53 protein-coding genes, 1 tRNA gene and 3 pseudogenes (2 of these 57 running past the window's edge) are annotated in these 57,671 nt (G+C 53.3%); 27 read left to right on the forward strand and 30 right to left on the reverse strand.

Annotation, left to right across the window (positions count from 1 at the left end):
* The 3 genes and pseudogenes from DCX48_08220 to DCX48_08230 form a co-directional block, all read left to right on the forward strand.
* Positions 1-309, forward strand: partial view of a hypothetical protein gene (locus DCX48_08220; protein ID QXE14486.1) — the end only. Its footprint begins 384 nt before the window's first position; 309 of the gene's 693 nt are visible here — the last part of the coding sequence; its start codon lies off the left edge, out of view; its stop codon occupies positions 307-309.
* Between the two features lie 100 nt (positions 310-409).
* A pseudogene (locus DCX48_08225) lies at positions 410-1,707 on the forward strand (IS4 family transposase).
* Positions 1,708-2,151: pseudogene (locus DCX48_08230) on the forward strand (hypothetical protein).
* 14 nt (positions 2,152-2,165) lie between these two features.
* On the opposite strand, the gene DCX48_08235 reads toward DCX48_08230, so the two are convergent.
* A tRNA-Thr gene (locus DCX48_08235) sits at positions 2,166-2,241 on the reverse strand.
* 527 nt (positions 2,242-2,768) lie between these two features.
* On the opposite strand from DCX48_08235, the gene DCX48_08240 reads away from it, so the two are divergent.
* Positions 2,769-3,188: a hypothetical protein gene (locus tag DCX48_08240; GenBank protein ID QXE14487.1), complete on the forward strand. Its 420-nt coding sequence runs from the start codon at positions 2,769-2,771 to the stop codon at positions 3,186-3,188.
* Between the two features lie 270 nt (positions 3,189-3,458).
* Here DCX48_08240 and proA read toward each other — a convergent pair whose 3' ends face one another.
* From proA to DCX48_08265, 5 genes are all read right to left on the reverse strand, one after another.
* Positions 3,459-4,712: a glutamate-5-semialdehyde dehydrogenase gene (gene proA, locus DCX48_08245; protein ID QXE14488.1), complete on the reverse strand. Its 1,254-nt coding sequence runs from the start codon at positions 4,710-4,712 to the stop codon at positions 3,459-3,461.
* Positions 4,713-4,722: 10 nt separating this feature from the next.
* Positions 4,723-5,826, reverse strand: coding sequence for a glutamate 5-kinase (locus DCX48_08250; protein ID QXE14489.1), 1,104 nt, complete (start codon positions 5,824-5,826; stop codon positions 4,723-4,725).
* A 123-nt stretch (positions 5,827-5,949) separates the two neighbouring features.
* Positions 5,950-6,324: a sigma factor-binding protein Crl gene (locus DCX48_08255; GenBank protein ID QXE14490.1), complete on the reverse strand. Its 375-nt coding sequence runs from the start codon at positions 6,322-6,324 to the stop codon at positions 5,950-5,952.
* A gap of 104 nt (positions 6,325-6,428) precedes the next feature.
* Entirely contained in the window at positions 6,429-7,679 is a 1,251-nt protein-coding gene (frsA, locus tag DCX48_08260; protein ID QXE14491.1) for an esterase FrsA, read from the reverse strand.
* Positions 7,680-7,895: 216 nt separating this feature from the next.
* A complete protein-coding gene (locus DCX48_08265; GenBank protein ID QXE14492.1) occupies positions 7,896-8,354 on the reverse strand; it encodes a xanthine phosphoribosyltransferase in 459 nt (152 codons plus the stop codon).
* Positions 8,355-8,796: 442 nt separating this feature from the next.
* Here DCX48_08265 and pepD point away from each other — a divergent pair, with 442 nt between their 5' ends.
* Entirely contained in the window at positions 8,797-10,257 is a 1,461-nt protein-coding gene (pepD, locus tag DCX48_08270) for a beta-Ala-His dipeptidase (protein QXE14493.1), read from the forward strand.
* A 63-nt stretch (positions 10,258-10,320) separates the two neighbouring features.
* On the opposite strand, the gene DCX48_08275 is transcribed toward pepD, so the two are convergent.
* Entirely contained in the window at positions 10,321-11,379 is a 1,059-nt protein-coding gene (locus tag DCX48_08275) for a DNA polymerase IV (GenBank protein QXE14494.1), read from the reverse strand.
* Between the two features lie 75 nt (positions 11,380-11,454).
* A complete protein-coding gene (locus DCX48_08280; GenBank protein ID QXE14495.1) occupies positions 11,455-12,255 on the reverse strand; it encodes an XRE family transcriptional regulator in 801 nt (266 codons plus the stop codon).
* Positions 12,256-12,497: 242 nt separating this feature from the next.
* On the opposite strand from DCX48_08280, the gene DCX48_08285 reads away from it, so the two are divergent.
* The gene (locus tag DCX48_08285; protein QXE14496.1) at positions 12,498-13,271 is read left to right on the forward strand and encodes a class I SAM-dependent methyltransferase; all 774 of its coding nucleotides are present in this window, start codon (positions 12,498-12,500) and stop codon (positions 13,269-13,271) included.
* A 393-nt stretch (positions 13,272-13,664) separates the two neighbouring features.
* A complete protein-coding gene (locus tag DCX48_08290; GenBank protein ID QXE14497.1) occupies positions 13,665-14,399 on the forward strand; it encodes a murein L,D-transpeptidase in 735 nt (244 codons plus the stop codon).
* Here the strand turns inward: DCX48_08290 and DCX48_08295 are convergent.
* Together DCX48_08295 and lpcA are read right to left on the reverse strand one after the other, a co-directional pair.
* The gene (locus DCX48_08295; protein QXE14498.1) at positions 14,370-15,137 is read right to left on the reverse strand and encodes a class II glutamine amidotransferase; all 768 of its coding nucleotides are present in this window, start codon (positions 15,135-15,137) and stop codon (positions 14,370-14,372) included. The two genes, DCX48_08290 and DCX48_08295, sit on opposite strands and share 30 nt — an antisense overlap.
* A 92-nt stretch (positions 15,138-15,229) precedes the next feature.
* Positions 15,230-15,811, reverse strand: a complete 582-nt coding sequence (gene lpcA / locus DCX48_08300) for a D-sedoheptulose 7-phosphate isomerase (protein ID QXE14499.1) — start codon at positions 15,809-15,811, stop codon at positions 15,230-15,232.
* A gap of 341 nt (positions 15,812-16,152) precedes the next feature.
* On the opposite strand from lpcA, the gene DCX48_08305 reads away from it, so the two are divergent.
* A complete protein-coding gene (locus DCX48_08305; protein QXE14500.1) occupies positions 16,153-18,600 on the forward strand; it encodes an acyl-CoA dehydrogenase in 2,448 nt (815 codons plus the stop codon).
* A gap of 98 nt (positions 18,601-18,698) precedes the next feature.
* Entirely contained in the window at positions 18,699-19,049 is a 351-nt protein-coding gene (locus DCX48_08310; GenBank protein ID QXE14501.1) for an HNH nuclease family protein, read from the forward strand.
* A 73-nt stretch (positions 19,050-19,122) separates the two neighbouring features.
* Here DCX48_08310 and DCX48_08315 read toward each other — a convergent pair whose 3' ends face one another.
* Positions 19,123-20,325, reverse strand: a complete 1,203-nt coding sequence (locus DCX48_08315; protein ID QXE14502.1) for an S-methyl-5-thioribose kinase — start codon at positions 20,323-20,325, stop codon at positions 19,123-19,125.
* A 118-nt stretch (positions 20,326-20,443) separates the two neighbouring features.
* On the opposite strand from DCX48_08315, the gene mtnA reads away from it, so the two are divergent.
* The gene (mtnA, locus tag DCX48_08320) at positions 20,444-21,472 is read left to right on the forward strand and encodes an S-methyl-5-thioribose-1-phosphate isomerase (protein ID QXE14503.1); all 1,029 of its coding nucleotides are present in this window, start codon (positions 20,444-20,446) and stop codon (positions 21,470-21,472) included.
* Between the two features lie 59 nt (positions 21,473-21,531).
* On the opposite strand, the gene DCX48_08325 is transcribed toward mtnA, so the two are convergent.
* The 9 genes from DCX48_08325 to DCX48_08365 form a co-directional block, all read right to left on the reverse strand.
* Positions 21,532-21,798: a type VI secretion system PAAR protein gene (locus tag DCX48_08325; GenBank protein ID QXE14504.1), complete on the reverse strand. Its 267-nt coding sequence runs from the start codon at positions 21,796-21,798 to the stop codon at positions 21,532-21,534.
* A gap of 39 nt (positions 21,799-21,837) precedes the next feature.
* Positions 21,838-23,553 carry a hypothetical protein gene (locus DCX48_08330; protein ID QXE14505.1) on the reverse strand — a complete coding sequence of 572 codons (1,716 nt, stop codon included), beginning with the start codon at positions 23,551-23,553 and terminating at the stop codon, positions 21,838-21,840.
* Entirely contained in the window at positions 23,550-24,071 is a 522-nt protein-coding gene (locus DCX48_08335) for a hypothetical protein (protein ID QXE14506.1), read from the reverse strand. The genes DCX48_08330 and DCX48_08335 overlap by 4 nt, the downstream gene beginning before the upstream one ends.
* Positions 24,072-24,189: 118 nt before the next feature.
* Positions 24,190-24,708: a hypothetical protein gene (locus tag DCX48_08340; protein QXE14507.1), complete on the reverse strand. Its 519-nt coding sequence runs from the start codon at positions 24,706-24,708 to the stop codon at positions 24,190-24,192.
* Complete coding sequence (locus tag DCX48_08345) at positions 24,705-25,430, reverse strand: DUF4123 domain-containing protein (GenBank protein ID QXE14508.1); 726 nt, start codon at positions 25,428-25,430, stop codon at positions 24,705-24,707. The genes DCX48_08340 and DCX48_08345 overlap by 4 nt, the downstream gene beginning before the upstream one ends.
* A 1-nt stretch (position 25,431) precedes the next feature.
* Positions 25,432-27,459, reverse strand: coding sequence for a type VI secretion system tip protein VgrG (locus DCX48_08350; GenBank protein ID QXE14509.1), 2,028 nt, complete (start codon positions 27,457-27,459; stop codon positions 25,432-25,434).
* Positions 27,460-28,041: 582 nt separating this feature from the next.
* Positions 28,042-28,587 (reverse strand): acireductone dioxygenase, encoded by a 546-nt coding sequence (locus DCX48_08355; protein QXE14510.1) that lies wholly within the window; start codon positions 28,585-28,587, stop codon positions 28,042-28,044.
* Positions 28,584-29,273, reverse strand: coding sequence for an acireductone synthase (gene mtnC, locus DCX48_08360; GenBank protein ID QXE14511.1), 690 nt, complete (start codon positions 29,271-29,273; stop codon positions 28,584-28,586). The genes DCX48_08355 and mtnC overlap by 4 nt, the downstream gene beginning before the upstream one ends.
* The gene (locus DCX48_08365) at positions 29,270-29,887 is read right to left on the reverse strand and encodes a methylthioribulose 1-phosphate dehydratase (GenBank protein QXE14512.1); all 618 of its coding nucleotides are present in this window, start codon (positions 29,885-29,887) and stop codon (positions 29,270-29,272) included. Before DCX48_08365 ends, mtnC begins: the two co-directional genes overlap by 4 nt.
* A gap of 180 nt (positions 29,888-30,067) precedes the next feature.
* Between DCX48_08365 and DCX48_08370 the strand changes: the two genes are divergently transcribed.
* Complete coding sequence (locus DCX48_08370) at positions 30,068-31,225, forward strand: pyridoxal phosphate-dependent aminotransferase (GenBank protein QXE14513.1); 1,158 nt, start codon at positions 30,068-30,070, stop codon at positions 31,223-31,225.
* Positions 31,213-31,980, forward strand: a complete 768-nt coding sequence (locus DCX48_08375; protein ID QXE14514.1) for an amidohydrolase — start codon at positions 31,213-31,215, stop codon at positions 31,978-31,980. Before DCX48_08370 ends, DCX48_08375 begins: the two co-directional genes overlap by 13 nt.
* A gap of 42 nt (positions 31,981-32,022) precedes the next feature.
* On the opposite strand, the gene hpxK is transcribed toward DCX48_08375, so the two are convergent.
* The 7 genes from hpxK to DCX48_08410 form a co-directional block, all read right to left on the reverse strand.
* Positions 32,023-33,285, reverse strand: a complete 1,263-nt coding sequence (gene hpxK, locus DCX48_08380; GenBank protein QXE14515.1) for an allantoate amidohydrolase — start codon at positions 33,283-33,285, stop codon at positions 32,023-32,025.
* The gene (locus tag DCX48_08385) at positions 33,282-34,526 is read right to left on the reverse strand and encodes an alanine--glyoxylate aminotransferase family protein (protein QXE14516.1); all 1,245 of its coding nucleotides are present in this window, start codon (positions 34,524-34,526) and stop codon (positions 33,282-33,284) included. The genes hpxK and DCX48_08385 overlap by 4 nt, the downstream gene beginning before the upstream one ends.
* A gap of 49 nt (positions 34,527-34,575) precedes the next feature.
* Positions 34,576-35,319, reverse strand: a complete 744-nt coding sequence (locus DCX48_08390; GenBank protein QXE14517.1) for an amino acid ABC transporter ATP-binding protein — start codon at positions 35,317-35,319, stop codon at positions 34,576-34,578.
* A complete protein-coding gene (locus tag DCX48_08395) occupies positions 35,300-35,953 on the reverse strand; it encodes an amino acid ABC transporter permease (protein QXE14518.1) in 654 nt (217 codons plus the stop codon). Before DCX48_08395 ends, DCX48_08390 begins: the two co-directional genes overlap by 20 nt.
* Positions 35,950-36,618 (reverse strand): amino acid ABC transporter permease, encoded by a 669-nt coding sequence (locus DCX48_08400; GenBank protein ID QXE14519.1) that lies wholly within the window; start codon positions 36,616-36,618, stop codon positions 35,950-35,952. Before DCX48_08400 ends, DCX48_08395 begins: the two co-directional genes overlap by 4 nt.
* 12 nt (positions 36,619-36,630) lie before the next feature.
* On the reverse strand, positions 36,631-37,437 hold the full coding sequence (locus DCX48_08405) for a transporter substrate-binding domain-containing protein (GenBank protein ID QXE14520.1): 807 nt from the start codon (positions 37,435-37,437) through the stop codon (positions 36,631-36,633).
* 608 nt (positions 37,438-38,045) lie between these two features.
* Complete coding sequence (locus DCX48_08410; GenBank protein QXE17186.1) at positions 38,046-38,885, reverse strand: MurR/RpiR family transcriptional regulator; 840 nt, start codon at positions 38,883-38,885, stop codon at positions 38,046-38,048.
* A gap of 196 nt (positions 38,886-39,081) precedes the next feature.
* On the opposite strand from DCX48_08410, the gene DCX48_08415 reads away from it, so the two are divergent.
* From DCX48_08415 to hpxZ, 4 genes and pseudogenes are all read left to right on the forward strand, one after another.
* Positions 39,082-40,668: a gamma-glutamyltransferase gene (locus DCX48_08415; GenBank protein QXE14521.1), complete on the forward strand. Its 1,587-nt coding sequence runs from the start codon at positions 39,082-39,084 to the stop codon at positions 40,666-40,668.
* 25 nt (positions 40,669-40,693) lie between these two features.
* Positions 40,694-40,885 carry an oxalurate catabolism protein HpxX gene (gene hpxX / locus DCX48_08420; GenBank protein QXE14522.1) on the forward strand — a complete coding sequence of 64 codons (192 nt, stop codon included), beginning with the start codon at positions 40,694-40,696 and terminating at the stop codon, positions 40,883-40,885.
* Positions 40,882-42,285, forward strand: a pseudogene (locus DCX48_08425) (AtzE family amidohydrolase). Before hpxX ends, DCX48_08425 begins: the two are co-directional and overlap by 4 nt.
* Before the next feature lie 130 nt (positions 42,286-42,415).
* Complete coding sequence (gene hpxZ, locus DCX48_08430; GenBank protein QXE14523.1) at positions 42,416-42,802, forward strand: oxalurate catabolism protein HpxZ; 387 nt, start codon at positions 42,416-42,418, stop codon at positions 42,800-42,802.
* 46 nt (positions 42,803-42,848) lie between these two features.
* Here the strand turns inward: hpxZ and DCX48_08435 are convergent, their stop codons facing one another.
* A complete protein-coding gene (locus tag DCX48_08435) occupies positions 42,849-43,241 on the reverse strand; it encodes a VOC family protein (GenBank protein QXE14524.1) in 393 nt (130 codons plus the stop codon).
* 668 nt (positions 43,242-43,909) lie between these two features.
* Here DCX48_08435 and proV point away from each other — a divergent pair.
* The 3 genes from proV to proX all read left to right on the forward strand — a co-directional run bounded on the left by proV (position 43,910) and on the right by proX (position 47,528).
* Positions 43,910-45,112, forward strand: coding sequence for a proline/glycine betaine ABC transporter ATP-binding protein ProV (proV, locus tag DCX48_08440; protein QXE14525.1), 1,203 nt, complete (start codon positions 43,910-43,912; stop codon positions 45,110-45,112).
* A complete protein-coding gene (gene proW, locus DCX48_08445; protein ID QXE14526.1) occupies positions 45,105-46,286 on the forward strand; it encodes a proline/glycine betaine ABC transporter permease ProW in 1,182 nt (393 codons plus the stop codon). The genes proV and proW overlap by 8 nt, the downstream gene beginning before the upstream one ends.
* Positions 46,287-46,523: 237 nt before the next feature.
* Positions 46,524-47,528, forward strand: a complete 1,005-nt coding sequence (gene proX, locus DCX48_08450) for a proline/glycine betaine ABC transporter substrate-binding protein ProX (protein ID QXE17187.1) — start codon at positions 46,524-46,526, stop codon at positions 47,526-47,528.
* A 102-nt stretch (positions 47,529-47,630) separates the two neighbouring features.
* Here the strand turns inward: proX and DCX48_08455 are convergent, their stop codons facing one another.
* On the reverse strand, positions 47,631-48,503 hold the full coding sequence (locus tag DCX48_08455) for an alpha/beta hydrolase (protein ID QXE17188.1): 873 nt from the start codon (positions 48,501-48,503) through the stop codon (positions 47,631-47,633).
* A 108-nt stretch (positions 48,504-48,611) separates the two neighbouring features.
* Here DCX48_08455 and DCX48_08460 point away from each other — a divergent pair, with 108 nt between their 5' ends.
* The gene (locus DCX48_08460; GenBank protein QXE14527.1) at positions 48,612-49,193 is read left to right on the forward strand and encodes a hypothetical protein; all 582 of its coding nucleotides are present in this window, start codon (positions 48,612-48,614) and stop codon (positions 49,191-49,193) included.
* 136 nt (positions 49,194-49,329) lie between these two features.
* Here the strand turns inward: DCX48_08460 and DCX48_08465 are convergent, their stop codons facing one another.
* Positions 49,330-50,490: a lactonase family protein gene (locus tag DCX48_08465; GenBank protein ID QXE14528.1), complete on the reverse strand. Its 1,161-nt coding sequence runs from the start codon at positions 50,488-50,490 to the stop codon at positions 49,330-49,332.
* Between the two features lie 169 nt (positions 50,491-50,659).
* Here DCX48_08465 and DCX48_08470 point away from each other — a divergent pair, with 169 nt between their 5' ends.
* The 7 genes from DCX48_08470 to DCX48_08500 all read left to right on the forward strand — a co-directional run.
* Positions 50,660-51,880 carry an MFS transporter gene (locus DCX48_08470; protein ID QXE14529.1) on the forward strand — a complete coding sequence of 407 codons (1,221 nt, stop codon included), beginning with the start codon at positions 50,660-50,662 and terminating at the stop codon, positions 51,878-51,880.
* A 169-nt stretch (positions 51,881-52,049) separates the two neighbouring features.
* Complete coding sequence (locus DCX48_08475; protein ID QXE14530.1) at positions 52,050-52,781, forward strand: branched-chain amino acid ABC transporter permease; 732 nt, start codon at positions 52,050-52,052, stop codon at positions 52,779-52,781.
* On the forward strand, positions 52,778-53,119 hold the full coding sequence (gene ygaH / locus DCX48_08480) for an L-valine transporter subunit YgaH (protein ID QXE14531.1): 342 nt from the start codon (positions 52,778-52,780) through the stop codon (positions 53,117-53,119). Before DCX48_08475 ends, ygaH begins: the two co-directional genes overlap by 4 nt.
* Positions 53,120-53,295: 176 nt before the next feature.
* A complete protein-coding gene (gene mprA / locus DCX48_08485) occupies positions 53,296-53,811 on the forward strand; it encodes a transcriptional repressor MprA (GenBank protein QXE14532.1) in 516 nt (171 codons plus the stop codon).
* A gap of 274 nt (positions 53,812-54,085) precedes the next feature.
* Positions 54,086-55,261 (forward strand): multidrug efflux MFS transporter periplasmic adaptor subunit EmrA, encoded by a 1,176-nt coding sequence (gene emrA, locus DCX48_08490; GenBank protein QXE14533.1) that lies wholly within the window; start codon positions 54,086-54,088, stop codon positions 55,259-55,261.
* A 17-nt stretch (positions 55,262-55,278) separates the two neighbouring features.
* Positions 55,279-56,814 (forward strand): multidrug efflux MFS transporter subunit EmrB, encoded by a 1,536-nt coding sequence (gene emrB, locus DCX48_08495; protein ID QXE14534.1) that lies wholly within the window; start codon positions 55,279-55,281, stop codon positions 56,812-56,814.
* Between the two features lie 209 nt (positions 56,815-57,023).
* A protein-coding gene (locus DCX48_08500; GenBank protein QXE14535.1) for a NupC/NupG family nucleoside CNT transporter crosses the window boundary here: on the forward strand, positions 57,024-57,671 show its 5' portion. 537 nt of this gene lie beyond the right edge of the window; only the first 648 of its 1,185 coding nucleotides appear in the window; it begins with the start codon at positions 57,024-57,026; its stop codon lies off the right edge, out of view.

Consider the following 57,671-nt stretch of genomic DNA (forward strand, 5'->3'; position numbering starts at 1 on the left):
AAGTATTCAGTAGAAAGCGCAGTTGATAATTACAAAAAATTAATTAATTCTCTTGTTAATAATGACATTTCTGTATTTTTGCAATCAACAATAAAAACAAGAGACTCAATAATAAACAAAAAAATTGAAGTCCTTAATATATCAATGAAGGAATTTTGTGAGAGTGAAGGTAAATGCACGTGGTTTGATGTTAACGAAACAATGACATCAGATGGTCTTCTATCATCTGATTACACAACTGATGGAACTCACTTAAATGGCGCTGGATACAGAGCATGGTCAAGCGTCATTGCGACTAAACTGAATTAGAAAGCTCCTAATAGGATAATGCCGATCAGTTAAGGATCAGTTGATCGATCCAGTGGCTGTGTAAGAGTCCGTAGTCTTCATGGAAGATTATGGATTTTTTATGCAACTATCTCAGGCTCTCAACGTTATTTCCCAGTATGACACCCTGCGTAATCCCCTCTCCACCCTAGCTGAGGTCCTCGACCCCGAACTTGTCGCGCGCTGCCTTGAAGAAACTGGGACCGTTACGCTGCGTAAACGCAGACTCACTACCGACATGATGGTCTGGTGCCTTATTGGTATGGCGCTTGAAAGAAAAGAACCACTACATCAGATAGTTAACCGACTGGATATCCTCCTCCCCGGTAACCGTCCCTTCGTCGCACCCAGCGTAGTGGTACAGGCGCGACAGCGTCTGGGTAGTGAGGCTGTCAGGCTTGTTTTTGAACAGACTGCTGACCTCTGGAACCGGCAAACAAACCATCCCCACGGGTGCGGGCTGACCCTGCTGGCTGTCGATGGTGTCATCTGGCGCACGCATGATACGCCTGAGAACGATGCCGCGTTCATGCGGACGGTCAACTCGTCGAAGGCATCACTTTATCCGCAGGTGAAGATGGTCTGTCAGATGGAACTGACCAGCCATCTGGTCACCGCTGCAGCAATGGGGACAATCAGCGATAACGAAATGACACTGGCAGAAGAGCTGATTGACCGGGATTATTACTCCGTGGGACTACTGGATGCCTGGTGTCAGGCGGGAGAAAGCCGGCACTGGATGATAGCAGCACGGAAAGATCTTCAGTATGAGGTGGTGAGAAAGCTGGGTAAAGGTGACGCGCTGATAAGCCTGAAAACGACACCGCAGGCGCGGAAAAAATGGCCACATCTGACTGAAAAAATAGCAGTACAGATGACTGAACGTGAAATCAAAGGAAAAACAATCTGCCTCCTGACCTCAATGATGGATCCAATGCGCTGGCCGGGTAAAGAAATAACCGATCTGTACAGCTACCGGTGGGAAATAGAGCTGGGCTACCGGGAAATAAAACAGGGACTTCAGGACAGCAGGCTGACGCTGAGAAGTAAAAAACCAGACCTGGTGCGACAGGAACTGTGGGGCGTACTGCTGGCATATAATATAGTTTGTTATCAGATTATTAAGATGGCGGCGACGCTAAAAGTAATGTGGACAAATCAACTGAGCCCCAGGGAGTCGACGGCATGGATAATGAAGCTACTCTGGACGCTGGAAGGGGCATCACCGGGCAGGATCCCGGAGTTGGTCAAAGATGTGGCGAGCATAGTGCAGATGGTGAAGCTTCCGCCGTGCAGAGAAAGAGCCCTCCCCGAATAGTGAAGGAAAGGCCCCAAAAGTATGCAACGGCACGGAGAAAAATGCCAGCCAAGCTTAACTGACTGGCATTACCTAACTATAGGGGCTTTTTATTTGCACTAAACAATACCGCATGTCGCGTGCTGAAAAAACAATTAGGTCATCACCACCGCTGAGTTTTCGTGTACCGAGAAAACTGCACTAAACCTGACGGCACCGAATCCCCATCGGTTCGCAAGATGAGAACAGACAGCAACAAGGCATGGAGCGCTAAAGCGTTCGGGCATTAGCAATTTCTGATTCCATGACTTGAGGCATACATGGGCGAGTTGGCTGGTTCAGTCTGGCGTTTCTCTTTTGGCACTGAAGGAGTTGGGGGATGGGAAACGCTGGAAATGGTTCAGCGTTATGCGCATTTATCATCCGGACATCTAAGTGAGCATGCCAGTAAAATTGACGCGATTTTAGAACGCAATGGCACAAATATGGCACAAAAGGAAAACATGTTTTATATGAAAGCAAGGTAAGTCATTGAAAACTATGGTGCCGATAATAGGAGTCGAACCTACGACCTTCGCATTACGAATGCGCTGCTCTACCAACTGAGCTATATCGGCTTTGGGACCGTCGTGGCGAGAGCCAGACGTGAACTACGGGGTGACAAACTAGTGATAATGGTACAGCAAGTCAAGCGTTTGGCGATCGTCTGCTGGTTTTATCATCATCCACCCTGTGCTGATAATTTTCAGTGCTAATAACGTCATACGCTATATCTTTTCGGCTTAACAGATGCACATACAGAACCCATGGCCTAAATCTCCATTCTCTTCGGGAGAAGTACCAAAAAGATAATACCTGATTATGTGAAAACTATGCTTTCTGTGGAGATAAATATTAAGTTTTATATACAGCGTGATATTTACAATAAAAATATCTTTTTACCCTTCGACTATAACCGCAACACATAACAATACCCACCTGTACGGTTTAAGATAATTCCCTATTCTTTTTATTCTCTATTTTGCTCTACTTAAGCAGCCAAGACGAAAAGGACGTTGTCTTAACGTGAAGCTCTCAATAATACGTTGTCGACGACAAGATTATTGTTAGCGTAGTCATAACGCGCTGTAAGAGGAAATACACCATGAATATGAAACCATTGTTTTTAGGCTTAATACTGGGAACCAGTTACATTGGCATGGCGGCAGCAAATGACCTGGATTCAACCCGAGCATCGGCGGAATCTGCCTTCAGCCACGATCGTGTTGAAGCGAGAGAAAAAGCGTCAGAAGCGCGAACTAAAGCGCATGAGCATGAAACTCAGGCGCGGGAAAAAGCGAATGATTTCAAAGCCGATCTAAAATCAAGGGAGCCAGAAGCCCGAGAAAAAGCAGACAAAGTCAACGCTGATGTAAAATCCAGAGAATCCGAAGTCAGAAAAGACGCCGAAAAAAGCTGGGCTGATGCCAAAACGAAAGCAGATAATTTTAACAGCCGAGCGGAAAAACAGGCTCACGAAACTGCCAACTCAATCCATAACGCCACAGAGAAGCATCAACGTTAATATGAAATAATGTATTTTTGAAACAAAGGATAAATAATTATCCTCCGATAGCAAGACAGACTATGGATCTGTGAAATATCGCACAAAGCATAGTTTGTTACTATTGGAGGATATTTTTCTGATGCAGTTATTTTATTGCATTTATATTTTCGCATTAAATTTCAATTTAAATAACGATGGCGCAGCAGAGCAATACAGTTGAAATAAATACTTTTATCGGAATAAAAATAATTGCTGCGCATCTCTTTGAGATGCGCAGCAATTCATCGATTAGGCACGAATCAAATCATCACCATAACCAATCCACTTATAGGTGGTCAGCGCTTCCAGCCCCATTGGACCACGAGCGTGCAATTTCTGGGTACTGACCGCCACTTCCGCGCCCAGACCAAACTGGCCACCGTCGGTGAAGCGCGTACTGGCGTTGACATACACCGCTGAGGAATCCACTTCACGCACGAAGCGCTCCGCATTGCTCAAGGAGCGTGTCAGAATCGCATCAGAGTGCTGCGTACCATGTTCGCGGATATGGGCAACCGCCGCATCCAGATCGTCCACCAGCGTGACGTTCAGGTCGTTAGAGAGCCATTCATCGTTGTAGTTGGCGTCTTCCACAGCAACGACGTTAGCCGGGCCACCGGTCAGGTAAGGCATTGCTGAAGGGCTAGCGTGTAACGTAACGCCCGACGCCGCCATTTTCTTGCTCAGTTCAGGCAGGAAACGCTCGGCAATGCTTCGATTGACTAACAGCGTTTCCAGGCTGTTACAGGCGCTAGGGCGCTGCACCTTGGCACTTTCAATAACCGTCAACGCCTTGTCGAAATCGATGCTGTCATCGGCATAGATGTGACACACGCCGATACCACCAGTGATCACCGGAATCGTCGATTGTTCACGACACAGCTTATGCAAGCCTGCGCCCCCACGTGGAATCAGCATATCCACGTAGCGATCCAGCTTCAGCAGTTGATTGACTAGCTCGCGATCCGGGCTTTCAATCGCCTGCACCGCAGCAGCTGGCAGGCCACACTGCGAAAGCGCCTGCTGAATGACTTTTACCGTAGCCGCATTGGTGCGGTACGTCTCTTTGCCACCGCGCAGAATTACCGCATTACCGGTTTTCAGGCACAGGGAAGCCACGTCAATGGTGACGTTCGGGCGCGCTTCATAAATTACGCCAACCACGCCCAGCGGCACGCGGCGACGCTCTAACTTCAGCCCGTTATCCAGCATGTTGCCGTCAATCACCTGCCCTACCGGATCGGTCAAGCGACACACCTGGCGCACATCGCTGGCAATCGCACTCAGTCTTTCCTGCGTTAAAAGCAGACGATCCAGTAACGCCTCGCTCATGCCATTTTGGCGTGCATCGGCTAAATCCAGCGCGTTAGCCGCCAGAATCGTTGCACTCTCAGCTTCCAGCAAATCTGCAATTGTCAGCAGCGCACGATCTTTCTGAGCCGTGCTCAAGACCGACAGTTGATAAGAGGCCGCTTTTGCCGCTTTACCCATTTGTTCCAGCATCGCGAACTCCTTAATTGATAATCATATCGTCGCGATGGATAGCCACCGGACCATATTCGTAGCCAAGAATCTCGGCAATCTGTTGAGAATGATGTCCGGCAATCAGGCGCAGCGCATCGCTGTTGTAACGCGTCACGGCATGCGCCACATCGCGGCCCGCTAGGCTACGCACGCGAATCACTTCGCCACGAGAGAAATTGCCTTCTACCGTGCGGATACCTTTAGGCAGCAGCGAGCTACCGCGTTCGAGGATCGCCGAAAGCGCGCCGTCATCGACGGTGATTTCCCCCGCCGGTGGTGCACCAAAAATCCAGTGTTTGCGGCTTTCCAGCGGCGTATCCAGTGCATGAAAACGTGTTCCGACGGAAATATCAGCAATCACATCGCCAATCACGCCCGGTTTGCTGCCTGCGGCAATCACCACGTCGATGCCGGCGCGACAGGCCACATCGGCAGCCTGCAACTTAGTCGACATGCCGCCCGTTCCGAGGCCAGACACGCTGTCACCCGCAATACTGCGCAGCGCATCGTTGATGCCGGTCACTTCACGGATCAGTTCCGCATCAGGATTATTACGCGGATCGGCGGTAAACAGCCCCGCCTGATCGGTTAGCAACAGTAGCTTATCCGCATCGGCCAGAATCGCGGCCAGCGCGGACAGGTTGTCGTTATCGCCGACCTTGATCTCAGCGGTCGCAACCGCATCGTTTTCATTAATCACTGGAACGATGTTGTTATCCAGCAGCGCCCGCATGGTGTCACGTGCATTGAGGAAACGCTCACGATCTTCCATATCCGCACGCGTCAGCAGCATCTGCCCGACGTGGATACCGTAGATGGAAAACAGCTGTTCCCACAGTTGAATCAGGCGGCTTTGGCCCACGGCGGCCAGCAGTTGTTTGGTTGCAATCGTGGCCGGGAGTTCGGGGTAGCCCAAATGTTCGCGCCCAGCAGCAATCGCCCCTGAGGTGACAATAACAATCCGGTGCCCTGCCGCATGTTGCTGCGCGCACTGGCGCACCAGTTCAACAATGTGAGCACGGTTAAGACGGCGTGAACCGCCGGTTAACACGCTGGTGCCCAGTTTCACAACCAAAGTCTGGCTGCCGCTCATAATTTCTCTGCCGTTGGATGTCAAAAAATAAGAATAAGGAAAACGTTGTAACAGGACAGGCGCGTTATGCCAACAGGCATAACGCGAAAACCTGCGAATAAATCGGGGATCGTCAAGGAAGTATCACGGTCGTGCGACGAGGGTACAGGCGGGTTCCAGTGAGCGCAGCAATTTCTCTAGTCGAACATGGAAAGCCTGTTTGGCATTTTCTACCTGTTCAATCACGGCTTTGCCCTTAATTTTTTCCTCACGCCAGTTACCCTGTTTATCAAACAGACCATAGTGATACTCATAGGAAAAGGCTTTCCCGGTATCTTCCAAATTCAGCCACCAGCCCCAGAACTCACGCTCTTCCGGTGCTGGCTTGATATTGACGCAAACCGCCAGGCAATCAAAGAAGAATGCGGTATCCTCGCACTGCGCTTCACGGATATAAGGCCCCAACGCCGTAAAATTTTTCATCAGTCTGCTTTTGGGGTGTCCACTCGGTAACATCATCTACGATCTCCTCTGGTTGAACATTCTTTTTAGCAGAGAATGGCAATTTATCAACCACCTGGCATAAGGTTACTGTTCAGTGCTCAAGTGTTTATTCATCATGATCAACACACTTTATCCTGCAACCACCTGCTAATTTGCTGTAGTGCGCGATCAAAATTCTGATACACCGGAGAGAAATTAACCGGCATCAGCTTACCTTGTGCGGATGAATTCACAATCAGGCTGGCCTCTTCTTTCGGACATAGCAGATCGTTCTCCCAATAGCCCGCCAGCATCGGCGTCGGGCAGCGACGTCCCAGCAGCCCCTGCGTTTTCAGCGAATAACGTCCAAGCTCGGTTTTCAGCGACGCATCCGTTGAGAACGGCATACCCAACCGACTCGCCAGCACATCCATAAACATATCCGGCACCTGCTGCTGGCGATTAGGATCGCTTAACAGATGATGCACCACTGGGCCGAGACAGGCCACGCCGCGTAAGCGCTGTGATTCCAGATAAGCCAGACGCACAGCAATATTGGCACCAAAACGGAAACCAAATGCAGTAACGCGGCAGTGATCGACCCACGGGACATCCGGCAGCGCACGCAAGACTTGCTGATGAAGAAAACTGGAATCCTGAGTCAACTTCCAGCGGGAAGAGAACCCAACAGAGGGAACATCAATCGTCAACATCGCCATACCCGCTGGCGCAAAATAGTCCTGAAACAGGCGGTGATAATCGCTCTGCAACGTTTCCAGGCTGCCGCACATGAGGACGGTCGGAAAAGGGGCTTTTCCTTGCGATGGCATATGCAGAAAGCCAGTCAGCGTGCCGCCGCCAGCAATAGGAAAGGTCAGTTCTTTGAGTTCGTAAGGCAGGTACTTAGCGGCTTCTTCATAGGCGCGATTTGCCAGCGTTTGCGCCTGTTCAGCCAGCTCATCGCCTTTAATATGCGGATACGCAGCGATGCTGTAGAGGTTGGCCGCATTCAACCAAAATTGTCCGGTTTGCGCGTCATCACCACTTTCTGTTGCCCGCTGCTGCCAGTCTGCGCCTTGCTTCGCCCATTCATAAATCCAGTTACCGCCTCGGTAGCCGATCACCGTATCGAGCAACTGTTCGTTGCTTCGGTCAGCCTGGCTGGCGGCGATACGCGACAGTACGTCTTCAATTTCCCACGGGTTGACACCACGCCAAATCCACATCAGTCGGTTAATCATCCGATACCAACTGCTGGTCTTTTCTCCTTCCAGCGTAGAGTGCAGCCCCTGCGTTTCCTGATCGTGTCGCGTACGTCTGACTAACGTCGAGGTTTCTCGATGTTTGAAGGATGGTTTGAATAGCGTTTCAGACAGGTTAGCTTGCGCCACAGCAGCCTCCGTTAATGTGAACCGCCGTTAGCGGACATCAGACGACTTCTTCGTCACCTGCTAAAGTGTAACGAACTCAGGCTAGGGAAGACAAATGCCAACGACAGAAAGACACGATCGGATCAAGCCTACGCCAGAAATCATAAGAGAGTAGAAACAACAATGCCCGGCTAAACCGGGCATTGCAGGAAATCGATTGAATTATCGCTCAGGCGATTAACGGCCAGACAAAGGCGGAACAAATACCACGCACATATCCCACGGCTGTTCAATCCACGTATCCTGCGGGATATCAATGACGTAGTCGTCAACCAGTGGCTGACCAGCAGGTTTGGCGAAAATGGTCACAAAGTGCGCTTTCGGATACATATCACGAATCGCTTTTGCCGTCCCACCGGTATCAACCAAATCGTCAACCACGATAAATCCTTCGCCATCACCCTCGGCACGCTTGATCACTTTCATTTCGCGCTGGTTGTCATGGTCATAACTGGAGATGCAAACGGTATCAACGTGACGAATGCCAAGCTCACGCGCCAGCAGCGCGCCAGGAACCAGGCCACCGCGGCTTACAGCAATGATGCCTTTCCATTGTTCGGCAGGCAGTAAACGCTGTGCCAGTTTGCGGGCATGAATTTGCAACATATCCCAGGTTACGACGTACTTTTCGCTCATAAAATATATCCCAGCCGAATAAAAACCGGCTTAAGTTGAGTCTGAGAGGGGGAAAAAGGTTGCGCGAGATTATAGATAGCCAACAACATAAAAACCAGTTTTTCTCAACGCAAGAACCGAGTTTTTCCTGACAACCTGCCCCTGCCAAGCCTGCTGATTCATATTGCAACAAGAAAAGTAAGAGGAGACGACGGCAATTTCCCCTGCTTTGATGGAAAATGATATTCTCTTGTGACACGCCACGTTACGTGGCTAACTGCGATCAACTTTTAACCTCTAGCCCTTATATACTCTAAATAATTCGAGTTTCAGGAAGGCGGCAAGCGAAGGAATCCCGATGAGCTTACTCAGGTAAGTGATTCGGGTGACTGAACGTAGCCAACGCACATGCAACTTGAAGTATGACGAGTATAAGTAGGGTGCTAAAAAGGAGACTGAAATAGTGTCTGAATTGTCTCAACTTTCCCCCCAGCCTCTGTGGGATATTTTCGCCAAGATCTGTTCTATCCCGCACCCTTCTTATCATGAAGAAGCGCTGGCCGCGCACATTCTGGAATGGGCTAAAGAGAAAGGCATCTATGCCGAGCGCGATCAGGTTGGCAATATTCTGCTGCGCAAAGCGGCAACCGCAGGCATGGAAAATCGCAAACCTGTCGTGTTGCAGGCGCATCTGGACATGGTGCCGCAGAAAAACAACGACACCGTGCATGATTTCACCACCGATCCGATCCAACCTTACGTTGACGGTGAATGGCTGAAAGCGCGCGGTACCACGCTGGGCGCGGATAACGGTATTGGCATGGCTTCCGCGCTGGCGGTGCTGGCCGATCCGAGCGTCGAGCACGGTCCGCTGGAAGTGCTGCTGACCATGACGGAAGAAGCGGGTATGGATGGCGCGTTTGGCCTGCAACCTAACTGGCTTCAGGGCGAAATCCTGATCAACACCGATTCGGAAGAAGAAGGCGAGATCTACATGGGTTGCGCGGGTGGTATTGATTTCATTACCCGTCTGCCGCTGGTACGTGAAGTGCCACCAGCCGGTTACCAAACGCTGAAGCTGACGATTAAAGGACTGAAAGGCGGCCACTCCGGCGGCGACATTCATCTGGGACTGGGCAACGCCAACAAATTGCTGGCACGTTTCCTGTTCGAGCAGGCGGAAGCGTTGGATATCCGCATTCTCGATCTGAACGGTGGCACGCTGCGTAACGCGATTCCACGTGAAGCTTTCGCAACGCTGTCACTGCCTGCCGCTAATGTCGAGCAGTTGAAGACGCTGAGCCAGGACTATCTGGCCGTGTTGAAGAATGAGCTGTCTGCGGTTGAGAAAAACCTGACCGTGCTGGTGGAAGCCAACGACAGCAACGAACATCCACTGACGCAAGACAGCCGCGACCGTCTGCTGGGGCTGCTCAACGCGACGCCGAACGGCGTGATCCGTATGAGCGACGACGTCAAAGGCGTGGTGGAAACCTCACTGAACCTTGGTGTTGTCACCATGGAAGACGATCATGCGGAAATTATCTGCCTGATTCGTTCGCTGATCGACAGCGGTAAAGACGCCGTAGTCGGTACGCTGACAGCTCTGGGCCAATTGGCTGGTGCGAAAACGTCACCGAAAGGCGGCTACCCAGGCTGGCAGCCGGATGCGCATTCGCCAGTAATGGCGCTGGTTCGCGAAACGTATCAGAAGCAGTTCAATAAGACGCCGAACATCATGGTGATTCACGCAGGGCTGGAATGTGGCCTGTTCAAAAAACCGTACCCAGACATGGATATGGTCTCCATTGGGCCGACCATCACCGGACCGCACTCACCGGATGAACAAGTTCATATCGGCAGCGTCGATCTGTACTGGAAATTGCTCACAGAACTGCTGAAAGCGATTCCACCACGCGCCTAATCGTATTGCTGTAAAACCGAGGCGACGGATATCCGTCGCCTTTTTATTCCCAGCCAGTCACCATTATCCCCAATCAAACACCAGTTGGCGCTCAATTTGCGGATCGAGTAGCGTCACATGTAGCCCAACCAGCCGGACGCCTCTGGATTTACGCCGCTCCTGCCAGGTTTGTTGCGCCAACTTCAACAGATCCTGTTTATTCAACATCGGCCACACATGTTCCTGCGTCGTTTGCTGAAAATCATCAAACTTGAGTTTTACCCCCTGACGCGCAATATGCAGATCGGGTTTCACCCGTTTCAGACGAACTTCCAACTCCTGATAAAGTTGTTCGATCAGGTTTTCACACTGATCCCAGTTGTGGATATCCTGCGCCAGCGTCTTCTCTACTCCGACTGATTTCCTCTGCCGATCCGGTGAAATCTGCCGATCGTCAATCCCCTGACATCGCTCCCACAGCACACGGCCAAACTTGCCGAACGCTTTAAGCAGATCCGCCAACGCATATACCCGCACATCGGCACAGGTATGCAGGCCACGTTCTTCCAGCCGTTTCGCCGTCACTTTCCCGACGCCGGGAATCTTCTCCAGAGGCAGCGCGAGAAGGAAATCATCCACCTGCTCCGGTGTAATCACATATTGTCCATTCGGCTTATTTAACTCAGACGCGACCTTCGCCAGAAACTTGATCGGCGCAATGCCTGCTGAAGCAGTGAGATTCAGCTCATCCGCAATCGTTCGGCGGATTTCTTCCGCGATCCGCGTCGCCGAACCGTTGCAGTGCGGGCTATCGGTGACATCCAGATAGGCTTCATCCAGAGAAAGTGGTTCGATCAATGAGGTATAGCGGGAGAAAATCTCGCGAATTTGGCGCGAAGTGGACTTATACACCTCCATACGCCCCGGTAACAACGTGAGGTGCGGACACAGGCGCAGTGCGGTTGCCGTCGCCATCGCACTGCGGACACCGTAGCGTCGGGCAGGATAGTTAGCTGTACTAATAACACCACGTCGATCGGCGCTTCCACCAATCGCCAGAGGAATATCGCGCAGGCGCGGGTTATCACGCATCTCAATTGCTGCGTAGAAGCAGTCCATATCAACATGAATGATTTTGCGCATACTGGCCCTCTGACGATACTGTATGAATATACAGATCAAAGTCAGTGTAGACAAGTTGCGCGATGCTTGCCGTGTTTACTGCATGATGAGCATCACCAGCTTAACTTCCCCATGTCCGGCAGGATGGAAAGTCTGTTGATGATAGGCCACATCACCAAGCAAAGGATGATGAAAACGTCGTTCGCCGCCTTCACGGGCGGTTACCGCCTGCTGTGACCACCAGAGGTTGAACTCGCGACTTTCTTCACACAGCGCCATCACGATTTGCCGAACGGACTCAGTTGGCGCGTAGTGACTTGATTCCGCACGAAACTCTGCCACCACGCGCTTTGCTCGTTCCGGCCAGTCCACCACCAGCGATCGTGCCAGTGGATTAAGAAACATGAAACGCAGCAGATTCGATTCGGGATCGTTTCCCAACCACCCGGCAAACAGCTGTTCCGACGGCGCATTCCACGCGAGCATATTCCAGCAACCATCCAGAAGATACGCAGGGCAAGCAATGTGGTGCAGGCTAGCGGCAACCTGTGCATCCAGCGACGTTGCCCTATTCTGCTTCAGAGGATCTTTAACGCCAGCAAGACTAAAAAGGTAGTCATGCTCGGCGGGTTCCAGTTTTAATGCCTGAGATAAACGGGTCAACGCGGAGGCCGAAGCAGACACATCACGCCCCTGCTCAATCCAGGTATACCAAGTGGTGCTGATTCGGGCGATTTGCGCCAATTCTTCGCGGCGCAATCCGCTGGTGCGCCGCCGCCCAGAGGCAGGCAGACCGACCATTTCCGGCGTTGTCCGCTCACGCAGCGCCCGTAAGAAAGCCCCCAGCGCTTTTGGACCACTCAGAGAATTGGCAGACATCAGCGTATTTGTAGACATAACCAAGTGTCCTTTTCATCTCGTTCGTCTAGGTGACTTACGATGACAGTTGCATGGATGACAGCGGCATTAATGAAAAACGTGCTAATCAAACAGGGAGTATTTTATACCCGTATAAATGCTCATATTGTACCCGTATTTTTCCCTGATTATAGTGTTCCTAGACTAAGGTCTTCTTTACTGGCAGGCGCGCCGCCATTTAACCATGATGAAACGAGAATAATTCAGATAAAGCGGGAGCAATAATGGAAGAGAAACAGAATCATAATCGTCGCGTCGAACACCAGTTCGGCTCACAGGCGCAGAACTACCTGACCAGCGCGGTACATGCGCAAGGCAAAGATTTAACCCGGCTGGCCACGTTATTGGCCCCTTTCCCGCAGGCACGCGTGATCGATGTTGGCTGCGGTGCCGGACATGCCAGCTTCGTCGCCGCACAGGCCGTCGCGGAGGTTGTCGCCTATGACCTGTCATCCCAAATGCTGGACGTGGTCAGTCAGGCCGCTGCGCAAAAAGGACTGAACAATATCCGCGTTCAACAAGGCGTAGCCGAGTCTTTACCGTTCGATAACGGCAGTGCGGACATCATCATCAGCCGTTATTCCGCCCATCACTGGCATGATGTCGGGCAGGCATTACGTGAAATGCGGCGCGTGCTGAAACCGGGCGGTCGCGTGATCATGATGGATGTCGTTTCGCCCGGCCATCCGTTGTTGGACACCTATCTGCAGACGGTAGAGAAGTTGCGCGACACCTCACATGTGCGCAACTACGCGCCGGGCGAATGGCTGAGTCTGTTTACAGAAGCGGGGTTTATCGTGCGTAACGTCACCAGCGACAGGTTGACGCTGGAATTCAGCAGTTGGATCGCACGTATGCGTACGCCAGAACATTTCACTGTCGCTATTCGCGAGTTGCAGAAAACACTGGCGGACGAGGTTGTACAGCATTTTGAGGTACAGTCAGACGGTTCCTTTGTCACCGACATTATGATGATAGAAGCCACCCGCGCCTGATTCGCTTTTCTCCGCCATTAGCGACGTAAAAAAGATCTCAAATTGGGCGGCCCGCATCCTTTCGGGCCGTTTTTTGTAAATGTTATTTCTTAGCGCTTTTCAACGCTTGATTAATATGAAACCAATGATAATGTGATTCCGTTTTCGTCGTTATCTATTTGGCGACGAAATACAGAACGATAACGGTCGCCCAACATTTACGCTATAACAGCAGTAGCGCTACAGGGATGCCGCATGTATACCCTAAATAATTCGAGTTTCAGGAAGGCGGCAAGAGAAGAAATCCCGATGAGCTTACTCAGGTAAGTGATTCGGGTGACTGAACGTAGCCAACGCACATGCAACTTGAAGTATGACGGGTGTAGCACAGCAATTTTATTATCAGGAACCATAATGCAAAAAATCGCGCTGTCGTTTGCGATGTTGTTTTTTTTGCCTTCTCTTGTTGTTACCAGCGCCGCCAGCGAGATCGCACCGCCGCTTGCGCCGATAGCAAAAGAATTAAAACAGCAATTATTAGGCTCTCCGATCTATATTCAGATCTTTAAAGAAGAGCGAATATTCGAACTTTATGCGAAAGTCGGCAACGAATATCGTTTATTGGAACAATATCCAATTTGTAAATATTCGGGCGGATTAGGGCCAAAACGTGTTGAAGGCGATTTAAAAAGCCCGGAAGGCTTCTATCAGGTCGATTTGCGCCAGCTCAAGCCAGACAGCCAATATTACCGCGCGATCAATATCGGTTTCCCCAACGACTATGATAAATCACAGGGATATTCTGGTCGCTATTTAATGATCCACGGTGAATGTGTCTCGGTTGGCTGCTATGCCATGACCAACAACTATATGGATGAGATTTATCGCTATGCCGACGCGGCGCTACGCCACGGTCAGGCGAAAATTGATATCGCCATCTATCCGTTCCGCATGACGGAACAGAACATGCAACGCCACCGTAGTTCTACCTACGCCAGCTTCTGGAAGCAGCTTCAGCCGGGGTACACCTATTTTAATCAGCATAATCAGCCACCGGCCATCACGGTTTTTAACGGGCAATACGTCGTTAATCCACCGTTAATGACCAGCCAGCCGACGTTAAAGTATGCGCTCGCCGAAACAAAATAGAACGAATTCACCTGGCATAATCTGATGCCAGGATTCGTTACCCGTTAGCGGCTGCGTCGCCAGCACGGTGACGACATCATTGGGTGTCGTCTGCTGCTGGAAATCAATCTCCACATCCTGATCCAACAGCGTCGCTTTACCAAACGGCGCGCGGCGGGTGATCCAGTAGAGTTTGGTTGAGCAATATCCCATCACAAAGCGCCCGTCCGACAGCAGCATGTTAAACACGCCCTTCTCACGCAGGACATCCGCCTGTTTAGCAATATAACGGAATACCGCAGGCCAGTTACCCGGCGTGCGCGGATAGCGCTCGGACAGTTGGGACAGTAGCCAGCAGAAAGCAAATTCGCTGTCCGTCTGGCCGACAGGGCGAAACATACCCGTCTTAAGCGAATGGTAACCTTTCAGTTGCCCATTGTGGGCGTACGTCCAGTTTCGCCCCCATAGCTCGCGAGTAAAGGGATGGGTATTTTCCAGCGACACCGCGCCGCGATTTGCCTGTCGAATATGTGAAATCACCGCACAGGATTTGATCGGGTAATCCTGCACCAGTCGGGCAATCGGCGAGTTATAGCTTGGCAGCGGATCTTTGAACGTACGACAGCCGTTCCCTTCATAAAAGGTAATTCCCCAGCCATCCCGATGCGGCCCGGTGTTCCCACCGCGTTGTATCAGCCCAGTAAAGCTAAAGCAGATATCCGTCGGTACATTCGCGCTCATCCCCAGCAGTTCACACATCTGACTTCCTACCCTTCCCTTCTCGTCATATTTCAAGTTGCCTATGCGTTGGCGACCTGAAACTCGAACTATGTGGAGCCTATTAATGCGGCTTACTGATCCGCCATCTCTTTTTCAATCAGTTGAATCAGGATGTGAATCGCTTTGATATGGATTTCCTGAATACGGTCGGCATAACCGAAGTGCGGAACACGGATTTCCACATCGGCCGATCCCGCCATTTTTCCGCCGTCTTTCCCCGTTAGCGTAATGACCTTCATGCCTTTCGCTTTTGCCGCAGCAATCGCTTTAATGATATTGCCAGAATTACCAGAAGTGGAAATCCCCAGCAGCACATCACCTTCACGTCCCAGCGACTCAACGTAACGGGAGAAGACAAAATCGTAGCCAAAATCGTTGCTGACACAAGACAGGTGACTTGGATCGGAAATCGCAATGGCCGGATAGCCCGGACGATTCTCACGGTAGCGACCCGTCAGCTCTTCGGCAAAGTGCATCGCATCACAGTGTGAGCCACCGTTACCGCAGGAAATCACTTTACCACCCGCTTTAAAAGCGTTAGCCAGCAGTACCGCAGCGTTTTGAATCGACTGAATGTTTGCATCATCACTCAAGAAATTATTCAGTGTTTCTGCTGCTTCTTTCAGTTCACTACGGATTAAATCCTGGTACATGGAATCCTCTCATTTTGTCTGGTGACAGTATCATCTTCTGCATGCAGTGTAGCGGATTGAACAAATAGCGAGAAGCGCGTAATCACGGGATCGAGAGGATCGCTGATGCCCGTCAGAAAACTTACGACTGCCGCTCGGTTTGTGAAGTGAGTTGTAATTATGATGTAAACGAATTGATAAAAATAATCAGATAAACTACAACAAATATAAGCAACAGGTCAGACCTCTTACAACATTGACCTCTTACGCCTTATTTCACTAATGAAACGGTTCTCGCTTTCCACTATCACTCGGTGGAAGGGGGGAAACCCTTAATTCGATCACAATGCTGGAGACACGTTATGGTTGCTGTCAGTATCCTCCTCCTACTGATTATCATCGGAGCGATGTTTTACCATCGGCTCAGTCTGCTGCTCGGCAGCGCCATCCTGCTGGCCTACTTCGCCGCCATGTCCGCCATGCTGCTGTGGCCCATCTGGCTGATGGTTCCGCTCGTGATTCTGCTGATTCCGATTACGGTTCCCGCCGTGCGTCAAAAGCTGGTTTCCGCTTCCGCGCTGCGCATGTTCCAGAAGGTCATGCCGCCGATGTCGAACACGGAAAAAGAAGCGATCGATGCAGGAACAACCTGGTGGGAAGGCGATCTATTTCGCGGCGCGCCAGACTGGAAAAAGCTGCATAACTACCCACGCCCGCAGCTGACGGCTGAAGAGCAGGCGTTTATCGACGGGCCAGTTGAAGAAGCCTGTCGAATGGCTAACGACTTTGAAATCACCCATGAACGTGCCGATATTCCACCGGAATTGTGGGCGTTTTTAAAAGAACATCGTTTCTTCGCCATGATCATTAAAAAGCAATACGGTGGGCTGGAATTCTCCGCCTATGCACAAGCGCAGGTGCTGCAAAAACTGTCGGGCGTCTCCAGTATTGTGGCGATCACCGTCGGCGTTCCCAACTCACTCGGCCCCGGCGAGCTGCTGCAACACTACGGTACAGAAGCGCAAAAAGATCACTACCTGCCACGTCTGGCACGCGGTCAGGAAGTCCCCTGTTTTGCGCTGACCAGCCCGGAGGCCGGATCTGATGCGGGCTCGATTCCCGATACCGGCATTGTCTGCTACGGCAACTGGCACGGGGAACAGGTCGTGGGCATGCGCCTGACCTGGAATAAACGCTATATCACACTCGCGCCGGTCGCCACCGTGCTCGGGCTGGCCTTTAAGCTGTACGATCCCGACCACCTGCTAGGTGATGAGGATGACGTAGGGATTACCTGTGCGTTAATTCCGACGGATACCGACGGCGTTAAAATCGGCCGCCGCCATTTCCCGCTGAACATTCCGTTCCAAAACGGGCCGACGCAGGGCGAGAACATTTTTGTTCCGCTGGATTACATCATTGGTGGTGCGAAGATGGCAGGTCAGGGCTGGCGTATGCTGATGGAGTGCCTGTCAGTTGGGCGCGGCATTACGCTACCGTCCAATTCCACCGGCGGGTTGAAATCGATTGCCCTCGGCATCGGTGCTTACGCCCATATCCGCCGTCAGTTCAAAATCTCCATCGGTAAGATGGAAGGTATCGAAGAACCGCTGGCACGTATCGCGGGTAACGCTTACGTGATGGATGCCGCTGCAACGCTGATTACTAGCGGCATCATGCAGGGTGAAAAACCGGCGGTGCTTTCCGCTATCGTCAAATATCACTGTACCCACCGTGGTCAGCGCAGCGTGCTGGATGCGATGGATATCGCCGGGGGCAAAGGTATCTGTCTCGGCCCGTCCAACTTCCTTGCGCGCAGCTATCAGGGCGCACCGATTGCCATCACCGTGGAAGGGGCGAACATCCTGACGCGCAGTATGATTATCTTCGGCCAAGGTGCAATCCGCTGTCATCCTTATGTACTGGAAGAAATGGCAGCCGCGCAGGACAACGATGTGCCACGCTTTGACCGTGCGCTGGTTGGGCACATCGGCCATGTCGGCAGTAACAAGGTGCGCAGCTTCTGGCTTGGTTTAACCAATGGCCGCCTGAGCAGTGCGCCGGTGAACGACAAAACGCGCCACTACTACCAACAGCTCAACCGACTCAGCGCGAATCTCGCTCTGCTAGCGGATGTGTCGATGGCGGTACTGGGCGGTAGCCTGAAGCGTCGTGAGCGTATCTCGGCACGTTTAGGGGATATTCTCAGCCAGCTCTATTTAGCCTCTGCGACGCTGAAACGCTATGAGGACGAAGGACGTCAGAAAGCGGATCTACCGCTGGTGCACTGGGGCGTGCAGGACAGTCTGCATCAGGCAGAGCAGGCGCTGGACGATCTACTGCGCAATTTCCCGAATCGCGTAGTGGCAGGGCTGCTGACCTTCATTATCTTCCCACTGGGTCTACGCTGCCCTGCGCCATCTGATCGCCTCGACCATGAGGTCGCGAAGATTCTGCAAACGCCATCGGAAACGCGCAGTCGTCTGGGACGCGGCCAATATCTGGCTGCCAGTGAGCACAACCCTGTCGGGCTGCTGGAAGAAGCCTTGCGGGATATCATCGCAGCCGAGCCGATTTACCAACGCCTGTCGAAGGCCAGCGATAAACCGCTGCCATTCATGCGATTGGATCAACTGGCAGAGCAAGCGCTGATCGAAGGTCAGATTACCGCAGAAGAAGCGGGCATTTTGACCAAAGCCGAAGCCAGCCGCTTACGTTCTATTAATGTGGATGACTTTGCGTTCGACGCACTGGCCGCCAACAAGCCCACGTCCGTACCGCAGTCGGAAAGAAAAACCGAAGCAGCATAAATAGAATCAGGCCGCCAATATGGCGGCCTGATCTTTCCTTTACATACTCATCAGTTGTAAAATCGACGTCATCTTTCCTTCTGAATGAAACCCTACACATGGCTTACATCCCCAAGAACTACGCCAGACTCGAAAGCGGCTACCGCGAAAAAGCGCTCAAACTTTTCCCGTGGGTGTGTGGTCGTTGTTCACGCGAATTCGTCTATTCCAACCTGCGTGAATTAACCGTTCACCACATCGATCACGATCACGGCAATAACCCGGAAGACGGCAGTAACTGGGAAATGCTGTGCCTCTACTGTCACGACCATGAGCATTCGAAATATACCGATGCGGATATGTACGGTTCGACCGTCGTTGCAGGTGAAGATGCGCAGAAGGATGTTGGGGTTGCCACGCATAATCCTTTCGCGGATTTACAGGCCATGATGAATAAAGGGAAGAAATAGAGATAAGACATCATCGGATTGCCGCTCCCATCCGGTTCGTTGACGGGAGCGGGTCATAGAATAGTGTGCCTAATTAGGCACCGCTCTGTCGTACACGCGCCAGTAGCGCATCCACATCTGCAATATGCGGGGCTGCCAGCACCAACGTCCTGCCCAGCGAAAGAACATGACGCTGACACGCCAGACGGGCATCCGTCTCCTGAATGCTGTCCAGATCCACAACGTGCGCCAGCCCAATCGTGCGGCGAATCAGTTCGGTTCCACAGAATCCAATCGCATCCAGCCAAACCTGCTGTAAAAACAGCGCGGCATAACCCGATTCCGCCAGCGCCGGTTCGCGGCAGTCACTTTCGCTCAGTGCCAGGAAACGTGCGGAAAAGGTCTGCCACAGCGTACGGATATCTTCCAGACGCCGTTCACGCCCTGCCGCCGCCTCACGCGGGGCTAACAGCCCCGGCAGGCCGCAATAATTCAGCAGCAGGTTGCCAATGGCGGTGCCGATGTCAAAACCCATCGGCCCGTAGAAACCGAATTCAGCATCAATCACCTTTAAGCGCCCTTCCGCCACAAAGATCGATCCGCTGTGGATGTCACCGTGCAACAGCGCTTCCGCTTTACTCAGGAAGCGGTGCTTAAGCCCAGCAACCGCAAGCTTCAGCGCTCGATCGTCACGCAATGTCTGCACATCCGGCGTCAGCGCCGCATCAAACTGATTTCTTTCGTGATCGATATAAGGGTCGGTAAAGAAAAGATCTTCGGTAATCTCACACAGTTCAGGGTTAGTGAACTGGCTCACCGCTGCTTTCTTCTCATGCGGGTGCTGATAGAAATCAGACGTATGGAATAACGTTTGTGCCAGATATTCCCCTAACTGCGCCGCCGCCTGAGGATAATCCGCCCCCCTAACCAACTCGCTGCGCCAGATGCGATGATCGGAGAGATCTTCCTGAACCATCACCGCCAGTTCGGGATCGTGATAAAGCACGGTCACGGTATGCTGCGGACAAAAGCGCGCGTGCGTCAGCAACGTTTCGGCCTCAATACGGGCGCGGTCGAGCGTCAGCGGCCAGGATTCCCCGACACAGCGTACGTAGGGCAGCGCCTGTTTAACAATCACCCGGCTGATGCCCGCTTCATCTTTAATTTTAAACACCAGATTCAGATTGCCATCGCCGATCTCTTCTGCGGTTACCAGCGTTTGCGGCTGACTGACACCGCCGTACTGGCGGGCATATTCAACAGCGTCATCCGCCGTAAAAGTGCGGTAAAGTGACATTCCAACTCCTCGCTATTCTTAAATTCAAGATACGGACATAAAAACGTTCGGACGTCTATACATCTATCAGGCATCTTGGCAGAATACGAATATCGATGCAACATGGATTTAACGACCTATGCAGACACTTAACACAACCAGCCTGAAAATCGTAGATAACCAACTGTGGATCCTCGACCAGCAGGCGTTACCGCAAGAAAAAAGATGGAGCCCTTGCCCGGATGTCGCATCACTGGTTGAGCATATCCAGACGCTGCGGGTACGCGGCGCGCCGCTCATTGGCCTGTCTGCCAGCCTGCTGCTCGCGCTGCTGGCGGAGAGAGGCTTATCGCAGGCCGAACTGGCACAAGCGCTGGAGACGCTACGGGCATCGCGTCCTACCGCCGTCAACCTGATGAACAATTTGGATCGCATGAAGCTGGCGCTGGCACAGCCGCAGTTTGTCGCTGCACTGGTGCAGGAAGCGCTGCGATTGGTAGAAGAAGATCGCGCGCTGTGTGAACGCATCGCCGATCATGGCGCTGCGCTGGTGGAGCCAAACAGCCATTTGCTAACCCACTGCAACACTGGCGGTCTTGCAACCGCGGGCATCGGCACCGCCATCGGCGTGCTGCTGCGTGCACACCAACAGGGGAAAGTGGCGCAAGTGTGGGTCGATGAAACTCGTCCGCTGCTACAGGGCGGACGCCTCACGGCCTGGGAACTGGGTGAATTAGGCATTCCCTATCAGCTGATCTGTGATTCGATGGCTGCCAGCCTGATGGCGCAGGGTCAGGTCGATGCGATTTGGGTCGGCGCAGACCGTATTGCCGCCAACGGCGACGTCGCCAATAAAATTGGCACCTACAGTCTCGCGGTGCTGGCGCACTATCACCAGATTCCGTTTTACGTTGCGGCACCGCACACCACGCACGATCCGGCGTGTCCAGACGGTCGGGCAATTCCTATCGAACAACGCGCCGCCGCCGAAGTCACTGGCGTTTCCGGCAGCTTCGGCCACTGCCAGTGGGCACCGCAGAATGCATCAGTCTACAACCCAGCGTTTGATGTCACCCCCACCGCATTAATCAGCGGCTGGATACTCGACACCGGCGTAGTCACGCCACAGGACGTTCAAGAAGGGATATTTAAAGCGGCGTTGGCGTAACGACAACCCCACCTATCGACAAAAGACTCAGGATAGGCCGCACGGACGCGGCGAATCTATCATCCAATGGTAACGGTTCCCCCGCCCATCACCACGCCACCACAGCTCACTGCATCACCCGTTCTCGCCGCGGGTTTACCCTCAACGAGTACGCTGGATGAACCGCTGCTAATGCTCCGCTCATGGCCGTGAGGAGCCAAAGGATCGCCTTGTCGGGCCAACGGCATGCCGTCAACCTTAACCGTTGATGAGCCTGAAGCGACAGGCGTCGGTGGATGACTGCCGTGCCCCGTATCGCTATCGCCTACTTTAACGGCGTTACCCATTTTTTACTCCTTTTCTCTCAATAGTCAGGTTTGCAACGATCATGCTGCAACGTCGTCATCGGCAGCGACTCTCTCTATCCCACGTGGGACGAAGAAATTATTGTTCCTCAACATCGTATTCGCCTGCTCGTTCAGGGTAGCGAACTTGAGTTCCTCTGATGCAAAGTCGTGCATAAAATAATTGAAGAAGATATCCGCCTCACGCGGCACCCGCTTAGCACCATCAAAGAACTTCACCAAATTGGCCCCTTGATACATCTGCCGACGCAGTCCCCTGCTTCTCAACACATTTTCCGCATCGCGCCCGACCTGTATTAACCAGCCCCACTGCGCGTTGAGTTTATCGCGTTCGCTTCCGCTCACGTTTTGGCGGAGTATTTTATAGTCATGCAATTTTTCCCCCAGCCAAAAGCAGTAGTGGATCATGTGCAGTTCGAACACTTCCGGTGTCGGGTTCATTTTCCCAACCCATTTGCTGTAGAACTCGCTGTATGCCTTCACGGAATAGCCCAGCCGGCTATCCTGCATGATGAAATACTGGGCTACTCGTGGGTTTTTAGCATCGAGGATGGAGAAGTTAGGAAAAGGCACCTGAGCCCGACGTGCGGTTTCATACATCTGTCGTAGTGGCACCCGACACAGTTCGGCACTGGGGCGCTGTTCGTCGGGTAACAGCCCGCCCGTCACATCTTCACTGATGCCGGGGCAGAGCACTTCACGCCAGCCGGACCGTAGCGGCCCCAAGGGCAACAGAGGGCGATACTCTCGCCGTTCATGTGCCGCGATCAGGTGCAGAGCGTTTTTGACGGCGGGGTGAAGGGGCTTGTCGAATTCAATCACTTTCGCGCCAAAGGCCGTGGTAAAAATCCCGACAGCGGGATGACGGGCAAGCAGCCCCGCTCCGTCAGAGGCAGAAGCCACGGTATCCCCCATATCCATCGAACTACGGCGCGTGCAGTCGAACAGGCCAGCAAAAACCACCTCGACCTTACTGTCTGCGTAGCGGTATTCATTTCCCACTTTGCTACAGACCGACTCCAGTAACTCGTCGATAAAGCGTCGAGCCAACGCGGCACCCAGATCGGCACCGAATACCGAAATCTGGATCAGTTTGATGGGCAGTTGGTTTGCTTTTTTGATATCTGCCAGATTTTTTTTGAACTTATTTTTAGCCAAATCCACTCGCGCATCGACCCCGGTCATCAACAATTCAGCCACGATCGGGTTATCCCGAATCGGTTCGGTCGCTTCGAGCAGTGCACGGCTCGCCGCCTTTTTGGCCGCAGACACCGTGGCATCGAAACCACTCTTCATGGTCACTAAGTCGCCCAGCTTATTGGCGAGCACCTGGCTCCAGTCCCCTTTGAAAACGCCCTTGACGGTATCGACCGCCGTTTCTTTCCCCTGTTCAACCAGCGCATCGGCATAATCCTCAGGCAGCGCCTGCTGTCTGGCATCCAGAATACTGTCCAGCCTTTCAGAGGGCGTATCTTCCAGCGGGGTACCTAAACCGGGGATATAGACTTTGGAATACGAATATGAAGAGGTGAGTTCAGCCAAAATTATTTCCGGATGGGCACGAAACAAACGGCCTACGTTAGTCAGACGCTGGCTTTCTTCATCCACATTGATATTGCGTTTCAGGCCATCAAAGAAGAAGCCTATTTGTAACGCCAGAGAACAAGTGCCGATCCCTGCCTGATGACGGCTCTCTTCGCGGGCAATGCGACACCCCAGATCATCCCAATCGTTCATCGTCCTCTCCTTGTGCGATAAGGGGCAATAACATCGTCCATATCAAGATAGCAACTGCTCACCCAACGTACGACCAACTTGTTATCTGGTAAGAACAGTACACAAAAATCATTTTTGCCCTTATCACGTTTAGGCATGGGTAGGACGACAGTATGAATTTCAGGACGATAGCCAAGCTCATCATATTGTCGGCGGGTCATCGCAAGTTCCCATTTGATCTTAACAGTGTCACCATTTATTCGATAAGGACCTGCTGTACCGCCGCTAGTGTTAAGCCCATCGAATGCATCGGTATTCCCTCCCATATTGCCATTGACATACACATAGCTAATGGGGCGGTCGACCACCGAATGGACGACAATTGACGCCCCGCCGTGTCGTTCTTGAATCAGGAATGTCCAGCCCAGCCAAAGTACCAGCAGAATGCTTGCCAGCCACCGCCCCCAGCGCGGCAAGATCTGCCATATCGCCGTTATCAATCCCGAAATTGCTTTTACCAAACCGTTTGCCGCACTCATGACTGTCCCTTTGGCTCTTGCTGGTTCACTTTCCTTGTCATGCGTCGGGTAGCCATCGTGCCTGCCTGATGACGGCTCTCTTCACGCGCAACGCGACACTCCAGATCATCCCAATCGTTCATCGTCCTCTCCTTGTGCGATAGGGGGCAATAACATCATCCATATCAAGATAGCAACTGCTCACCCAACGCACGACCAACTTGTTATCTGGTAAGAACAGTACACAAAAATCATCCTGGCCTTTCTGTCGTTTAGGCATAGGTAAATTAATTGTGTGTTTTTCAAACTGATACCCCGCTTTTTCCTGTTCTTCAGTCATATCCAATTCCCAATCTATCTTGACCGTATTCCCGTCTATACGATAAGGACCTGCTGTACCGCCGCTAGTGTTAAGTCCATCAAACGCAAAGGTATTCCCTCCCATATTGCCGTTGACAAAAGCATAGCTAATGGGGCGATCCATTACTGACATAACGACAATTGACGCCCCGCCGTGTCGTTCTTGAATCAGGAACGTCCAGCCCAGCCAGAGCACCAGCAGAATGCTTGCCAGCCACCGCCCCCAGCGCGGTAATATCTGCCATATCGCCGTTATCAGCCCCGAAATTGCTCTTGTTAAACCGCTTGCCACGCTCATGTTCGTCCCTTTTGTTCTTCCAACGCTTGCTGACCACCTTCCAGATAGGCTAATGCCCACAACCGTCCTTGAGACTCTGTCGCACCAGCCTGCTCGGCTTTCGCCAATGCCTTGCGGACCATGTTCATTCTTTCACAGGGTGGGAAATGTCTGATGCTATCCCCCTCTTGCCACAGAGCGAGCAGGCGATGCTCGTCAGTCGATCCTTGTAAAGCCTGATACAATGCGGGCGTCAGTTTGACCAGAACCGGCTCCGACGGCGGGATCGACAAAGACAGCTCACGCCAACTGCCGTCGCATTCTCGCAACCACCAGCGGTCGATCCCGCCAAACAGCCCACCGAGCCACGGGGCATCGTGCTGTTCAACAAGCAGAGGCAGCGCGTGCGGTGTATAGAACCGCAGCAATTGGCTAAATTGCCCTGCGGGTTCAATCACCCTCACACCCAAAGCCAGTTGCTTTTGCAAAGCGCTAAGGGATTGGTCGCTTTCCAACAGGCCAACCACGAGCCCCTGCTGAACAAGCGTCGCCAGTAATCTTTCGTCCTCTGGTGGACAATGCCAAAGCCAGGGACCCAGATTGATCAGTTCAAACAAGTCATCATGAAAATAGAGCGGTAAAAACGGATTTTTGCTCAACTGCTCGCGCTGTTCAGCGGTGAGATTCGCCCCTTCCAGCAGAGCGATACAGGCACCCCGGTGCCAGATAGTTTCAGGTAGCATCTTATTCTCCCTGTATTAACGCATCGCCCTGCGCCATGGCACGCAGCAGACAGGGAATACAGACCGGTTTTTCAAGGGGTGGTATTTTGGGCAGTTGGGGCGGCGCAATCACCTCAACCGTTCCTGGTAATGAGGGCAGTTGGCCTGCCCAACCAGAGCCACAACCCGGGCTGCCGCCTGAATTCATCTTGATGCTGGGGCCGACCAGCGTCACGCCGCTGGGATCGATCTTCACGAAGCTTCCTCCGACTTTCAGCGTCAGCTCCGCGCCCGCTTCAAGAACCACCTTAGCCCCCGCTTTTACATGCACTTCCTCACCCGCCTCGACCAGCAAAGCCTGCCCCAGTTTCTGATGCATCGACGCATCAACGGTCAACGAGAGAGCTCCTTTCACGTGGTCACGTTTCTCGTCCTCCACCGCCAGGTGATCGTTGGCTTTAACGCGGGTGACTCGCTCATTATCAATCTCCGTGTGGGCATCATGTTTGATGTGCCAGACCACATCGTTCTCAACGAGCGCCTTGAGATCTTTCTGCCCGTGAATATAAACCTCCTCCTGACCGGCCTGATCCTCGAAGCGCAATTCATTAAATCCTTCTCCCTGATGCGTCTTCGTGCGCAGCACGGTTCGTGTCTTATTGGCAGGCAGCGGATACGGCGAGGGATTAGTGGCGTGGAAAGTACGCCCCGTGACAATCGGCTGGTCCGGATCGCCTTCAAGGAAGCTGACGATCACTTCATGGCCGATACGCGGGATGGCAATCATGCCGTACTGACCGCCCGCCCAGCCCTGACTGACCCGCACCCAGCAGGAACTCTGGTCGTTACTCGCGCCGTAGCGATCCCACGGGAATTGCAGTTTTACCCGACCATACGGGTCGCAGTAGATTTCTTCCCCCGTTGGGCCGACGACGGTGGCGATTTGCGGGCCGTCCACCATCGGTTTGTAGGGCATGGCAGCACGCCACGTCGTCGTGCCTTTCACCACGGCAAAACTGTTGCTCATGGTCGTCGGTTCGCCGCCGCTTTCCTCTTCCAGCGCCTGCGGCTGCTGCCCGACGTGCGTCACGCTCACCGTCTGCCACACCGCATTCAGCGCCGCATTCGGGTGCTCCGTCAGGGTAAAGGTATTACCCGGCATCAGCCCCGCGCAGTTGGATTCCCCTTCGCTGGTTACTGCGCCTGACCGTAGCGCATCCAGACGATAGTCGCTGAACGCCTTGCCGCTCGGGTCTTGTTTGTAGCGCCCCGGATAGTCGTAATGCTGATAGCTTTCACGCTGGTGTGCCAGCTCGCCGCTCATCTTCTTGTGCGACAGGCCGTAAGCCGGTGTCTTGAAGCTGTAGTCTTTCAGCTCGACTTCGGCGGTGCTCACCCGCTCCGCGTAGTGGAAACGCCGGACATATTCACCTTCACTCAGCCCCTGCGTGGCCAGATTGAAGAACAGCGCCGACCCTTTGGTCAGCGCCCCCGCATCGTCGGCAAACACTACCCGATGCTTACCTTCCTCGTACTCGTGGAAGAAGTACAATCCCTCTTCCGCCGCCAGACGGGTGATAAAGGCCAGGTCGCTTTCCCGATACTGCACGCAGTATTCCCGCACCGCGTGCTCATGGCGCAGTGCAAAGGCGTAGTCGGTAATACCCGCCTCTTCCAGCAACGCGCCGATAATCGCGTCCGGCTTCTGCGCCTGAAAAATGCGGGCGTTGGTACGCAGCCCCAGCCGCCACAGCGCCGGACGCACTTCCGCCTGATAGCGCGTGCGCCGGAATCCGGTATCGCCCTGCGTGAACCCACTGATAATGCCGCTGACACGACGCTTCAGTTCACCTTCATACCAAATCATCAGCTCGCACGGCTGATCCAGCACCGCGCCGAAATCCACATCCGGCAACGCGCTCGCCAGACTCAGTGACAGGCTGAAAGGCCGGTTCAACCCCTCATCCAGCCTGAAATCCACCACCGCAAAGGTGCCTGCCTCCAGCGCGCCAACCTTTACGGTGAACTGTAATCCTGTACTGTTTGCCATCGGCTTTCTCCTTATTTTTATTCTCGCTCTGCCGCCACGGCTACCGCATGCGCCATCCTGGCTAAACGCCACATGAGCAAAAATGCCACGCAGGTGAAAAGCGCAGAGCATTTAAATCGAGCAGCGATTCGGTATGTTCACGTCGTGGGAAACAAGAAGGTCGCAGGGTTGAGGCGGTGTGAAGAGTGATGAAAATGTTCCATGTGGCATCCTTGACGCTATTCCTTTTAAGAAAATACGCATAAAGGATAACAAGATGTTCATAGTGCTAATCGCGCAAAAAAAGGCCTAAAACCAAGTAAACACATTGATTAATATTAAAATAATATCATTTTGAATAAATTAGATAGCGAATCAAAAAGACTCAATCATCATATGAGAACAGGGCATTCGCCCTGTTCTCAACCTATTGATAAACCCGTCATACTTCAAGCCGCATGTGCGTTGGCTACGTTCATTCACCCGAATCACTTACCTGAGTAAGCTCATCGGGATTCTCTCTCTTGCCGCCTTCCTGCAACTCGAATTATTTAGGGTATAAACCATTTTTATTCATGGAATAAGGGCATAGCCCCCTACGCGCTAACACTCCAACTTCGGATATACATCCGCGATCTTATCGCCGGTAAAATGGGCGATCCAGCCTTCCGGGTTATCGAACAGGCGGATGGCAGTGAAATGCGGCTCTGGCCCCATATCAAACCAGTGTGCCGTACCTGCCGGTACAGACAACAAATCGTTCTTCTCACACAGAATCTGGTAAATCTTGCCGTTCAGATGCAGGCAGAATAGTCCCGCGCCTTCCACGAAAAAGCGCACTTCATCTTCGTGATGGATATGCTCGGATAAAAACTTGGTGCGCAGCTCCGCACACTGCGGATTGTCCGAACGCATGCTGATCACATCCCAGCTTTGGTAACCTTTTTCTGCCACCAGCTTATCGATTTCATGCTGATACACCGCCAGCACTTCCTCGGAGGACGGCGCGTCGCTCAGTTTTTGACTGGCTTCCCAGCGCTCAAAACGCACACCGATATCGTTCAGCTGTTTCTGAATCGCATCGGCATCCTGGCTTTGCCAAATCGGCTGGCTTGCATCACTGTCGCTAAAAATGGTTAATCCACTCATTGGGCGTACTCCGGTAAGTCGATCTGGTCAAAACGAGCCGCCTGACGGTGACGGCTTACGCTATCCGCGTCATCACGAATAAGCTGACAGGTGTGCCAACCGGCTTCCTGCGCGGCATCCAGCTCCTGACGAATGTCCGATAGGAACAACAGTTGCTCAGCAGGCAACCCGATGGCTTGTGCAATCGTGCGATAAGAATCAGTCTCCCGCTTCGCGCCGACGCGGGTATCAAAATAGTCGCTGAACAGCGGGCGCAGATCGCCCGCGTTGCTGTAACCAAACAGCAACCGCTGCGCTTCCACCGAACCCGATGAGTAAACATACAGGTGCAGGCCTTGCTGCTGCCACGCGGCGAGCTGTGCCGCTACTTCAGGATACAGATGCCCCTGAAAATCGCCGTTACGGTAGCCCGCACGCCAGATAATGCCCTGCAGCAACTTCAGCGACGTGGATTTACGGTCTTCATCCATAAACTGATTCAGCGCGGCAATCAGTGTATCGCTATCTGCATCAGGCTGAGCTAACTCCTGACGCAGCGCGTTCAGCACCTGTGCGATCTCAGGATCGCTGTCGTGCTGTCGCACCGTATCGGCCAGTCGCTCGCGAGCATAAGGAAACAGCACGCTGTGAACAAAACGGATGTCGCTGGTGGTGCCTTCAATATCAGTGACTATCGCCTTAATCATGCTTTAGCCTCCAGCAGTCGACGCTGCAATTCACACTGGAACAAGAACTCTAACCCTTCTAGATGACGACGCGCTTCTTTCACCGTCGCACCCCAGCAGTAAAGACCGTGGCCGCGCACCAGAAAACCGTAGCGTAGCGGCGTGTGGCTAGCGAACTCCGTTACTCGCTGCGCTAGCGCTGGAATATCCTGATCGTTATCGAAAATCGGGATCACCACACGATCCAAATGAGTTGTCTGCCCCGCCAACGACTTTTGCATTTCGTAGCCGTGCAGCACCAGCTCAGCGCCTTTCTCCACCCGGGACAGCACCGTCGCGTTCACCGAGTGCGTATGCAGCACAGCGCCAATAGTCGGTTCGCGGCGATACAGCAGCGTGTGCAGCCCCGTTTCCGCCGACGGCGTACGGCCACTCGGCACATGGTTAGTGGCAATATCCACCAGCAGGAAATCCTCTGTCTGAAGGCTGCCTTTGTCTTTACCCGATTCGGTAATCAGACACTGCGCGTCATCCAGCCGCACGGACATATTGCCGCCCGTCGCCGGACACCAGCCTTTCTCGCCGATCCAGTGGCAGGCCGCAACCAGCGCCGTCAATTGTTGATTTTCAGTCATGAGGCTTCCCGTTTTTGGTCTTTCTGTTTCAAAGCATACAGTTGCAAGGTTTAGATCTTTTCATTATGTCTTAGCACGCAAAGGCATTTAGCCATTTAAACGTCCAAGCGTCTTGATTGCCAAATACTAACAGCATGTTATATTACCAAGCAATACAGGCTTGCAGGAGTCCTATCCGCTATGAGCGCCGCTCTGATCCCCGACAGTAAACTGCCTTCGCTGGGCACCACCATTTTTACCCAGATGAGCGCACTGGCCCAACAGCATCAGGCCATCAATCTATCACAAGGTTTCCCTGATTTTGACGGCCCGGATTATTTACAGCAGCGGCTGGCGTATCACGTCAGTCAGGGCGCCAACCAATACGCGCCGATGACCGGCGTCTCGCCACTGCGTCAGGCCATTGCCGAGAAAACGGAAGCACTGTACGGCTGGCGACCGGATGCGGATAGTGAAGTCACCGTCACGGCGGGTGCAACCGAAGCGCTGTTTGCCGCTATTGCCGCACTGGTACGCCCCGGCGACGAAGTGATTTGTTTCGATCCCAGCTATGACAGCTACGCGCCTGCCGTTACGTTGGCTGGCGGCGTACTCAAACGCATCGCCTTGCAGCCACCCGCATTTCGCGTGGATTGGTCATCTTTTACCGACTTGCTGAGCGATCGCACTCGGTTGGTGATTCTGAACACGCCGCACAATCCGTCCGCCACCGTCTGGCAGAAAACCGATTTTGAGCAGCTATGGCAGGCGATTGCCGCGCGCAATATTTTCGTATTGAGTGATGAAGTCTACGAGCATATCTGCTTTGATAATGAAGGGCACGCCAGCGTGCTGGCACACCCGTCGCTGCGTCAACGCGCTATCGCCGTTTCCTCGTTTGGCAAAACCTTCCACATGACCGGTTGGAAAGTCGGCTACTGCGTCGCACCAGCGGCATTGAGCGCGGAGGTCCGTAAGGTTCACCAATATCTGACGTTCTCCGTGAACACGCCCGCTCAGTTCGCTATCGCCGATATGCTGCGCGAACAACCGCAACACTGGCGCGAACTGCCCGATTTTTACCGCGCACGCCGCGATCGCTTCATCAATGCGCTGGCAGGCAGCCGTTTCGAGATTCTGCCCTGCGAAGGTACCTACTTCCTGCTGGCGGACTATCGGGCGATTTCCGATCTGGACGATGTCAGCTTCTGCCGCTGGCTGACTGAGCACGTTGGTGTCGCCGCTATCCCGCTCTCCGTCTTTTGCGCCGATCCGTTCCCACATACGTTGATTCGACTATGCTTTGCTAAACAGGAAGCAACGTTGGATGCCGCGGCGGAGCGTTTATGTCAACTTTAAAGATTTCATTGCTGCAACAGCCACTCGTCTGGCGTGATGGGGAAGCGAATCTACGCCACTTCGATACGTTATTGGCGGAGATGAACGAGCGTGATGTCATTGTGTTACCGGAGATGTTCACCACCGGCTTTGCGATGGAAGCGGCCAAAGGTAGTTTGGATCAGTCGGTCGTCGAGGCGTGGTTACACCAGTGGGCGCAAAAGACCAACGCGCTGATCGGCGGTAGCGTCGCGGTGAACACGCCGAAAGGTGCAGTGAACCGTTTCCTGCTGGTCGATCCGCACGGCCACGTGTATCACTACGATAAACGCCACCTGTTCCGCATGGCGGATGAACACCACCACTATCAGGCAGGAACGGAGCGAGTCACCCTTGAGTGGCGCGGCTGGCGCATCTGCCCGATGATCTGCTACGACCTACGTTTCCCAGTATGGTCGCGCAATCGACAGGATTACGATCTGGCACTGTATGTCGCCAACTGGCCTGCACCGCGTGCAGCGCACTGGCAAACACTGCTGGCCGCGCGCGCCATTGAGAATCAGGCCTACGTTGCAGGCTGCAACCGCGTTGGCACCGACGGCAACGGCCACAGCTACCGTGGCGATAGCCTGATTATTAACGCTCAAGGGGAAATTCTGGCCTCTGCCGCCCCCAACCAGCCTGCCCAACTGGACGCCGAACTGTCGCTGGAAGCACTGCAGAGCTACCGGGAATCCTTCCCCGCGTGGCGTGATGCAGATCGGTTTACGCTGTAACAACTGCCGCCGTCGTCGGTGAGGTGATAGTTGCGGTGGGCGTTACCGTGCTGATGCGTGATGAAACACCATCTGATAGAGCGCCTGTAGTGCCAGCGCCACATCCGCCGTGATAACCGATTCGTCGGGATGATGGCTGATACCGCCGCGACAGCGGACAAAAAGCATCGCCACCGGCCAGCGCTCGGCAATCGCGATGGCATCATGCCCCGCACCGCTCGGCAGCATCAGCGTTTTCCCCTGTACCTGCGCCACCGCCTCGTTTAATGCCGACTGCAACGCGGGATCGCAGCGGGTTGCTGCAATACGATAATACTCTTCGGCGCTGAACTGGCAGCCGCGCTGGTGCGCGATAGCCTGTGCTAGCGTCAGGAGTTTTTGTAGCAACGCATCCAGTGGTGCATCCTCCGGCCCGCGAATATCCAACGTCATCTTCACTTCACCGGGGATCACGTTCGCCGCGCCAGGTAAGCATTGCAACGTGCCAAATGTAGCGACCAGATGGGGATCGCTTTCCCGCGTCACCCGTTCAGCCTGCGCCATCCAGTCGGCCGCCGCTGCCAGCGCATCCTGCCGCTGCGTCATCGGCACCGTTCCGGCATGCCCTGCCAGGCCGAGGAACGTGCAGTTGAGTCGCCGCGCCCCGTTGATTGCCGTAACCACACCTAGCGCCAGCTCCTGCTGTTCCAGACACGGCCCCTGTTCGATATGCAATTCCAGATAGGCGACGATGTCACTGACCGGGCGCGCAGCCTGTGCCACCTGTAGCGGATCCAGCCCCGCAATGGTCAATGCCTGCGCCACGCTGGTGCCTTCTGCATCCTGACATTCCAGCCAGTTTTCCGGCCAGGTGCCCGTCAAGCCTCGGCTTCCCAGCAGGGTAATGCCAAAACGCGTACCTTCCTCATCGCCGAAGCCGACGATTTCCAGCGCCACGGGCAACCGGATTCCCTGCTGATGAAACGTGCGTACCACTTCAATCGCCGTTAATACGCCCAGCATGCCGTCGTAGCGTCCGGCATTGCGCACCGTATCCAGATGCGAGCCCAGTAGCAGCGCCGGTGCATCCGGCGTCAGCCCGTCATAACGACCACAAATATTGCCCACGCTGTCCTGCCAGACGTTCATTCCGGCTTCGCGCATCCACTCCCCCACCTGCATATTGGCACGCAGGTGTTCCAGCGACAGGTAGACGCGAGTTAGTTGACCGGGCGTTTCGCTAATTTCAGCCAGAACATCGCAGCGCGACATAATCAGTTCAGCGGCAGCCTGTGCAGCAGGCGACGACAGTAGAGGTTCACTCATGCACGCTCCTCGTTCGCCGCATAGCTGTTCCAGGCGGCCTGCATAGCCTCGCCCTGCACGGTGCGGAAGCCAAGACGGTTCAGCACCGCCTCCAGTGCAGTTAACGTTTGCATCACGCAGTCTTTACGTGCGTTGTAACCCATGGTGCCAATACGCCAGATTTTGCCCTGAAGCGGGCCAAACGAAGTGCCGATCTCAATAGCAAAGTCTTCCAACAGTAGCTTACGAACCTGCTCGCCGTGAACGCCGTCAGGAATCACCACGCCCAGTACGTTATTCATTTTGTGGCTAAGATCGCCAAAGGTTTCCAGCCCCATACCCTGAATCCCTGCCACCAGCGCATTACCATGTAGCGCATGGCGGACAATGCTGCGATCCAGCCCTTCTTCGAGGATCACCCGCGCGCACTCGCGTGCAGCAAACAACATGCTTGTCGCTTCGGTATGGTGATTCAGGCGCTCCGGCCCCCAGTAATCCATCACCATGCCCAGATCGAAATAGTTGGAATAGATCATCTCGTCGTCACCGTCCTGATGCGCGTCGGTTCTGATCCCCTGCTCGACGCATTTACGGCGGCGGATCACCGCTTCCATTTGCGGACTGAGCGTGATCGGCGAACTACCAGACGGCCCGCCCAGACACTTCTGCAATCCAGCGGAAACGGCATCCAAACCCCATTTATCGGTTTCCAGCGGATTACCGCCGAAAGACGCCGTCGCATCGGTATAGAACAGCACGCCGTGGCGGCGGCAAATCTCGCCCAGCGCCTCCAGCGGCTGCAACATGGTGGTCGACGTATCGCCCTGCACCGTCAGCAAGAGACGCGGGCGCACCGTTTTGATCGCATCTTCGATCTGGTCAGGCGAGAACACCTCACCCCACGGCACTTCAATGGTATGAACCTCGGCACGACAGCGGCGGGCAATCTCACACAGCAAATGACCAAAACGACCAAACACCGGTACCAACACCTTATCGCCAGGGCGGATTGCCGACAGCAGAATCGCTTCGATGCCGGCACGCGAGGTGCCGTCCACCAGCATCGTCCAGCGGTTCTCCGTGCGGAAAAGCTGGCGATAGAGTTCCATGACCTGATTCATATAATGGGTCATCGCGGGGTCATACTGACCAACCAGTTGGCTGGCCATTGCCCGTAATACGCGCGGATCGGCGTTGATCGGCCCCGGCCCCATCAGTAAGCGATGAGGGGGGTTAATTTGCGCGTACAGTTCGCTGCTCATGGTTATTGCTCCAGACTTTTGTTTCGACTTACACACTCGAAAAGCGTCATTACGCTTCCGATAATCCTCGGACCGAGGCGATAAACTGTTTCAACTCGCGGGTCTGCGGGTTAGCAAACAGCGTTTTACTGTCGCCCTGCTCCCAGACTGTGCCCTGATGCATAAACACCACGCGATCGCCCACTTCACGGGCAAAATTCATTTCATGCGTGACCAGAATCAGCGTCATGCCTTCTGCGGCAAGCTGTTCCAGCACCTTCAACACTTCGCCGACGAGTTCAGGATCGAGTGCCGATGTAATTTCGTCACACAGCAGGACTTTTGGATTCATCGCCAATGCACGGGCAATGGCGACTCGCTGCTGCTGACCGCCCGACAGATTGCCGGGATAATAATGAAGGCGTTCGCCCAGCCCGACTTTGTTGAGCATCTGTTCGCCTAACGCCTGACACTCCGCCGCGCTTTTACCCAGCACGCGGCGCGGTGCCAGCATCACGTTTTCCAGCGCCGTCATGTGCGGGAACAGATTGAAGTTCTGGAACACCATCCCGACCGAGCGGCTGATTTCCCGCGCCTGCGAATCCCTGTCGGTGACCGTCACCCCGCCCAGCTTGATGCTGCCGTCCTGATAACCTTCCAGACCGTTCATGCAGCGCAGTAGCGTGCTCTTACCCGAGCCGCTACGCCCGATGATCGAAATGACCTCACCCATTTCGATATCCAGATCCACCCCTTTCAGGACATGGTTCTGACCGTAATATTTTTGAACCTGATTAATGGTGATGAGCGGCATTGAATTTCTTCTCCAGATAGCGGCTGTAGTAAGAGAGCGGATAGCACATCAGGAAATAGCCCAGCGCCACCAATCCGAACACTTTAAACGGCTGATAGGTGACGTTATTCAACATGGTTCCCGCTTTGGTCAGTTCAATAAACCCGATGATCGACGCCAGCGCGGTGCCTTTGATCACCTGCACAGAGAACCCAACGGTAGGCGCGATAGCGATACGCATCGCCTGCGGCGCAATCACCCGATAGAGCGTCTGACCGAAATCCAGTCCGAGACAGCGCGACGCTTCCCACTGCCCCTTCGGTAACGCTTCCACACTGCCGCACCAGATATCCACCAGAAAAGCGCTGGTAAATAGCGTCAGCGCCAATGCTGCTGCCGTCCAGGGGCTTACATCAATACCGAACAACGCCAGCCCGAAAAACGCGAGAAACAGCTGCATCAGCAGCGGCGTGCCCTGAAATAACTCGGAATACAGATGGACAAAGCGCGTCGCCCATTTGCGCTTGGTCAGCCGCAATAGCATGAGCGGAAACGTCACCAGCGCACCGCCGATGAAGGCTGTCAGTGACAATAACAGCGTCCAACGCGCCGCCAGCAGCAGGTTGCGCACAATATCCCAGTCGGTAAATGTCATGATTGCTGACTCCCTAAGAAACGCCGACCCGCTAGCAGTAAGAGTTGCCGCATCAGAACCGATAGCACGAGGTAACACAGCGTGGTCGCCAGATACACTTCAAAGCTCAGAAACGTACGGGACTGAATCAGGTTGGCGGCAAAGGTCAGTTCCTCGTAGGAAACCTGCGACACCACCGACGATCCCAGCATGACGATGATGCATTGGCTGACCAGCGCCGGATAAATCCGCTGAAGCGCGGGTGGCAAAATCACGCGCAGAAAAGTCTGCATCCGCGTCAGTCCCAACACACGAGCGGCTTCCCACTGACCTTTTGGCGTTACCTGAATCCCCGCACGAATAATCTCTGTGCTGTATGCGCCAAGATTAATCAACATCGCTAACAGCGCAGCCTCCCCGGCCGTCAGCTTCCAACCCAAACTCGGCAAGCCGAAGACGATAAAGAACAGCTGAACCACAAACGGCGTATTGCGAATCAGCTCGACGTAGATCCCCCACAGCCGACTCAGCAGGGTGGGCTTGCCGCTACGCAAAGCCGCACCACAGATACCGATGGCGATGCCGCCGAGGGTTGCCATTACTGTCAGCTCAATGGTGACCCACAGCCCCGCCAGCAGCTCAGGCCAGAACGGCAACAGTGCGGAAAAATTAAGCTGATAGGTCATGGCGCGCTCCTGTTACGCTTTGATGCTGGCTGGCAACGGCGCTTTCAGCCATTTTTCCGACAGGCTATTGAGCGTCTCGTCTTTCAACGCCTGTTCGATCAGCGCATCGACTTTCGCTTTCAGTGCAGGTTCGTCTTTCTTCATCCCGATGTAGCACGGCGAATCCTTCAGCATAAACTTCGCGACAGGCGCTTTTGTCGGGTTCTGCTCAGCGATGGCGGCGACAACCAAGTTGCCCGTGGCGACAAATTCCACCTGCCCTGACAGATACGCCGACAGCGTGGTGTTGTTATCTTCGTAGCGCTTAATCTGTGCGGCCTTCGGTGCCGTTTCCGTCAGGACCATATCTTCTACCGCACCGCGTGTGACGCCGATACTCTTCCCTTCCAACGCTTCTGACGAGGCTAACGCGCTGTCTTTCGGTCCGAATACACCTAAAAAGAACGGCGCATAGGCGCGACTAAAATCGATCACTTTTTCACGCTCGGCATTTTTGCCCAGGCTGGAGATCACCAGATCGACCTTGTTGGTTTGCAGATACGGCACGCGGTTGGCGCTGGTTACCGGAACCAGTTGCAACGTTAGTTTCATCTCTTTCGCCAGATAGCGGGCGATATCGATGTCATAGCCCTGCGGTTGCAGATCGGTGCCGACCGATCCAAACGGTGGGAAATCCTGCGGCACAGCGACACGCAGCACACCGCGCTTCTCGATATCCTGCAACTGATCGGCCATCACGCTACCGGCCTGAACCAGTAACATTGCCGCGCCCATCACCGCCAGTAACCCTTTTTTGATGCTCAGTTTATTGATCAACATCGTCTCTGCCCCCGGTTAGTGTAATTGAAACGAAAGATTCTTTAAAAACAAATACTGAAACTATCGTTACAGATACTAAGCAAGGAGCATGCCAGATTCCATTTACGCTTTTTGTGCTGTTGGTTATGAGAAAACACCATAAGGAGTCAGAGAGTTTTTCTAAAACATGGGATAGCTATGAATATGATTATGGATATGCAATATCTGTGAAAAATTTCGTGCGTGATTGCAGAGAGATAATTTATGCAACTCATGCACCACGCCCGACGTAGGGCTGCTCAATCGCCGCAGCCCTACGAACCCTGGCTTTCGGCGTGAATTATGCCGCTGCGCGGTACATTCGAAACGCGTGTCATCCTGTCGAACCGCCTGTGACGCGCTCCCGACGCGGCACAGGCTTTCGCAGCGTCCATGCTGCTCATTCGGGATGCCCCACGTTTCTCATCATAATTTTTTACGCCTATGAACAGATAACAACGAGAAACAATCCACAGCGCTGCGTCACAAAAATAATCCAGAGCTATCACGCCAGAAACAAGCCATATGACAGATAAGAACACCAATTAATTCGCACCATTAAAGTGCAACAGCACCACACTAACGCACCATTAGCGTTGCTCTAACTCATCCAGTTCACCATAAAGATCCGCGATCTGATGGATGCGTTGGCGTCCATCGCGCAGCATTTCATGCAATAACGCATTGCTGATCACATTCACCAAACTCATGGCAGACGAATAGCTGTCAAACGCTGATACGCTGTCCAGCGGAACACACAGCGACCAGGTTGCCAGCGGTACCAGCGCACTGACTTGGGGTTCGCATAGCAGTAGCACGGGCACACCGCGTTTTTGCAACTGAGCCAGCAGCGGCTGAATCAGGCGTGGACGGCGGCGAAAGGCCACCACAATCACGACATCCTGCGCGGTGAGATCGACTAGTTCTTCGGATAGCGTCTGCCCCGGTTGCGTCAGCAGCGTGACCTGTTGGCGAATCTGAAGCAGTTGTTGGCGCAGGTGCAGCGCGACCGGATAGCTGTTGCGTAGCCCAATCAAACACAGGCGCTGCGCCTGCATCAGCGCCTGAATCACGGCACCAAACTGTACGGGGTCAATCTGGTTTATCCACTGCGTCAGGTTCGCCATTTCCTGTTTGTAATGCCGCGCCAGCAGCGTATTCCCCTGCACTGCATCACGATTATCCGCCAGCGGCATCCCGCTCTGGCGCAACGTTCTGAGCTCATCGCGCATGTCACGGTAGCTGGGGTAGCCCAGTCGTTTGAACAAGCGGCTGACGGTCGCTTTTGAAGCACCGCTCAGCCGCGCTAGCTCGGCGCTGTTGTAGCTAATCAGATCGTCAAAGTGATCGAAGATGAAATTCGCGACGCGCTGTTCCTGCGGTGAAAGCTCGCTATAGCGATCCCGTAATCGTTCATCGATTTGCATCATCATCTCTCATCCATTGCGCGTGCTGTAACGTTTGTTTCATTGCGCAGAACATAGCACAGGATTGTCAGGATGATACAGATACACCTTCCAGCACGCATACGGACTTCCCATCGCACCGAAAAACTGGAACGCCGTTTGCTTATAGCTAAGGTTAATAACACTCACCCTACACAATATTAAAAAAAGGAATATCGAAATGATGCAAAGTAATACCGCCCCGCTAGGCATGGCGGTGGCACCTCATCATTTAGCCAGCGCCAGCGCATTGGCTGTTCTGCGCGAAGGCGGCAACGCCATTGAAGCCATGGTCGCGGCGGCGGCAACCATTGCCGTGGTGTACCCACATATGAACGGGATCGGCGGCGACGGTTTCTGGCTGATTGTGCCGCCACGCGGCGAACCTATTGCCATTGATGCCAGCGGGGCTGCGGGGTCGCTGGCCTGTCGCGAGTTGTATCGGGGTGAAAGCCGTATTCCACATCGAGGCCCGAAGGCGGCGCTGACGGTCGCGGGCACCGTCGGCGGCTGGCAGGAAGCGTTGGCATTCTCTCAAGAACTGGGAGGAGAGCCGCTACCGCTCGCTCGTTTGCTGTCCGATGCCATTCGCTATGCGGCGGACGGGATTCCCGTCACGCAATCGCAGGAAGATGCGCTGACCCAGCGCTACCACGAATTGACCGATTTCCCAGCCTTTAGCCAACTCTTCATGCCGCAGGGATATATCCCGCGTGCGGGCAGCCGTTTCACGCAGCCTGACTTAGCCGAGACCTTAACGACGCTGAGCATTGAAGGGCTGGACAGCTTTTATCGCGGCTCCGTCGCCGCCCAGCTGTCGGCACAGATGGCGCAGCTCGGGATGCCGCTGACGGCTGACGATCTGGCGAGCTACCGCGCCAAGCGAACAACGCCGCTGGTGCTAAAACACAGTAAAGGCGATATCTATAACCTCGCGCCGCCAACGCAGGGTCTGGTGTCCCTCGCGATCCTCGGCCTGACCGATCATTTAGAAATGGAAGATCTGAGCGATAGTCAGACAATCCATCGCATTGTCGAATCGACCAAACTGGCGTTTGGCCTGCGTGACCGCTTCATTACCGATCCCAAACTGATGACACAAAATATTCAGGCGCTGCTGGAAAACGATGCGCTTGGTGCGCTCGCTCGGCAGGTCGATACCCGAAAAGCCGCATCGTGGGGAGAAGGCAAAGGCCCCGGCGACACCGTTTGGATGGGCGTATGCGACAGCAGCGGCCTGTGCGTCTCTTTCATTCAAAGTATTTACCACGAGTTCGGCAGCGGTGTTGTGCTACCGGGAACCGGCGTGCTTTGGCAGAACCGCGGTGCCTCGTTCAGCCTCGATCCGGCGCACCTGTTGGCGTTAGAACCGGGCAAACAGCCTTTTCATACCTTAAACCCCGCCGCTGCACGTTTATCCGACGGACGCACGATGGTCTACGGCTCAATGGGCGGAGACGGACAACCACAGACGCAGGCGGCCATCTTTATCCGTCACGTCCAGCAAGGGCTGCCGCTGCAACAGGCGATTACCGCTCCACGCTGGCTGCTGGGCCGCACGTGGGGACAATCCTCCGATACCCTGAAGATCGAAGATCGCTTTAAACCCGCCACCGTAGATGCGCTGCGTCAGCTAGGGCACGACGTCGAGCTGTTGAGCAGCTTTAGCGAAACCGTCGGCCATGCAGGTGCCATCGTGCGCCACACCAACGGCATGTTGGAAGGCGCTTTCGATCCACGCAGCAACGGCAGCGCGGCAGGCTTCTAGTCTTATTTAACCGGGAGAAAACAGAATGACGATGATCGAACAAGACGCGGTGACAGCGTATCTACAGCAGATGGAAACACTGCTATCACTGCAACTCAGCCAGGAACGGCGTCAGGAACTGTTGGTGCAATTCAGCCGCATCCACGCCATGGCACAGCCGTTGATGGAGTTCCCCCTTGATGAGCATCAGGACATTGCTGGCGTTTATACGCTATGAGTTTATATGCTAATCGCGAGTCCTCATCATTATCTATCCGGCAGATTCAGCAAGGCTTGCAGGCTGGAACGTTCTCCGCCAAAGAGCTTGCACAGCAGGCACTAGCCGCGATTGAACAGACCAATCCCACGATTAATGCTTATACCCATGTCACCAGCAAACGCATGTTGGCAGAAGCAGAGCGTATCGACGCATGCCGTCAACGTGGGGAAACCTTACCCGCGCTGGCCGGTGTGCCTTATGCCGTAAAGAACCTGTTTGATGTCAGCGGCGAAACCACTCTGGCGGGTGCCGAGCTTTTCAGCCAGAAACCGCCCGCTACGCAAGATGCCTTTGCCACCCGTCAGCTTGCCAGTCAGGGTGCGCTGCTGTCCGGCATGTTGAATATGGATGCCTATGCCTACGGCTTTACCACCGAGAACAGCCATTATGGCCCCACGCGTAACCCGCTCGACACGCAGCGTATTGCCGGCGGATCGTCTGGAGGATCGGCAGCAGCCGTCGCCGCAGGGCTGGTTAACTTCACATTGGGCAGCGACACGAATGGCTCGATCCGCGTGCCGTCGTCGCTATGCGGCATTTTTGGGCTGAAGCCGACATTTGGCCGTTTATCACGCCACGGTAGCCACCCGTTTGTCGCCAGCCTCGACCACATTGGCCCGTTAGCCCGTAGCGCAGACGATCTAGCACTGGTGTTCGATGCACTACAAGGTCGCGACAAGCACGATCGTTTTCAGGCCGAGCGAGAAACGCAGCATACTGCCCAACAGCTGGAAGCAGGCAGCGATGGACTACGCTATGCCGTGCTTGATGGCTATTTTTCCACGTGGAGCAGCGAGGAGGCAAAAACCGCCGTCTACCAGATCGCACAGGCGCTGGGCGCGCAGGACTGCCTGACGTTAACCGACGCCGCACTGGCACGCAGCGCCGCCTTTATTCTGTCGGCCAGTGAAGGAGGAAATCAGTATTTGCCCGACTTACGCACTCAGTCTGAGCGTTTTGAGCCACTGTCACGCGAGCGGCTGCTGGCTGGGGCGATGATCCCCGCCGTCTGGTATGTGCAAGCCCAGCGCTTCCGTAACTATTTTCGTCAACAGACGCTGGCGTTGTTTGAACACACCGACCTGCTGATTGCCCCTGCGACGCCCTGCTCCGCCACACTCATTGGGCAGGAAACCATGCGTATTAATGATACTGACCTGCCCGTCCGCGCCAGCATGGGTATGCTGACACAGCCGATCTCTTTCGTCGGGCTACCCGTCGTGACGGTGCCAGTGGCAACCGCCAGCGGCCTGCCAATCGGTATTCAGATTATTGCCGCACCGTGGCGTGAGGATCTTTGTCTGCGGACGGCGTGGGCGCTTGAGCAGCAGGGCATAACGTATACCCGTCATACTTCAAGTTGCATGTGCGTTGGCTGCACTCAGTCACCCGAATCACTTACCAGTGTAAGCTCATCGGGATTCCTTCCCTTGCCGCCTGCCTGAAACTCGAATTATTTAGGGTATATACCCTAAGAGGAAAGAAAATATGTTGCCTGATGATGTCAACCAAGCGGATGTGCTGGCCGATGTGACTGCCGCGTTCTATCGCTACGAAAAAGCCTTAACCGGTAACGACGTTGCGGTGCTAGATGAGTTGTTCTGGCACGATGAAAAAACGGTGCGCTACGGTGCGGGAGAGAATCTGTACGGGATCGAGGAAATCCGCGCCTTTCGCCTCGCTCGTCCCTCTGCTGGTCTGGACAGAGCCCTGCGTAATACGGTCATCACGACCTACGGTCATGATATGGCCGTCGCCAGCACCGAGTTTACCCGCACAGGCAGCACGAAGATTGGCCGCCAAATGCAAACCTGGGTAAAAATGCCCGAAGGCTGGCGTATTGTCGCCGCACACGTCAGCCTGATGAGCGAATGACAAAGGGGCATTTCCCCTATCGCTACATCTCACCACATCCGGATCGTCAAGGCTGGCGGTGATATACCGCTTCAATGTTGTATCCATCGGGGTCGCGCACGAATGCGGCGTAATAATCCTGATGGTAATTAGGACGCAGCCCCGGTGGCCCATTATCTATGCCACCCACCGCAATAGCGGCAGCAAAAAAAGCATCCACACGCTCTCGCGAGGCGGCGCTGAAAGCAAAGTGCACCGCCGGACAAGGTTCGCCCTTTGACTGATAAATCCAGAATTCGCCAGCGGGATCGCTTGACTGTCCATATCCTTCCGTCACCGCAAAACTGACGGCAAACGACATGTCCTTAATCAGTCTGTAGCCCAATGGTTCAAGCGCCGCTGCATAGAATTGTCGGCTACGGGCAATATCCCGTACCGGGATGCTCAGGTGATCTAACACGATGGCCTCTTTCGATAGTCGTTATGGATAATATTTAACCATCATAACCCTATACTTTATCTGGATAACGCGATCGCGATCGGCAAAATACAAATCCACGATAGCGCATGAAGCATCTCACCAAATTGGCACATCATCTCGACTTTATTACTCTGAAAAAATGAAGAATATATTATTCAGAACACTCCTATTTATTGGTGGTAATTAACACAATCATTTTACCCATTATATCTTTGCTATACTGTATAAAATACCGACAGATATCATAAGTAAAAATGTACCTGCGTCGGCCTATTCTAGTGTCTATAAGCCAAAAATTGTGATTTATTTACCATATTATTCGATTAGTGAAATTCACTATAAAAAGTGATTTATTCACAATCAGAAAAGGTTATATCACTCACGAATCCAATACGTAAAAACTGACAGATAACGTACTGTTATAAAAAGAATTATCATTCAGACCAAAAACCATAAAGATCACGTAAATCATGAAGATAACGTAGCGATAATCACGTTACCGCCATTGCTAATATTGGCCTAGCGAGAGGCTATTCGAAGGCAATAAAGGGTTGTCTCAGAATCTGAGTATGGTAGGGTAGATTATGTTTAATCATTATCAGGGTTGCGTTATAGAATTATAAACGGCACAGGAAAACAATAATTTCATGGCAATTAAACTTGAAGTAAAGAATCTTTATAAGATATTTGGCGAGCACCCAGACAGAGCATTTAAACTGATTGATAAAGGCCTGAGCAAAGATCAGGTATTTGAAAAAACAGGGCTTACTGTCGGGGTAAAAGATGCCAGTCTGGCCATTGAAGAAGGCGAGATATTTGTCATCATGGGATTATCCGGTTCCGGCAAATCAACCATGGTACGCCTTCTCAATCGTCTGATCGAACCCACTCGGGGTCAGGTACTGATCGACGGTGAGGATATCTCCAAGATATCTGATACCGCGCTGCGCGACGTGCGTCGTAAGAAAATCAGTATGGTGTTCCAATCCTTTGCGCTCATGCCGCATCTGAATATCCTCAACAATACCGCATTTGGTATGGAGCTGGCTGGCGTACCGAAAGTGGAACGCGAGCAAAAAGCGCTGGATGCCTTGCAGCAGGTCGGCCTTGAAGCCTACGCGGCATCTTACCCGGATGAGCTGTCTGGCGGGATGCGGCAGCGTGTCGGTCTGGCGCGTGCGTTAGCGAATGACCCCGATATCCTATTGATGGATGAGGCATTCTCCGCACTCGATCCGCTAATCCGTACTGAAATGCAGGATGAGTTAGTCAAACTCCAGTCCCGTCATCAACGCACTATCGTCTTTATCTCGCACGATCTGGATGAAGCGATGCGCATCGGTGACCGGATTGCCATCATGCACGGCGGTGAAGTGATTCAGGTCGGTACGCCCGATGAGATCCTGAATAACCCAGCCAATGACTATGTGCGCACCTTTTTCCGCGGTGTCGATATCAGCCACGTGTTTAGCGCCAAAGATATCGCGCGTCGTCGCCCAGTTACCTTAATTCGTAAAACCCCCGGCGTAGGACCGCGTTCCGCGCTGAAAATCCTTCAGGACGAAGACCGTGATTACGGCTACGTACTGGAAGGTGGGAAACGCTTCATTGGCATCGTGTCTATTGATTCACTAAAGCAGGCGCTGAAAGAACAGCAGCCGCTGGAACAGGCGTTACTGCCCGAACCTGCTCCCGTGCCCGCAGATATGTCACTCAACGAGCTGATTTCTCAGGTCGCACAGGCTCCCTGTGCCGTTCCTGTTGTCGGCGAAAACAATGAGTACATTGGCATCATTTCCAAAGGAATGCTGCTTCAGGCACTGGATAAGGAAGGAGTGACCAATGAGTAAATCAACATCAAATCCGTGGGACAACACCACGGCACAAAATCAGCCTGCCGACCAAAACGCAACGCCTGAGCAGGGTAATAGCGCCGCGCAAAGCGATCCGTGGTCTACCGGCGCACCCACTCAGGATGCACCGGCTAACGGCAGCGATGCTTGGAGCAGCACGCCAGCTCCCGATGGCTCCACCGATGCCGCTCATCAAGCTGCGCAATCCGGCAGTGACTGGTTAAACAGCGCGGCTCCTGCGACACCCGAGCATTTCAATCTGCTCGATCCGTTTAAGGATACGCTGATTCCGCTGGACAGCTGGGTCACCCACGGTATCGACTGGGTTGTGCTGCACTTCAGACCGATCTTCCAGGGCATTCGCGTGCCGGTCGATTTTATTCTGGGCGGCTTCCAACAGTTTCTGCTGGGAATGCCTGCGCCGATTGCCATTCTGGTGTTTTCACTGATTGCCTGGCAGATGTCCAGCCTCGGCATGGGCGTAGCAACCCTACTGTCTCTGATTGCGATTGGTGCAATTGGTGCCTGGTCACAGGCCATGATTACGTTAGCGCTGGTGCTGACCGCGCTGTTCTTCTGCGTGCTCATCGGGCTCCCCATGGGGATCTGGCTGGCGCGTAGCGAACGAGCCGCGAAGTTTATCCGGCCACTGCTCGATGCCATGCAGACCACGCCGGCGTTCGTCTATCTGGTGCCTATCGTCATGCTGTTCGGTATAGGTAACGTGCCGGGTGTCGTGGTAACGATTATCTTCGCCCTGCCGCCGATTATTCGCTTAACGATTCTGGGTATTCGTCAGGTGCCCGCCGATCTGGTTGAAGCCGCTGAATCATTCGGTGCCAGCCCGCGCCAAATGCTGTTTAAGGTTCAGCTCCCGCTGGCCATGCCGACCATCATGGCCGGTGTTAACCAGACGCTGATGTTGGCGCTGTCGATGGTGGTTATCGCCTCGATGATCGCCGTGGGCGGTCTGGGTCAGATGGTGCTGCGCGGGATTGGCCGTCTGGATATGGGTCTGGCTGCCGTCGGTGGCGTCGGGATTGTTATTCTGGCCATTATTCTTGACCGTCTTACCCAGTCTCTGGGGCGCGATCGTCGCAGCAAGGGCAATAAAAGCTGGTATGCCAGCGGCCCAATCGGCCTGCTGACCCGTCCTTTCATCAAGCAGTAACACTCGTCCCGCTTGTCTGGCATACGTCAGACAAGCGGCGACATTCACTACTCGTTTTATCCACACATTAATTTTATTAGCAACACTTACCATTTACCCTAAATAATTCGAGTTTCAGGCAGGCGGCAAGGGAAGGCATCCCGATGAGCTTACATAGGTAAGTGATTCGGGTGACTGAGCACGGCCAACGCACATGCAACTTGAAGTATGACGGGTATAAAGACAGAGGGAATCATGATGCCAAACACCAAACTTTGGGCCGCCGCCCTGACTACCGCACTGTTGAGTACGCAGGTTTACGCCGCTGACACCGCGCAACCGGGTAAAGGTATTTCCGTTATTCCGGTGCAAAGCACCATCTCCGAGGAAACGTTCCAGACGCTGCTGGTCAGCCGCGCGTTGGAAAAGCTGGGCTATGACGTGCAAACGCCTCGTGAAGTGGACTACAACGTCGCCTACACCTCAATTGCTTCCGGCGATGCGACGTTTATCGCGGTTAACTGGGACCCGCTACACGCCGACCAATATAAAGCGGCTGGTGGGGATGCGAAATTCTACCGCCAGGGTGAATATGTATCCGGTGCCGCTCAGGGTTATCTGATCGACAAGAAAACGGCTGAAAAATACAAAATCACCAATATTGCGCAGCTAAAAGATCCGAAAATTGCCAAGATTTTTGACACCAATGGCGACGGTAAAGCCGATCTGACGGGCTGTACGCCGGGCTGGGGATGTGAAGCGGCCATCAACCATCACCTTCCCGCCTATGGCTTAACCAATACGGTCGAGCATAATCAGGGCAACTATGCGGCGATGATCGCCGATACCATTACACGTTACAAAGAAGGCAAGCCGATTCTGTACTACACCTGGACGCCGTACTGGGTCAGTGATGTGCTGGTTCCGGGTCGTGACGTAGTCTGGTTGCAGGTGCCTTTCTCTTCCCAACCGGGTGAAATGAAGGATATCAGCACTAAACTGCCAAACGGTGCCGATTATGGCTTCCCCGTTAACACGATGAAGATTGCCGCGAACAAAGCATGGGCCGAGAAAAATCCCGCAGCGGCGAAGCTATTCGCCATCATGAAGCTGCCGATTGCCGATGTGAATGCGCAAAATCTGCGTATGCATGAAGGTCAGGGTTCACAGAAAGATATCGAACGTCATGTTGATGGCTGGATCAAAGCCCACCAGCAGTTGTTTGACGGCTGGGTGAAAACCGCCGCCGATGCTGCGAAATAATCCCCTGTAGACGAGCGCCCTTTCTAACGAAAGGGCGCTCGTTTTCTCCGTTCCCGCAACAACACTTCCCTCGCTGACGCCTCACCAAACCCAATCAGAAAATCATTTTATATTGTCGTCCAGAAATGCGTGGATGACGGGGATGATGTCGTTTCCATGCGTTTCTAAAGCAAAGTGCCCGGTATCGTAGAAACGGATATCAGCATGGGGAATATCCCGCTTCCACGCTTCCGCACCGGCAGGTAAAAAGTAAGGATCATGGCGGCCCCAGACAGCAAGCAGCGGCGGTTGCTGCTCACGGAAGTAGGCCTGGAATTCAGGATAACGCTGAACATTGGAGGCGTAGTCCAGTAGCAGATCCAGTTGAATATCAGCATTGCCTAAGCGGGACACATGCAGACCTTCAAGGGTGTATCCATCAGGGGAGACAAGGCTGGTATCACTTACGCCTTCTAAATATTGCCATTTCACGGAGGCTGCGGTCGGAAAATCATGAAGGGCAGCTCGATTCTCTGCCGTCGGTGATTGCCAATACCGTCTGATCGCATCCCATCCTTGCGCTAAACCTTCTTCATAAGCATTACCGTTCTGCGAAATAATTGCCGTGATGCGATCGGGATGAGCCGTAGCAAGACGCCATCCAACCGGTGCGCCATAGTCATGAACCATGATCGCATAACGTGGGAGCTTCAGTTGTTCAGTGAACTGATCGATCGTCTTCGCCAGATTATCAAACGTATAGTCATACTCATCGCTTCCCGGCGATTCAGTGAAACCGAAGGACGGCAGATCGGGAGCAATCACGTGATAATTATCAGCAAGTGCCGGAATCAGTTCTCGAAACATGTACGAGGATGCAGCGAATCCATGCAGTAGCAAAATGCTGGGTGATGATGGCTTTCCTGCTTCACGATAGAAAATATTTACATTACCCACCTGCTCATAGCGATAGTGGACTTGGGTCTCGGGTGTCATTGCTATATCAGTATTCACAGTCTCTTTCCTTTGTAACCTATAAAGTGGTTATTTGAAGGTTACAAATAATTAGTGTAACCTGTCAATATCATTTTAAGGGTTACATCAATGCACACATCACCGATAACTCAGCCTCACTTTCTCGCGAATAATCTCGCGTTGGACCTCATCAACAGTGCATTTGGAACAGGAAACGAATACCACGACTGTTTGACGGATGACGCAAGTGTCATCGCATGGCTTAAAGCGGCGAAGCAACTATCTGAAAATTTTACAGATACGCCGACCGGCCTGATTAATGAAACTCTGGCATTGCGTCAGACAATGGTTCGGACAATAGATGCCGTCCGATCGGGTAAGGAATATCACCCTGAACAAATAAACCATATTCTTGATAGTGGACGGCCGGTAAGAATGCTGGAATGGGATAGTCAGCAAGCTGGTTTTAGCGTTGTTGAATGCAGGAGGGATAATAGCTGTGCCAGCTTACTCGAACCGATAGCAATGGCGTTCGCTGCTCTGATTTCCGGATCTGAAGTAAAATATATTCGCCAGTGTGAGGCGCACGACTGTACCTTGTTCTTTCTGGATACCACCAAATCACATCGTCGGCGATGGTGCAGCATGGCGCTCTGTGGCAACAGAATGAAAGTCGCGGCATTCCGCTCGCGTAAGCAGGAAGCTGACTGACAAGGGGAAAATGAACGTTCACGCTAACCATGAGAAAACGTCAAAAGTACGCGTTATACATCCTGTAGAGGCATTCTTCCTTGTTTCTACTATGCCCCTTTCGCGGAAAGGGGCGTTTTTTATCGATGGTCGACCATTACGGCAGTTTAACGATTTCGACCCAGTTCGCGCCTTTTCCGGTCGGGTAGTGCCCTACTCGCACTAAATCTCCGCTGTCCTGATTGATGCGGTACACCGACAGCGACGTCGATTTTTCACCGCTGGCAATCAGGAATTTCCCGCTTGGATCGATCTGAATACCACGCGGCTGTGTTTCCGTCGGATAGCGAGTAATGTATTTCAACTGACCCGTTTTCGGCTCAACCCGCAGCAGCGTAATCGTGCTTTTGGTGCGTTCCGATACGTACAGGAATTTTCCATTTGGCGTCAGACGTAAATCGGCGCTCCATATCTGTGGTCGACTATCGGCGTTCTTTTTATCCGGCGCGATCGTTCCTGCCCGCATTCCCGCATCGGCTGGAATGGTGTCAGTGTAATCCAACAGAGTAAGTTGCCCAGTCTTTTCATCCAGCGCCAGACGCGCAACTTTGCCGGACAATTCGTTGCTCACGTAGAGCGTTTTATTATCGGGTGATAACACCAGATGGCGCGGCCCGTTCCCTTCAGGCAGTTTAATTTCGGCTAGCTCATTCGGCGTCAACGTTCCCGTTTTCGCATCAAACCGGAACTGTACAATTTGGTCGCTGCCCAGATTGCTGGCAAAGACGAACTTATTTTTGCGATCGGCAATAATGCTGTGTGCCTTCTCGCCTGTCGGCACCACTGTGACCGCACTTGCGTTCACCTTGCCGTCTTTATCAATGCCATTAATGGCGATTTTATTGCCGCCATACGACGCACTGAACAGCCATTTTCCCGTAAGATCCGTCGAGATGTAGGCCATGCTGTCCGGTAATTCCGCTTTGCCCAATGGGCTCAATACACCGCTCTTGGCGTCGATTTTATAGCTGACTGCGGAGTAGGGGATGCCGCGCGTAGCAGCATAGAGGAACGATTTATCTGGGCTAACAGCCAGCGGCATTACCTTCGCCCCAGCGGCCGTTTTCCCGATGGCGGTCAATTCGCCGCTTTGCGTATTGAGTGTGTAGACATCGATCGCGCCGTCAGTGGCAGCAGAGACATAAACCGCCGTGACCGCCTGTGCGCCCATAGACCACAGTGCCGCGGCTGGCAGAAGTGCACATCCCATTAGCATTGCAATGCTGTTTTTCTTAAACACCTGATAATGCTTAAACATAATATCCCCTGTCGATAGTGTTATGACTCTGGGGATAAGCTAAATCAATCCCGGCAAAAGCGAAACATCTCCGTCATATTTAAGAAGCGGAAAGATATTCTGGCATCTCACTAGGCTCTGCCGGATACTATAGACTCTGCTTTTAACATCATATTAACGTTCAAACACTATGCCTCTTCAGCAACAATCTGCATCCTCTACACCACAACCAGGGCTTAGCCTGTCTTTGACCCTGATTATGTCTATCGCGACTGGCCTTGCCGTCGCCAGTAACTATTATGCCCAGCCGCTGCTGGAGACGATTGCCAGAGTCTTTGCGCTTTCCGTTAATCAGGCGGGATTCATTGTCACCGCCGCGCAGTTGGGTTATGCCGTTGGCCTGCTGTTTTTGGTGCCGCTGGGGGATATGTTTGAACGCCGGACGCTGATTGTCGGCATGACGCTGCTCGCCGCTGGTGGAATGTTGATCACCGCTTCGGCACCCACGCTCTGGATAATGATTGCTGGCACGGCGTTAACCGGCTTGTTCTCCGTTGTCGCGCAGTTGCTGGTTCCTCTTGCCGCGACGCTGGCAACGCCGGAAACACGCGGTAAAGTCGTCGGCACGATTATGAGTGGCCTGCTGCTAGGGATTCTGCTAGCGCGTACCGTCGCGGGTGCGCTGGCTTCACTCGGTGACTGGCGTACCGTTTACTGGGTTGCCAGTACGCTGATGGCCATCATGGCGCTGATTCTGTGGCGCGCATTGCCGCGCATTCCTCAACAAAACACGCTGAACTACCCGCAGTTGCTGGCCTCCATATTCCGCTTGTTCTCTGCAAATCCGCTGCTGCGCACGCGCGCAATTCTTGGCTGTCTGTCCTTTGCTAACTTCAGCATTCTGTGGACGTCGATGGCATTCCTGCTCGCTTCACCGCCATACGGATATTCCGAAGGCGTTATCGGCCTGTTCGGGCTGGTCGGTGCGGCAGGCGCATTAGCGGCATCGCGCGCTGGTCGTCTGGTCGATCAAGGCAAAGCCAAGCCGACCACCAGCGTTGGGATTATCCTGCTTTTGCTCTCGTGGGGCTTTATCGCACTCGGTATTCATTCCGTGGCGGCGCTGCTCATTGGCATCATCGTACTGGATCTGGCAGTTCAGGGCGTGCACGTGACCAACCAGAGCGTGATTTACCGTATGATGCCCGAAGCACGTAATCGCCTGACCGCAGGCTATATGACCAGCTATTTCATCGGCGGTGCACTGGGATCGCTCCTCTCTGCTTCGGCTTATCAGCAGTGGGGCTGGCTGGGCGTTTGTGCTGCGGGCAGTATTATCAGCCTATTGAACCTGCTGGTGTGGTGGCGAAGCCATCATCACAAAACGCAGGAAGCGATGGCGGCGCTGTAGCCGCGCTTATTTGCAGCTGTCTCGATTGAAATCGTCTTATTCGAGACAGTTTCCCACGAGAAAGTTACGCACGAGATCATCACGCCCGTTCCGCAATAGCGTGAAATTCCGGTAATGCTTTGCTAGTGTTACCGGTTAATTCCCTTTAAGTGCAAAAAATATCAAGCCAGTGAAGACATTAACCACACCTGCACCGACAAAGTCTGCGTCTTTTAGAGAGGGCGTATTTGACAGTTTGCCGATTGTTATCGGCTACATGCCCGTGGCATTCGCATTTGGCATGAACGCCGTCAAGCTAGGATTTACCCCGCTGGAAGGCATTTTTCTCTCTTGCATCATTTACGCCGGTGCCAGCCAGTTCGTCATCACCGCGTTGCTCAGCGCAGGTATGTCCATCTGGGTAGCGGCGTTGACCGTCATGGCGATGGATATCCGCCATGTGCTGTATGGACCTGCGTTACGACATCGCATTGTACAACAGTTGCCGACCCGGAAAACCGCACTGTGGGCTTTCGGCCTGACGGATGAAGTATTTGCCGCGGCAGCCACCCGGCTGGCGAAAGACAACCGGCGCTGGTCAGAAAACTGGATGATAGGCGTATCGCTTTTAGCCTGGCTCTCATGGGTGCTCGGCACAGTGATCGGTGCCGTGTTCGGTAACGGCCCACTGGATAATTACCCTGCCGTCGAAGCCGCGTTATCTTTCATGCTGCCCGCGCTTTTCTTGAGTTTTTTACTCGCGTCCTTCAAGCGGAAACAGAGTCTGGTTGTAGCGTGCGCACTAGGCGGCGCGCTGCTTGGGCTGCTGCTTTCCTCCATTCCAGCCGCGATACTGCTCGGCATTCTCAGCGGCTGTCTGGCTTCGCTGGTTAACTCCGCCACGCCACAGGTGAACGCATGAGCACAGAAGTTATTCTTATCGGGCTGATTGTGGGAATGGTGAACTATCTCTTCCGCTATCTGCCTCTGCGGCTGAGCGCCTCACGCGCTTCCGGTTCGCTGCAACGCGGTAAAAAAGCCCTGTTGCTTGATAGCATTGGTATTGCTTCCATCTGTGCGCTGCTGATTGTTTCCAGCGTGCCGGATATTCTCACGCATCACGAAAAGCTGCTGCCAACACTGGTAGGCTTTATTACGCTGACCGCCTGCTTTTATAAAACCCGCAGTATCGTCTTATCGACGTTACTGGGAGCATTCTGCTACGGCATTGCTTTTAAGCTGCTTGAATCCACAGTGTAAATTATCAAATAAGATTTTGATTTAAATAAAGTAAGCGGCGAATAATTCCTACTTCAAGCTATTCTCCGCTTACGTTCTGTCACAGAAATAAGCACAATTTCCCACCTGAATGCCGTTTACCCATTTAGTAACATTAGTTACTATGCATACCGTGATTAATGAGGTTTATATAAAAAATGGACAGTTCATTCACTCCTATAGAACAAATGCTCGATCTGCGTGCTTCACGTAAACCCGGCTTCCCGCGTCAGGAAGTCTTGCTATTGCGTCTATTCATGCACGTTCAAGGCAAAATTCTGGAACACAGAAACAGAATGCTGAAAGATCAGGGAATTAACGAAACCCTTTTCATGGCATTGCTGACGTTAGAATCTCAAGAATCTTACAGTATTCAGCCATCTGAGCTCAGTGCAGCGCTGGGGTCGTCGCGCACCAATGCAACACGCATCGCTGACGATCTGGAGAAAAGAGGTTGGATAGAGCGACGCGAAAGCAGCAGTGACAGGCGCTGCCTGCACTTGCATTTGACAGAAGAAGGCAAAGCGTTTCTTGGTCAGCTGATTCCGCCACAACATGAAAGCCTCCATGTGCTTTGTTCAACACTTGAATCCGGAGAGCAGAAGCAGCTTGAAGCCCTGATGAGAAAACTCTTGGGTAGGCTGGATGAGATGGACGATTTCGGCAGCGTATAGCGGAAGAGCAACAAAAAATCACAACCGGCTCCTTTTTCACCCGGAATGACCCGATGCTTACGTATCGGGGCAGATGGGCTTCGCTTCGAAAAATACGCATGATCTTTCCGCAGCCGCAACCTGCGGCTTAGCACAACGGCAATCTCACGCTCCAGGTGGGCCATCTGAAAACTCCCCCGGACTGCACAGCAATACGAATTCATTGCGACTATCGCCAGGCGGCTCTGTCTGGTGCGATGGCCGATACAAAGAAAATAAGAAGAGAGAGAACAGCATGAGTGAAAATGTGGAAAATCAGGTGCCACAGACGCCGCAAAGAAACAAGAAACAGCAGCGTAAACGGGTCTTGTCGCTGCTGACATTTATTTTCGTCGTGATTGGCTGTGCCTGGCTGGTTTACTGGTTCCTCGTGCTCAGACATCACCAAAGCACGGACGACGCCTACGTCGCAGGCAACCAGATTCAGATCATGGCGCAGGTTACGGGTAGCGTCACCCATGTTAACGTCGACAATACCGATTTCGTTAAGCAAGGGCAGGTGTTGGTGGAGCTGGATCCTACCGATGCGCTGCAAACGTTTGAACGCGCGAAAACCGCACTGGCCAACAGCGTGCGCCAAACGCATCAGTTGATTATCAACAGCAAACAATACCAGGCCAATATCGAGCTGCGCCAAACTGAACTGAACAAAGCACAAAGCGACTTGAGCCGTCGTGAAGCGCTAGGCAATGCGAATGCTATCGGACGTGAAGAAGTGCAACATGCGCGCGATGCCGTCGCGACCGCCAAAGCGGCGTTGGAAGTCGCCAGACAGCAATATCAGGCGAATCAGGCGATGATTCTGGATACACCGCTTGAGAAGCAACCCGCCATACAGCAAGCCTCCGTAGAAATGCGCGATGCCTGGCTGGCGCTACAGCGTACCAAAATTGTCAGCCCGATTGACGGCTATATCTCACGCCGCAGCGTACAGATTGGTGCCCGTATCTCCTCGACTTCGGCACTGATGGCCGTGGTTCCTGCCAATCATCTGTGGGTCGATGCTAACTTCAAAGAGACGCAGTTAGCCAATATGCGCATCGGCCAGCCCGCTACCGTGATCGCGGATATCTACGGTGATGATGTGGTGTATCAAGGAAAAGTGGTCGGTCTCGACATGGGTACCGGTAGCGCGTTTTCTCTGCTGCCCGCCCAGAACGCTACAGGCAACTGGATCAAAGTGGTTCAGCGCCTGCCGGTACGAATTGAGATCGATCCGAAGCAGGTTGCCGAGCATCCGTTGCGCATCGGCCTGTCTGCATTGGTGAATGTCGATACCGCCAATACAGAAGGCAGTGCGTTATCAGAAACATCGCGCACCACGCCAGCCTACCAAAGTGATGCTCTGACGCTGGATCTCACCCCTGTTAACCAAGACATTAGCGCCATTATTCAGGCGAATGCCGGTTAATCGACCAGGAGAGAAACGTGCAGAGAAAACCGCTTAAAGGCGCGAGTCTGGCCTGGATGACCGTTGCTCTGTCGCTAGCAACGTTTATGCAGGTGCTGGACTCCACCATCGCCAACGTCGCTATTCCGACCATCGCCGGTAATCTGGGTGCGTCCAACTCACAGGGAACGTGGGTTATCACCTCGTTCGGGGTCGCTAACGCCATCTCTATTCCTATCACCGGTTGGCTGGCAAAACGGTTCGGTGAAGTCCGCCTTTTTCTATGGTCAACAGCACTCTTCGCCCTGACCTCTTGGCTGTGTGGTATGTCCACCAGCCTGGAAATGCTGATTTTCGCCCGCGTATTGCAGGGGATTGTCGCTGGGCCGCTGATCCCGCTGTCACAGAGTTTGTTGCTAAGTAATTATCCCCCGGCAAAACGCAGCATCGCTCTGGCACTGTGGTCAATGACCGTGGTGGTCGCGCCGATCTGTGGCCCCATTCTGGGTGGCTGGATTAGCGACAACTATCACTGGGGCTGGATATTCTTCATCAACGTCCCGCTGGGCATCGCCGTGGTGTTTATTGCCTTGCAAACGCTGCGCGGGCGAGAAACCAAAACTGAGATCAAGCCCATCGATACCATCGGGCTGGCGTTGTTGGTCGTCGGTATCGGTAGCCTTCAGATGATGCTCGACCGAGGCAAGGAGCTGGACTGGTTTAACTCGACGGAAATCATCACCCTAACCGTAGTGGCGGTGATTGCGATAACGTTCCTGATTGTCTGGGAACTGACAGACGACCATCCGGTGGTGGACTTATCCCTATTTAAGTCGCGAAACTTCACCATTGGCTGTCTGTGTATCAGCCTCGCCTATATGTTCTACTTTGGGGCGATAGTGCTCTTGCCACAGCTGTTGCAGGAGGTGTATGGCTATACCGCCACCTGGGCAGGGCTGGCATCCGCGCCAGTTGGGTTGATGCCCGTGTTGCTGTCGCCAATCATCGGTCGATTCGCGCCACGTCTGGATATGCGCAAGCTGGTGACGTTCAGCTTTATTATGTACGCGGTCTGTTTTTACTGGCGTGCGTACACCTTCGAGCCAGGTATGGATTTCGGCGCATCGGCCTGGCCGCAGTTCGTACAGGGGTTTGCCGTCGCCTGCTTCTTCATGCCGCTGACGACTATCACGCTATCGGGTCTTCCGCCTGAACGTTTGGCGGCAGCATCAAGTCTGTCGAACTTTGCCCGAACGCTGGCGGGTTCGATTGGGACATCGCTGACCACCACACTCTGGACACAGCGAGAATCGCTGCACCATGCGCACTTGACGGAATCTATCACGCCGTATAATCCGATAGCACAGGAAACGTACCAGCAGCTTCAGGCAATGGGGATGAGTCAAACACAAGCTTCGGCTTACATCGCAGAACAGATTACGGCTCAGGGGCTGATTATTTCCGCCAACGAGATCTTCTGGGCCGCTGCCGCCGTATTTCTGGTGCTACTGGTGCTGGTCTGGTTCGCTAGGCCGCCCTTTACCACCGGCGGTGGAGGCGGAGGCGCACACTAACCAAGCAGAAACACTTTGTCCCCTTCTGCCAATAACTGGCCGAAGGGGAACCTCCTTCTAATATTCCCACCTTTCCCTGATTAATCGGATACCTCTCGCTCACCCCTTATAGCGCAGTAGTGAATAAGGATTTACAGATTCGGGATAAACATATTTTCACATTCCGATTACAATGCGCCTCTTTTATTCGGGGATTGAGTGGTTCTTCTATGTCACAGGTTTTACATTTCATTTTGGCAGCGGCTGCCATTTTTTTACTAGCGTTGCTCGTCAGTCACGACAGAAAACGCATCCGACTGCGCTTTATTGTACAACTACTGGTGATTGAAGTTTTGCTGGCCTATTTCCTTTTGCATTCCAACATCGGGCTTAACGCGATTAGCGCCTTTGCCGGTTTGTTTGAAAAGCTATTATCTTTCGCCAATCAAGGAACCGATTTTGTATTTGGCGGTATGAATGCACAGGGACTTTCCTTTATTTTCCTCAATGTGCTCTGCCCTATCGTCTTTATTTCTGCGCTGATCGGGATTTTGCAGCACTGGCGAATTTTACCGCTGATTATCAAAGGCATTGGCACTCTGCTGTCCAAGGTCAACGGGATGGGAAAACTGGAGTCGTTTAACGCCGTGAGTACGCTGATGCTCGGGCAGTCAGAGAACTTTATCGTCTATAAAGGCATCATCGCCGACATGTCGCCACGGCGGATGTACACGATGGCCGCGACGGCGATGTCGACCGTTTCCATGTCGATCATCAGCGCCTACATGACCATGCTGGACGCCAAATACGTCGTTGCGGCACTGATTCTGAATATGTTCAGCACCTTTATCATTCTGTCTATCGTCAACCCTTATCTG

It is taken from the genome of Pectobacterium atrosepticum, assembly GCA_019056595.1.
Taxonomy (GTDB): Bacteria; Pseudomonadota; Gammaproteobacteria; order Enterobacterales; family Enterobacteriaceae; genus Pectobacterium; species Pectobacterium atrosepticum.

What these genes read in the sequence shown, in the direction of transcription:
- DCX48_08400 (QXE14519.1), bottom strand. Translation starts at nt 36,618, where the DNA reads ATGACCTATCAGCTTAATTTTTCCGCACTGTTGCCGTTCTGGCCTGAG.
- hpxK (QXE14515.1), bottom strand. Translation starts at nt 33,285, where the DNA reads ATGAGTGAACCTCTACTGTCGTCGCCTGCTGCACAGGCTGCCGCTGAA.
- DCX48_08255 (QXE14490.1), bottom strand. Translation starts at nt 6,324, where the DNA reads ATGATGTTACCGAGTGGACACCCCAAAAGCAGACTGATGAAAAATTTT.
- DCX48_08415 (QXE14521.1), top strand. Translation starts at nt 39,082, where the DNA reads ATGATGCAAAGTAATACCGCCCCGCTAGGCATGGCGGTGGCACCTCAT.
- DCX48_08470 (QXE14529.1), top strand. Translation starts at nt 50,660, where the DNA reads ATGCCTCTTCAGCAACAATCTGCATCCTCTACACCACAACCAGGGCTT.
- DCX48_08290 (QXE14497.1), top strand. Translation starts at nt 13,665, where the DNA reads ATGCAAAAAATCGCGCTGTCGTTTGCGATGTTGTTTTTTTTGCCTTCT.
- DCX48_08305 (QXE14500.1), top strand. Translation starts at nt 16,153, where the DNA reads ATGGTTGCTGTCAGTATCCTCCTCCTACTGATTATCATCGGAGCGATG.
- DCX48_08345 (QXE14508.1), bottom strand. Translation starts at nt 25,430, where the DNA reads ATGCTACCTGAAACTATCTGGCACCGGGGTGCCTGTATCGCTCTGCTG.
- DCX48_08365 (QXE14512.1), bottom strand. Translation starts at nt 29,887, where the DNA reads ATGACTGAAAATCAACAATTGACGGCGCTGGTTGCGGCCTGCCACTGG.
- proA (QXE14488.1), bottom strand. Translation starts at nt 4,712, where the DNA reads ATGCTGGAACAAATGGGTAAAGCGGCAAAAGCGGCCTCTTATCAACTG.
- DCX48_08310 (QXE14501.1), top strand. Translation starts at nt 18,699, where the DNA reads ATGGCTTACATCCCCAAGAACTACGCCAGACTCGAAAGCGGCTACCGC.
- DCX48_08250 (QXE14489.1), bottom strand. Translation starts at nt 5,826, where the DNA reads ATGAGCGGCAGCCAGACTTTGGTTGTGAAACTGGGCACCAGCGTGTTA.
- DCX48_08375 (QXE14514.1), top strand. Translation starts at nt 31,213, where the DNA reads ATGTCAACTTTAAAGATTTCATTGCTGCAACAGCCACTCGTCTGGCGT.
- DCX48_08325 (QXE14504.1), bottom strand. Translation starts at nt 21,798, where the DNA reads ATGGGTAACGCCGTTAAAGTAGGCGATAGCGATACGGGGCACGGCAGT.
- DCX48_08355 (QXE14510.1), bottom strand. Translation starts at nt 28,587, where the DNA reads ATGAGTGGATTAACCATTTTTAGCGACAGTGATGCAAGCCAGCCGATT.
- DCX48_08315 (QXE14502.1), bottom strand. Translation starts at nt 20,325, where the DNA reads ATGTCACTTTACCGCACTTTTACGGCGGATGACGCTGTTGAATATGCC.
- emrA (QXE14533.1), top strand. Translation starts at nt 54,086, where the DNA reads ATGAGTGAAAATGTGGAAAATCAGGTGCCACAGACGCCGCAAAGAAAC.
- mtnC (QXE14511.1), bottom strand. Translation starts at nt 29,273, where the DNA reads ATGATTAAGGCGATAGTCACTGATATTGAAGGCACCACCAGCGACATC.
- proV (QXE14525.1), top strand. Translation starts at nt 43,910, where the DNA reads ATGGCAATTAAACTTGAAGTAAAGAATCTTTATAAGATATTTGGCGAG.
- DCX48_08390 (QXE14517.1), bottom strand. Translation starts at nt 35,319, where the DNA reads ATGCCGCTCATCACCATTAATCAGGTTCAAAAATATTACGGTCAGAAC.
- DCX48_08460 (QXE14527.1), top strand. Translation starts at nt 48,612, where the DNA reads ATGCACACATCACCGATAACTCAGCCTCACTTTCTCGCGAATAATCTC.
- DCX48_08465 (QXE14528.1), bottom strand. Translation starts at nt 50,490, where the DNA reads ATGTTTAAGCATTATCAGGTGTTTAAGAAAAACAGCATTGCAATGCTA.
- DCX48_08280 (QXE14495.1), bottom strand. Translation starts at nt 12,255, where the DNA reads ATGTCTACAAATACGCTGATGTCTGCCAATTCTCTGAGTGGTCCAAAA.
- DCX48_08240 (QXE14487.1), top strand. Translation starts at nt 2,769, where the DNA reads ATGAATATGAAACCATTGTTTTTAGGCTTAATACTGGGAACCAGTTAC.
- DCX48_08370 (QXE14513.1), top strand. Translation starts at nt 30,068, where the DNA reads ATGAGCGCCGCTCTGATCCCCGACAGTAAACTGCCTTCGCTGGGCACC.
- DCX48_08330 (QXE14505.1), bottom strand. Translation starts at nt 23,553, where the DNA reads ATGAACGATTGGGATGATCTGGGGTGTCGCATTGCCCGCGAAGAGAGC.
- hpxZ (QXE14523.1), top strand. Translation starts at nt 42,416, where the DNA reads ATGTTGCCTGATGATGTCAACCAAGCGGATGTGCTGGCCGATGTGACT.
- DCX48_08410 (QXE17186.1), bottom strand. Translation starts at nt 38,885, where the DNA reads ATGATGCAAATCGATGAACGATTACGGGATCGCTATAGCGAGCTTTCA.
- DCX48_08340 (QXE14507.1), bottom strand. Translation starts at nt 24,708, where the DNA reads ATGAGCGTGGCAAGCGGTTTAACAAGAGCAATTTCGGGGCTGATAACG.
- proX (QXE17187.1), top strand. Translation starts at nt 46,524, where the DNA reads ATGCCAAACACCAAACTTTGGGCCGCCGCCCTGACTACCGCACTGTTG.
- DCX48_08275 (QXE14494.1), bottom strand. Translation starts at nt 11,379, where the DNA reads ATGCGCAAAATCATTCATGTTGATATGGACTGCTTCTACGCAGCAATT.
- DCX48_08295 (QXE14498.1), bottom strand. Translation starts at nt 15,137, where the DNA reads ATGTGTGAACTGCTGGGGATGAGCGCGAATGTACCGACGGATATCTGC.
- DCX48_08455 (QXE17188.1), bottom strand. Translation starts at nt 48,503, where the DNA reads ATGACACCCGAGACCCAAGTCCACTATCGCTATGAGCAGGTGGGTAAT.
- proW (QXE14526.1), top strand. Translation starts at nt 45,105, where the DNA reads ATGAGTAAATCAACATCAAATCCGTGGGACAACACCACGGCACAAAAT.
- lpcA (QXE14499.1), bottom strand. Translation starts at nt 15,811, where the DNA reads ATGTACCAGGATTTAATCCGTAGTGAACTGAAAGAAGCAGCAGAAACA.
- mtnA (QXE14503.1), top strand. Translation starts at nt 20,444, where the DNA reads ATGCAGACACTTAACACAACCAGCCTGAAAATCGTAGATAACCAACTG.
- DCX48_08405 (QXE14520.1), bottom strand. Translation starts at nt 37,437, where the DNA reads ATGTTGATCAATAAACTGAGCATCAAAAAAGGGTTACTGGCGGTGATG.
- DCX48_08335 (QXE14506.1), bottom strand. Translation starts at nt 24,071, where the DNA reads ATGAGTGCGGCAAACGGTTTGGTAAAAGCAATTTCGGGATTGATAACG.
- DCX48_08265 (QXE14492.1), bottom strand. Translation starts at nt 8,354, where the DNA reads ATGAGCGAAAAGTACGTCGTAACCTGGGATATGTTGCAAATTCATGCC.
- ygaH (QXE14531.1), top strand. Translation starts at nt 52,778, where the DNA reads ATGAGCACAGAAGTTATTCTTATCGGGCTGATTGTGGGAATGGTGAAC.
- DCX48_08350 (QXE14509.1), bottom strand. Translation starts at nt 27,459, where the DNA reads ATGGCAAACAGTACAGGATTACAGTTCACCGTAAAGGTTGGCGCGCTG.
- DCX48_08395 (QXE14518.1), bottom strand. Translation starts at nt 35,953, where the DNA reads ATGACATTTACCGACTGGGATATTGTGCGCAACCTGCTGCTGGCGGCG.
- hpxX (QXE14522.1), top strand. Translation starts at nt 40,694, where the DNA reads ATGACGATGATCGAACAAGACGCGGTGACAGCGTATCTACAGCAGATG.
- DCX48_08385 (QXE14516.1), bottom strand. Translation starts at nt 34,526, where the DNA reads ATGAGCAGCGAACTGTACGCGCAAATTAACCCCCCTCATCGCTTACTG.
- mprA (QXE14532.1), top strand. Translation starts at nt 53,296, where the DNA reads ATGGACAGTTCATTCACTCCTATAGAACAAATGCTCGATCTGCGTGCT.